General features: G+C 61.3%; 37 protein-coding genes. 20 read left to right on the top strand and 17 right to left on the bottom strand.

The window, feature by feature from the left end; translation table 11 throughout:
• A partial coding sequence (locus FJW07_RS29935) for a hypothetical protein (RefSeq protein ID WP_140859744.1) occupies positions 1-252 on the bottom strand: 252 nt, incomplete at its 3' end.
• A 131-nt stretch (positions 253-383) separates the two neighbouring features.
• On the opposite strand from FJW07_RS29935, the gene FJW07_RS29930 reads away from it, so the two are divergent.
• Positions 384-794 carry a hypothetical protein gene (locus FJW07_RS29930; RefSeq protein ID WP_140859743.1) on the top strand — a complete coding sequence of 137 codons (411 nt, stop codon included), beginning with the start codon at positions 384-386 and terminating at the stop codon, positions 792-794.
• Entirely contained in the window at positions 788-1396 is a 609-nt protein-coding gene (locus tag FJW07_RS29925) for a hypothetical protein (RefSeq protein ID WP_140859742.1), read from the top strand. The genes FJW07_RS29930 and FJW07_RS29925 overlap by 7 nt, the downstream gene beginning before the upstream one ends.
• Here FJW07_RS29925 and FJW07_RS29920 read toward each other — a convergent pair.
• The 7 genes from FJW07_RS29920 to FJW07_RS29890 all read right to left on the bottom strand — a co-directional run bounded on the left by FJW07_RS29920 (position 1383) and on the right by FJW07_RS29890 (position 7298).
• Complete coding sequence (locus tag FJW07_RS29920; RefSeq protein ID WP_140859741.1) at positions 1383-1922, bottom strand: hypothetical protein; 540 nt, start codon at positions 1920-1922, stop codon at positions 1383-1385. The genes FJW07_RS29925 and FJW07_RS29920 overlap by 14 nt on opposite strands.
• A 349-nt stretch (positions 1923-2271) precedes the next feature.
• Entirely contained in the window at positions 2272-3261 is a 990-nt protein-coding gene (locus FJW07_RS29915; RefSeq protein ID WP_246680905.1) for a hypothetical protein, read from the bottom strand.
• Between the two features lie 1290 nt (positions 3262-4551).
• Positions 4552-4761: a hypothetical protein gene (locus tag FJW07_RS29910; RefSeq protein ID WP_140859739.1), complete on the bottom strand. Its 210-nt coding sequence runs from the start codon at positions 4759-4761 to the stop codon at positions 4552-4554.
• A 28-nt stretch (positions 4762-4789) separates the two neighbouring features.
• Positions 4790-5032, bottom strand: coding sequence for a transposase (locus FJW07_RS29905; protein ID WP_181182759.1), 243 nt, complete (start codon positions 5030-5032; stop codon positions 4790-4792).
• 72 nt (positions 5033-5104) lie between these two features.
• Positions 5105-5506: a transposase gene (locus FJW07_RS32330; protein ID WP_140859737.1), complete on the bottom strand. Its 402-nt coding sequence runs from the start codon at positions 5504-5506 to the stop codon at positions 5105-5107.
• A 284-nt stretch (positions 5507-5790) separates the two neighbouring features.
• On the bottom strand, positions 5791-7077 hold the full coding sequence (gene dgt, locus FJW07_RS29895) for a dGTP triphosphohydrolase (protein WP_140859736.1): 1287 nt from the start codon (positions 7075-7077) through the stop codon (positions 5791-5793).
• Between the two features lie 5 nt (positions 7078-7082).
• On the bottom strand, positions 7083-7298 hold the full coding sequence (locus FJW07_RS29890; RefSeq protein WP_140859735.1) for a hypothetical protein: 216 nt from the start codon (positions 7296-7298) through the stop codon (positions 7083-7085).
• A 482-nt stretch (positions 7299-7780) separates the two neighbouring features.
• On the opposite strand from FJW07_RS29890, the gene FJW07_RS29885 reads away from it, so the two are divergent.
• The 3 genes from FJW07_RS29885 to FJW07_RS29875 are packed head-to-tail and all read left to right on the top strand — an operon-like array spanning position 7781 to position 10721.
• Complete coding sequence (locus FJW07_RS29885; RefSeq protein WP_140859734.1) at positions 7781-8146, top strand: MarR family winged helix-turn-helix transcriptional regulator; 366 nt, start codon at positions 7781-7783, stop codon at positions 8144-8146.
• Complete coding sequence (locus tag FJW07_RS29880) at positions 8143-9192, top strand: serine/threonine-protein kinase (protein ID WP_140859733.1); 1050 nt, start codon at positions 8143-8145, stop codon at positions 9190-9192. The genes FJW07_RS29885 and FJW07_RS29880 overlap by 4 nt, the downstream gene beginning before the upstream one ends.
• A complete protein-coding gene (locus tag FJW07_RS29875; protein WP_140859732.1) occupies positions 9189-10721 on the top strand; it encodes a hypothetical protein in 1533 nt (510 codons plus the stop codon). The genes FJW07_RS29880 and FJW07_RS29875 overlap by 4 nt, the downstream gene beginning before the upstream one ends.
• Positions 10722-10991: 270 nt before the next feature.
• Here FJW07_RS29875 and FJW07_RS29870 read toward each other — a convergent pair whose 3' ends face one another.
• Complete coding sequence (locus FJW07_RS29870; protein WP_140859731.1) at positions 10992-11570, bottom strand: hypothetical protein; 579 nt, start codon at positions 11568-11570, stop codon at positions 10992-10994.
• A gap of 459 nt (positions 11571-12029) precedes the next feature.
• On the opposite strand from FJW07_RS29870, the gene FJW07_RS29865 reads away from it, so the two are divergent.
• The 5 genes from FJW07_RS29865 to xth all read left to right on the top strand — a co-directional run bounded on the left by FJW07_RS29865 (position 12030) and on the right by xth (position 20058).
• A complete protein-coding gene (locus tag FJW07_RS29865) occupies positions 12030-16442 on the top strand; it encodes a hypothetical protein (RefSeq protein ID WP_140859730.1) in 4413 nt (1470 codons plus the stop codon).
• 349 nt (positions 16443-16791) lie between these two features.
• A complete protein-coding gene (locus FJW07_RS29860; protein ID WP_140859729.1) occupies positions 16792-17130 on the top strand; it encodes a hypothetical protein in 339 nt (112 codons plus the stop codon).
• Positions 17131-17787: 657 nt separating this feature from the next.
• A complete protein-coding gene (locus tag FJW07_RS29855; RefSeq protein WP_140859728.1) occupies positions 17788-18543 on the top strand; it encodes a DUF4142 domain-containing protein in 756 nt (251 codons plus the stop codon).
• 25 nt (positions 18544-18568) lie between these two features.
• On the top strand, positions 18569-19174 hold the full coding sequence (locus FJW07_RS29850) for a general stress protein (protein ID WP_140859727.1): 606 nt from the start codon (positions 18569-18571) through the stop codon (positions 19172-19174).
• 113 nt (positions 19175-19287) lie between these two features.
• Positions 19288-20058 carry an exodeoxyribonuclease III gene (gene xth / locus FJW07_RS29845; RefSeq protein WP_140859726.1) on the top strand — a complete coding sequence of 257 codons (771 nt, stop codon included), beginning with the start codon at positions 19288-19290 and terminating at the stop codon, positions 20056-20058.
• A 197-nt stretch (positions 20059-20255) separates the two neighbouring features.
• Here xth and FJW07_RS29840 read toward each other — a convergent pair whose 3' ends face one another.
• The 4 genes from FJW07_RS29840 to FJW07_RS29825 all read right to left on the bottom strand — a co-directional run bounded on the left by FJW07_RS29840 (position 20256) and on the right by FJW07_RS29825 (position 24490).
• Positions 20256-20471 carry a hypothetical protein gene (locus FJW07_RS29840; RefSeq protein WP_140859725.1) on the bottom strand — a complete coding sequence of 72 codons (216 nt, stop codon included), beginning with the start codon at positions 20469-20471 and terminating at the stop codon, positions 20256-20258.
• A gap of 650 nt (positions 20472-21121) precedes the next feature.
• Positions 21122-21340 (bottom strand): hypothetical protein, encoded by a 219-nt coding sequence (locus FJW07_RS29835; RefSeq protein ID WP_140859724.1) that lies wholly within the window; start codon positions 21338-21340, stop codon positions 21122-21124.
• Between the two features lie 512 nt (positions 21341-21852).
• Positions 21853-23097, bottom strand: a complete 1245-nt coding sequence (locus tag FJW07_RS29830; RefSeq protein WP_140859723.1) for an FAD-dependent oxidoreductase — start codon at positions 23095-23097, stop codon at positions 21853-21855.
• Positions 23098-23101: 4 nt separating this feature from the next.
• On the bottom strand, positions 23102-24490 hold the full coding sequence (locus FJW07_RS29825; protein WP_140859722.1) for a PLP-dependent aminotransferase family protein: 1389 nt from the start codon (positions 24488-24490) through the stop codon (positions 23102-23104).
• A gap of 284 nt (positions 24491-24774) precedes the next feature.
• On the opposite strand from FJW07_RS29825, the gene FJW07_RS29820 reads away from it, so the two are divergent.
• Genes FJW07_RS29820 through FJW07_RS29805 form a run of 4 tightly spaced genes read left to right on the top strand, consistent with a single transcriptional unit; the run spans position 24775 to position 29084 of the window.
• Positions 24775-25920 (top strand): ABC transporter ATP-binding protein, encoded by a 1146-nt coding sequence (locus FJW07_RS29820; RefSeq protein ID WP_140859721.1) that lies wholly within the window; start codon positions 24775-24777, stop codon positions 25918-25920.
• Positions 25917-26969 (top strand): ABC transporter substrate-binding protein, encoded by a 1053-nt coding sequence (locus FJW07_RS29815; RefSeq protein WP_140859720.1) that lies wholly within the window; start codon positions 25917-25919, stop codon positions 26967-26969. Before FJW07_RS29820 ends, FJW07_RS29815 begins: the two co-directional genes overlap by 4 nt.
• Positions 26970-26978: 9 nt before the next feature.
• Positions 26979-28259, top strand: coding sequence for an ABC transporter permease (locus tag FJW07_RS29810; RefSeq protein WP_140859719.1), 1281 nt, complete (start codon positions 26979-26981; stop codon positions 28257-28259).
• A gap of 3 nt (positions 28260-28262) precedes the next feature.
• The gene (locus tag FJW07_RS29805) at positions 28263-29084 is read left to right on the top strand and encodes an ABC transporter permease (protein ID WP_140859718.1); all 822 of its coding nucleotides are present in this window, start codon (positions 28263-28265) and stop codon (positions 29082-29084) included.
• A 767-nt stretch (positions 29085-29851) separates the two neighbouring features.
• Here the strand turns inward: FJW07_RS29805 and FJW07_RS29800 are convergent.
• A complete protein-coding gene (locus FJW07_RS29800; RefSeq protein ID WP_246672379.1) occupies positions 29852-30388 on the bottom strand; it encodes an invasion associated locus B family protein in 537 nt (178 codons plus the stop codon).
• A 286-nt stretch (positions 30389-30674) separates the two neighbouring features.
• On the opposite strand from FJW07_RS29800, the gene FJW07_RS29795 reads away from it, so the two are divergent.
• The 5 genes from FJW07_RS29795 (at position 30675) to FJW07_RS29775 (ending at position 44327) form a co-directional block, all read left to right on the top strand.
• Positions 30675-42104, top strand: a complete 11430-nt coding sequence (locus tag FJW07_RS29795) for a hypothetical protein (protein ID WP_246680904.1) — start codon at positions 30675-30677, stop codon at positions 42102-42104.
• Positions 42105-42258: 154 nt separating this feature from the next.
• Positions 42259-42759 carry a tail fiber protein gene (locus FJW07_RS29790; RefSeq protein WP_140859716.1) on the top strand — a complete coding sequence of 167 codons (501 nt, stop codon included), beginning with the start codon at positions 42259-42261 and terminating at the stop codon, positions 42757-42759.
• Positions 42760-42801: 42 nt separating this feature from the next.
• Positions 42802-43275, top strand: coding sequence for a tail fiber protein (locus FJW07_RS29785; protein WP_246680903.1), 474 nt, complete (start codon positions 42802-42804; stop codon positions 43273-43275).
• Between the two features lie 10 nt (positions 43276-43285).
• Positions 43286-43807 carry a tail fiber protein gene (locus FJW07_RS29780; RefSeq protein WP_140644686.1) on the top strand — a complete coding sequence of 174 codons (522 nt, stop codon included), beginning with the start codon at positions 43286-43288 and terminating at the stop codon, positions 43805-43807.
• A gap of 7 nt (positions 43808-43814) precedes the next feature.
• Entirely contained in the window at positions 43815-44327 is a 513-nt protein-coding gene (locus tag FJW07_RS29775) for a GNAT family N-acetyltransferase (protein ID WP_140859714.1), read from the top strand.
• A 12-nt stretch (positions 44328-44339) separates the two neighbouring features.
• Here the strand turns inward: FJW07_RS29775 and FJW07_RS32190 are convergent, their stop codons facing one another.
• From FJW07_RS32190 to FJW07_RS29765, 3 genes are read right to left on the bottom strand one after another with little or no spacing between them, the layout of a single operon-like run.
• The gene (locus tag FJW07_RS32190) at positions 44340-44654 is read right to left on the bottom strand and encodes a 2OG-Fe(II) oxygenase (RefSeq protein ID WP_246680902.1); all 315 of its coding nucleotides are present in this window, start codon (positions 44652-44654) and stop codon (positions 44340-44342) included.
• A gap of 10 nt (positions 44655-44664) precedes the next feature.
• Complete coding sequence (locus FJW07_RS32185; RefSeq protein ID WP_246680901.1) at positions 44665-44919, bottom strand: hypothetical protein; 255 nt, start codon at positions 44917-44919, stop codon at positions 44665-44667.
• Positions 44920-44931: 12 nt separating this feature from the next.
• Complete coding sequence (locus tag FJW07_RS29765; protein WP_140644689.1) at positions 44932-45207, bottom strand: hypothetical protein; 276 nt, start codon at positions 45205-45207, stop codon at positions 44932-44934.
• 154 nt (positions 45208-45361) lie between these two features.
• Between FJW07_RS29765 and FJW07_RS29760 the strand changes: the two genes are divergently transcribed.
• On the top strand, positions 45362-46162 hold the full coding sequence (locus FJW07_RS29760; protein WP_140859713.1) for a SapC family protein: 801 nt from the start codon (positions 45362-45364) through the stop codon (positions 46160-46162).
• Positions 46163-46612 lie beyond the last annotated feature (450 nt).

The following is a 46612-nucleotide window of genomic DNA, read 5'->3' as shown; positions in this document are numbered from 1 at the left end:
GTCTAGATAAACCCGTACATTTCCAAACTGGTCCCGCTCCGCCGAGGGCAGGACTTCCGCCAGCTTTGCCGAGTCCCCGTCTTCGATCACTCCGCTGGCAGCAATTGCAACAATGTCAGGAAACACATGGCCATCAGCCTCGATCCCCAATTCTCTCGTCAAGGTAAAGTCCATTGCGATTGCCGACGAGATAGGGATATTCGCGCACACGGTCATTAAACACGCCAGAAAACGCAAACCTGTCACGCTCATCCGATAGACGCTCCGAGATATTTGGAGAACTGCGCAAAATTCTCTCTAATTCTGTTTGCATAAGGGATCGAAATCCGCAATCTCGCTTTGTCGGGTCGAGTTTTATGAATGTCTGTTGTGAGCCCCTAGGAATGGTCAAGCGACTTCGCGTTATTTTGATTGCAGGCTCTGCGGCGCTATTGACGGCAGGAACTGCTGAAGCGGCTCAGCCCGACCTCCTTGTACTCCCCGACAGGTTGAATTGCCTTGTCGCGAACTATGAGGCGTATTTGCAGACGAGCGACGATCCTATCGTCATTTTCCTTGACGCATGCCCCCGTGTTGTCCCTACGACGGAAGAACTGCTTGGATCGGCCACAAACTCGGTGCCGAGCATAAAGAAAAAGATTACAGGGCCAGCATCGCCCGACAGCATCATTGCGCTCAGCAAGCGTGAACTGACATGCCTGGTGAAATACCTCGGCAATGGCACGATTCAGCCTACTACGGAGAAGGGTGCAGGGGGGGAGGCCCTGGTGCGGCTCCCGATCCCAGAATGTTGAATCCGGGTACGACTGACGAGAATTATCTAAAGGATAAGAGCGGGACGCGCGTATCGAAGCTGGCCGTTTTCAAAGACGCTCTTGAGACTCTCTCATATATTGTGGTTGCATGTGGAGTTCCAATCTTCTTTTGGCAGCAGTCAGATCAAGTTGCCGCAAAGCGGGTTGAGAACACATTAGAGTATATACGCCTGTACCAGGCTGACAGAGTTGCCTCTTCCCGCGAGCAACTGGTATCGTCGTGGTTCACTTATTCTGAACAAGTGAAATTCATCAATGTTGGTGGTATATCGTCGAAAATGCTCGACCATTTCGTGACTTTGATGATTGATGAATCTGTCAAGGAGAACAAAGATTATAACCTGCGCAAAGCCTTGCTCGTGCTGAATGACTTTTTTAATCAGCTAGATATCTGCATCAAAAGCAAAGCCTGCGATAAGAAGTACGCGCAGACATATTTTTACGCAGAAGCCGGCCAATTTGAAAATCTCTATGGGGGATGGTTTCGTAAAAACAGAGAAGACTTAAATCTCGCCGATTTTGGCAGTGGATTGGAGGCAATCGCGCAGAGCACAGCGGCGGACGCAACTACCTCTCCTTGACGAGTTTCTTAAGACGTGCCTTCATTTCTTCCAAGGTTCCGCTGTCTTTTTTCTTTAACCCCGCGAGATAAAGCTGCACGGCAATCGGTGCCATTTTATCTACATTTGTTCTCTCAGGCGCATCGGGGAAAACCAGACATCTTGGAGCAAATTTAGAGGCCAAGTCGCCGAAAGCGTACTGGACTGTGAAACCCCGGATCAGGCCCTTTTTGTCCTCCATAGTGTAATATATCGCCCACGCATCGTAGACCCCTGCCATGAGGAACTCGATCGATTTGTCGGTGCTGAGAGTGGGGAAGTTTTGCTCCCAGGAAGTACGGTCATCGACAAGTTGCAATTGATTGTTGTCTCCCAATTTGGGAAACACCCTGGCGACTATGCCCTTTGTGCCATGCTTACCTTTTTCAACGCATGGCGACTTAGCAAAGTCCATATTAGGTTGTAACGTTTCCTCCGCCAAGCTGGGGGTGATCCCGGCATAAACTACAAGCAGTAAGAACGCACCGGCCAACGTCAATTTTCTCATTTGTGTTTCCCAAAAATCTCAATTTGCTCGTAGCGAGTGATTTTGACAAGTAGCCGCATGACCTGCACGTCTACGCCGCAAATTGCACCTTGCGTGGCTTGAGATATACGCACTAGGGCGGGCATATTGGACCCCTAGTTCCTTTGCCTCAAATTGGGAAGCCGTGAGATTGGTGCGACTATGTAAGCCCAAAGGGTTCTTCGATAACTATCATTCAGCCTTCCAATTCGCCGCAGTCTGGCACGCCAGGTACTTCCGGCCGGATAGAAGGCTGCCACGCCCGATCCGCGACCCGAAAACCGCATGTTTCCGCCGGCCCATGAACAAGGCTAGGCAGCACATATCTCGTCTAGATGAATTTTGCCTGGTACCGTTCCTGCGGCGCCAACCAGCTTTCGATAAAATCCAGCGGATCGACGCTTTCCATCATTGCTTTCGCGAGAGCCAGACGCTCCTCCAGGCGCTTGCGGCGATCTTCGTCGTCGGTAGTGTTCAACCGCTCTTCGGCATCGAGGAAAAAGCGCTCTACTGTCATCGCCCTGCCCCACCTTGCAATGATGTCGGCAAGCTGCTGCTGGCTGTCGGCTAGTGCCTCAGCCACCTTGCGGGCATCCTCCTGCTTTAGATAGCGCTGCCACTCCTCCTCTCGTTCTTTCTTCCTTTTCGCCGCCGCCACCTCCTCGGCGTCCATAAGGCGCTGAAGAGTGCCCTTGGCCGCCTTCAATGTTTCCGCGATTGTAGGGATCAGAGCGCCAAGCGGTTTCTCCCCGGTCTCTTGCCAGCTAACCGACCAGTCGACGCCCTTCTTCGGCGAGTAGGCAATGACCCGAAAGCGCCCGCAGGGCACGTCCTGCTCTCTCGTCCAGGAATGCGTTAGCTGCCAAGGCTTGGCGGATCGGATGAGCCTGCTGTCCTCCCGATGGTATTCGCCATCGAAGTATCGCACCGTCACTCTTTCGGTCATTTCGGTGATGGCGAGCCCGATCGGCACCGTGTCGACATAGAGGACGGTAGGTCGATCCGGAGCCCAGATGCTCCCGGAGTGATAGTGCCCGTATTTGCGATCCTTGCTCTCCACCTCCTGTTCCTTGATGCGGATGCGATCAAGGTCGTCGGCGGCCGGCGCGATTTGAACGCCGTATCCCTTTTCGTCCAGCGCGAGATAGAGATCGTTGGCAATCGAGAGTGCGCGAAGCAACTGAGCCTCTGAGGAAATCAGATCCGGCAGGATTCTCTTGTAGGGCCTAAGGAACTCGCCCTGCTTTACGTCGCGTGTTTTTCGCATGTGCTCTTCAACGCCGAAGAGCAGTGGATGGCGCGCCGGACGCTGCGGTTTCATGGCAGGCCTTGACTGGCGAACAGAGCCTTCCTTCACGGTTCTCTTTCGTCGAGGCTTTGGGGTCGAGGACGTTAGCTCGATCAGTTCGTCCGATGCCTCCGACAGTGGCGGCAAGTCTACCGCGAGCCCGAGCAATTTACGCGTCCAATATCCAGACCCAGGATAGGGAACTTGATACCGCTTACATATTGATGCCAGCACCGTGCCGGAAATTCCGAGCTCTGGAGCGATTTTGCTGAGAGGCCTCTCGCAGACTCGATTGTAAAGCTCAAGGCGTGTCAGTTGCACGGCGAAAAGTTCTCAGTTCGATCGCGGTCGATATCGCACTGCCAGCAGCGGCTGGTGATACACATCGCTCGTCATCCGCCTATCAGCGGTTTGGGTAACTTTTAAGACAGCGTGGCGCCGGCGTATCGATTCAGAGCAGGCAGTCAAACGTTCGCACTTTGTGCGATCAACGTCGCAGACAGCCGATCAGAAACCTTGTCGACAAGAAGCAGCCTGCCCTCATGACAACGCCGCAGCCATCCAGGGCCTAACCTCACGACAGTGCGGAACCACTTCCACAATATCCGTGGACAATCGCAATCGCCGGTTGAGAAGCACATTGCAAATTGTGGAACCAGTACAATTGTTTCGCATCGGAGCGCACATTGCGACCAAGTCTCACAATGTGTCGAGGGCGCTAAAAATCCCATAAAAAACAAACAGCCGACCGAGCCACAATGTGTGGTCTTTTATCTTGCCATCCCTCGGTTGTGCTTTCCGTGACATTTCCTTTGCATCGCCGTTAATTCTATAATATACGATAATACACTATTCTATGCTCTATGACGCGATACCATATTCTGGCGTCGAGTACCGATGTGCCGTGCAGTCTTCCGCGCTCTGCGACGGCGTAGCAGCGCTGCTTATTTGCAGCACGGGAACCGTAGTGGCGCACTTTTCCAACGGGCTGACGGAGCAACATCACAGGCAATCCGGCGCAGTCCGGCCGTCTCACGATCGGCACGGCCGCAGGCCATGGATCGCCCGCCCCGTCTGCAAGCGGAATGTTTTGAGAGGCACACCCGGTCTGCACCAATGTATCCGGCCTCGACGCTTTAGGCGCCCTGCCAAGATGGAGATTCGCGCGCCCAGCTCCTAACAAGATACACGACCTCGAAAGGGCCGCTGCCTGCCGACAGGTTTGTCGAACGCCGATCAACCGTTGGACCATCTCTATGTACTTCCTCCCGCAAACTTCATGCAGCCAAGCAGTTGCCGGGACGCGCCCACTCGACCAACTCGTTACCCTTTCGAGGCCGTTACGGCTTCATAGGGGAGTTGCTTTGACATCACGGCCCAAGCGATCCGGGTCAGCTTGTTGGCAAGCGGAACGACCACTACATTGCGCTTGGCACGCTGTAGCAGCGCTTCCAGCCAGGCACCGAGCCGGATGTCCATTCGCGCCAGATATGGCAGTGCCGCTCGCGCGCAATGGATCAAAAGCACGCGCATATAGATGCTACCGCGCTTGCTTATCCCGTCAACCGCGGCTTGCCGCCGGTCGTGATCGGAAGTGGAAGAAGCCCAGCCAGGCGGCGAAGTCACGTCCCTTGACGAACGCCGACACGTCGCCGACCGCTGCCGCCAGCGCCGTCGCGTTGAGCGCGCCAATGCCTGGCACGCTACGCAACAAACGAGCCCGTTGATCGCTCTTCGCGAGCGCTTCGAACTCTCGGTCGAGCTGCTTAATCCGATGATCGAGTGCGTGCAGTTCGTCGACCATGTCGTGAAGGAGTAGCTGCATCCTAGCGGTTAGGATTCTGTTGTACGGCGGGGTTCTCGCGCAGCCACAGGTTTAGCTTTGGGCGCCCTTGGGAATGACAATGCCGCTATCGAACAGCACACCGTGCAGTCGATTGATCAGGGCCGTCCGCGTGCCGACCAGCCGCTCGCGCGCACGGTGCAAAGTCTGCACATCGAGTTGCTCTTCCGACTTGACCGGTACGAAGCGCATGTTGGGTCGTGTCGCCGCCTCGGCGATTGCCTCGGCATCGCGATCGTCGTTCTTGTGCGACTTCAATACGGTTTCACATACTCTGGCGGCATCAGCCCGACATCGTATCCGAGCGAGGCAAACTGACGAGCGAGGTGAGCGAGCGAAGCGGTTGGAGAAGCGCGGTCGGCGGCGCTTGGCTGTGAGCACGGATGCGCGCAATCGTAGCTCCCAGGCGTTCTGGGGGATCCACGTTGAAGCCATGAACTAGAGCAACATGGACGTTCGCGAATACGCTGCAGCGCTGCATCTCTCGCAGTTTTCGCCGTCCACATAGCGAACCCGCATGTCTTCAGAACCGCCAATTTCGCATCAAACTATTCATCGGTGCCATTGATTATTGTAACACCAACTTTGCACTCTGGAGGTTTCTGGCCTGCTGTGTTCTGCAAACACACGGCATCAGTTCGATGCGGCTTGCGTTTCGCTTACGTGTACATTGAGCCGTTTGCCAAGCCAAAGAGCAGCCACTGCCGGGGCATGCCGTTTCACCTGACAATCGGGTCGAGGACAGATCCTGTGGCAGCGCCGGTAAGTCGAGAGTGTAGTGCGATCGCCTCAGATTCAGACAGACTCGCTATGCAATCGGCGACGAATCTTGCTGGGCTCGTCCCAGCTATAGGCCGGAGATATCGCAAGCGCACGGGCAGAAAGGGCGGATATCCGTCTGGATTGTGCGGGTGGGACGTCAGGGCGTCATACAGGTCAGTGATGATCTTTTTCTGACCATGTTGCTGCGCCGCGAGAGTCGGGCTACCAATGATATAATCCCGCGTGATTTGCTTAAGTATTTGGACCTCATTTACGAGGTCTTCATCAAATTTAACAGCTTTCTCCTGAGACGGGTTATCATTAATCGATATGGCACCGATATACTTCCCTATGAGCGTTGACGTCAGCCTTCGCAACTGTTCGCGCTGCTCTCGCGCGCCTTCATATGGTTCGGACAAGAGGATGCTATACGTGCCGTCGAGGAATTCTTTGAGGCGGTTATAGGCTTCCGTCAGGGCAACTCGGCGAACTGGGTCTTTGCTTCCTCCCATGGCATGGTCGATGATCTTGTCCTTCTCGGCAAACACCTTCTGCCAAGGTAACGCGTTGCACCGATGAAAGTCTTCAAGGTCGTGGACCGAATACGCGACGTCGTCGGCCCAATCCATCAGCTCGGCCTCCAGCGTCTTCTCGGCGTGCTGATGAAAGGCCCGGGCAAATTGGAAGTCATCTGCCTCGGACTGGTAAGCCGACCATTTGCGAGCCTGCTTGCCAGTTTTCTGACGGTACCAGGGGTATTTGAGCGACGCAGCTAAAGTTGCACGGGTCAGGTCCATTCCATCCGCATCAGGGAAGCGGATCGCCAGCTTAGTGAGTATGCGAAAAGACTGAGCGTTGCCCTCGAAACCGTCGTCGTCGTGCCGTATCACTAACTCGTCGAGGGTGTGCTCCCCAATATGACCAAAAGGCGGGTGACCAAGGTCGTGAGCCAAACAAGCCGCCTCCACCACCTCCGGGTCAAGGCCCCTGAAGGCAGCCGCCTTTGCTTGCTCTCTCACCAGCTTCTGGGCGAGGCGCCGTCCGACTTGCGCGACTTTTATTGTGTGCTGTTGGCGGGTATGGAAAACATTCGCCTCCCCGGCACGCACGATTTGCGTTATGCCGGCGAGCCGGTGGAAGGCTGACGAATACAAAATTCGGTCGCGATCACGCTCGAAGTCGCTTCGCTGATCGCCTGTGCCCTTGCGATGGTGACGGGCGCTGCGATCGGTGTCGCTCCACACTAAGGTCAGGCGGCAACCTTCGCGGGCAAAATCAGGGTCCAGTCTGTACCAATTTTGATCCGACCTCGTTCGGCAGTGCGCTGAATGGCGAGCTGACTATCCGGACGCGGGTATCCCTTTGCCACTAACGCGTTGCAAAGCGCAAGCGCAGTCGCGCTGCCACCCAGTTCTACAAGGGTTCCGACTACTTGCTCATCGGATGGAATTTCGGCGTATGCCATCGCTGCACCTCGCAGTCAGAATGAGAGCAAAACGGTTGGGAATTGGTTAATGTTCCTCGACCCGTACGGCACACAAATTCTCCCCACGCCGAGAGCGTAATTTCTGGGCCTATTCAGATACCACACCGGGTCCGCCTCAGGCACCTGTATCCGCGCCCACGCTGAAGCATGGGGTTCCTTGCATGCGAGTCGCCCGACATAGATGACCTTCGCAGCTGGCGATGTCAATTGCCCTTAAGGCTATAGCGGACCAACCCGCGTTCAGCCTTAACGCAGGTAGCATTCTTTCAGCACGGGGTCGAAGCACGCCGAACGGCCCAATTTTTCTATGCTTGTAGCTCCTAGCGAACACGGCGCGAGATTGCACTAGCGCGATGTAGAACGCGCCCGCTAAAGAGGTGCCATTCTGCCGGTTAAATGGTCACTTGCAAAGCCGGCATTTTTGCGTATATTCGTATATGAATGTAAATTTGGAAATGAATATGATGGGCGGCCTCACCTCAAATCAGCGCGCGAATGTTCGGCGTCTTTCTGAAGCTCTCAGACCGTTAAGAGACCAACTCTACCTGGCACACATGACGAGCCTTTTGGCGATCGCCGCGGAGCCCGGTCTGTCTGTGAATGAACTCGCCGATCGCGTCGGCATCCCTCAACCGTCGGCGAGCCGTTTCGTGTCGATTCTTCTCGGCCGGTATCAAAGTCCCGATACCGCACCGCCCATTCCCTTGATCGTTCAGGCCGTGAGTTCTGACGACCCTCGTCGGCGTGCTCTCTTTTTATCCCAACATGGGGAAGAGATAGTTCGCGGCATTTTAGCATCAATGGAAAAGGCGGGAGAGAGGGATTGACTGCGTCTTCGCAATTGCAAGGACTTGTGCTGGACGACGGCTGGAAAGTTGTAACCGCGATACCTCGGCCTGCTGGCAGCACCGGCGGGATGTTTTCGCACAGCTACCTAGCACAGAAGGGGGAGCGAACCGCTTTCTTGAAGGCATTTGATTTTTCAGAAGCGTTCCAGCCGGGTGTGGACACGCTTGCAGAAGTTCAGGTGATGATTGCGTCATACGAACACGAGCGCAACGTGTTGGAACACTGCAGGGGCCGGCGGATGTCGCATGTCACGCTGGCCTTGGCCCACGGCTCAATCGCTGTGCCTGAGTACAGCACCATGGAAGGACGAGTCTACTATCTCCTGTTTGAGAAAGCCGAGGGAGATATCCGTGTGCAGATGGATGAAGCCGATTCATCCGACGTTGTGTGGTGCATGCGAGCATTGCGGGATGCATGTCTGGGTCTCGCACAGATTCACCGAGAACGCATCGCGCACCAAGATCTAAAGCCCTCCAACGTGCTTTGCTACGCAGACCGGGGCTTCAAAGTCGCTGACTTCGGCAAGTCTTCGATGGGGGGAAGATCGATCTGGCATGATGATCTCGCGTTCCCGGGCGATCGAACGTATGCGCCCCCGGAACTCCTTTATGGGCACGTCAGCCCCGATTTTGTCGTCCGTCGGATGGGTAGCGATTTCTACATGCTGGGCAATTTGGCTGCCTTCCTGTTCACCGGCACAAACATGATGGCCTCACTGCTTGCCCGTCTTGATCCGCAGCACCATTGGACCCGGTGGATGTCCGACTACGCATCGGTATTGCCCTACCTGCAGGAAGGGTTTGCAAGGACCCTGGAGGAGTTAAGTGCACGCCTGTCGGCCGAGGTGCGCACTGACGTACTTGCTTTGGTGAGAGAGCTTTGCAATCCTGATCTCTCCCTCCGAGGTGACCCCAAAGCAGTAGGTAAGCACGATCACTATTCGATAGAGCGCTACGTCGCTCGGCTAACGCACACGGTCAAGGTGCTTGAAGTTAAAGCCAGATTGGCGCGGCGAGTGGCATGATACCCACGATCTGGACGACTCAACGCCGACTGGTACCCCGGTGGCGAAGTCTGGCGGTTACGATCGATGCCAAGGAACTAGCATCTCCTGCAAAGATCGATGAAAAGAAAGCCAGCTACGCGCTTGCGGATCACCTGCTAGAAAAGCTCAGCATGTGGCGCAACGCGCCCAGTATTATTGCCGCAGGTGAACTGGTGGAAGCGGCCTTGGTGGAGGCGCGCGAAACCGAAGCGATCTCCGCTGCCCGGTTTCTGCTTGACGAAAGATCGACCGCCACCTTGCCTCTTAAGCGTCTGGCGGGTCTCGCCCTCAAACGCGCCGGACGCCAAGCTGAGTTGCCCGCCGCTCTCACCATTCTTCCAAGAGTTGACAAGAACATCTGGCGAAAGCGGACCCGTCTCTATCCGCAAAGTCCGCTCGCCTGGGTGGAACTCGCCTTGTTTGACGTTGCCTCAGGATGCCGAGAGGCCGCATTGCGATCCATGCTAATCGCACTCCAATTGGCACCGAACGATCGACACGTATTGCGGTCTGCGGCCAGGCTGTTTCTGCATCTGCACGATCCTGCGAAGGCATACGACATATTAGCCAAGAGCGGCCGAACACCGACCGATCCGTGGCTGATAGCCGCGGAGTTGTCGATAGCCGAGCTAGCTCATCGAAAGCCACGCTATTTTGAACAGGGACGGCGGATGGTTGACCAGGGACAATTTTACCCCCGGCAAGTATCGGAACTGTCTGGAGCTATGGCCACCCTTGAACTTCAGGCAGGTAGGAAAAAGCGGGCACGCGATCTATTTCGCCAAAGCACGCTCGATCCGACGGGAAATGCCCTAGCCCAAGCGGAATGGGCTTCACCAGCATTTGGAATCGAGCTGGTATCGTCGCATCGCCTGGTGACCGCACCTGAAGCCGACGAGGCGACGGTTTTCCACTTGCTTCGATCCCGTCAATATCGGGATGTGCCCAATGCTTGCAGGAGATGGTCAGATGCCGAGCCTTATTCTATTCGACCCTTTGAGATTGGGTCTTCGACCTCTGGGATGATCGGCGATCTCGAGCAAGCACTTGAATTTGCCGATAAGGGTTTGCTCGTCCGGCCGGATGCACCGATTCTCCTGAACAATCGCGCCTTTGTCTTGGCCCACGTCGGCAGGTTGAAAGAGGCCGAACAATGCCTGCGGCCTATCGGGCAGTACGATGAAAAGAACTGGCTGATTAAGCAGGCAAATTTGGGCTTGATCGAGATGCGGAGGGGAAACTACGATGCCGGCTCTAAGCACTATTCGGATGCAACTGAAGGCTTCAAGAAGGCCGGCAACGCGTTGATGGCTGAGGTGGCGAAGCTCTTCTTTGCCCGGGAGGCGGCAGTAGCAGGCCTGCCTGCGGCAACTGAGTTGGTCGTCGCATGTCGCGATAACTTCAAGAAAACCGACATGGCCGCCTTTGAACATGTTCTGATCGAAGGGGAGAATGCGTTGGCATCATCAAGCCGCGAGCAGAATTCGCGCATTGCACCGAAGAAGTAGCGATTAGTTGCAAATCGGAAGTCTTTGCAGGGCCTCGACCATAGCGCACGGTCGGAGGTTACGGAGTGTCATCAGGCCCCGCGCAGGGGCAGCCGGTCGGGGGAGGAAGGCAGCCTTCAGATATTGCTGATTGCACTGGCGGCGCAATTTCGCCGTGAGGGATCAAGGCGAATCATGTGCTTTGACGGTAAATCACACGTGCGCTTGTGCCACGATTTCAATGCAAAACGCACAGGTTGTCGGGACACCGGATCACATCACCCGCCTTTGCTATGACACGAGATACGTGCAATGATATCGATAGGTCACGTGTCCAAGGAAATCTTTGTTTGAGTCTTCCGACATCGTCTGGATCGTTAATGTCTTACCCTTGTACTGGCCGTTTGTGAGCGCCGCCAAGCCAACATTGCACATCTCTTCTTGACTGTGGCCGCCGCCAACCCAAGGTGAATCCCAGGAGGCGATTACAGGTTTGGCCGTGTTGGTCGGCGGTGTCGTCTGCGCTGATTTGCTCGCGCCGCAAACCGCTTGGTCCGTGATGAGAAACATATCGCAAAACGCTTTGACCTTTTCTCTAGCCGGTGCAACGTCAAGCTTGGTGATCTCTAGCAGGCGCGCCAATTCAGCCTTCCTTACCTCCATATAGCGCTCTTGAGCTTCTTTGTGGTTCTCGACATCAACCAAAGTGTTATTGTTGATGAATGCGACATATGCGTTGGCAAGCCCGGCGATAATGGCGCCGATCAAAGCGGCCAAAAAGACCGAATCTTTGAAAAGTGTACTGTTTTTAACCGGCGGGGTTAGTGCCGGTGCTGGCGGCGGCGCCTGTCCCGAACCCAAATCGGCCATCGAAATATTCCGATTTTGAAGTAAACAATGGAATTTAATATATCGCTTTCGGCACCTCATTACTAGGGCCTCGAAGTTGACCACCGCGCGGGCCTTGGGTTCATCGACCGTCCGGCCCCTCGGTTTCGCGATGCACGGCGATATTTGAATTCAATTCAAAGCAGGTGCCAGCTTCGATATAGACGATACAATCCCGATAAGATTCCCTTCCGTTAGGAGCGGCGCATTTGGGTTGGGACTGTTGGGAACAGGGCCAAACATAGAACGGATGCGCGTGATCTCCGACTGAAAATCAGGGAGGAAGTCATGTCGATTCAGAGAAAGAGGCAGCGCGCATGGTCTCCCTTCCCGGATTTTGCCGGGAGGCCGTTTCGTTTGCACTACGCTGCTATGGTTGATTCATCCAGCATGGCGTAGGGGGCTTTCCGATGCGTCTGGTATTGCTCTAAAACTCATAGTATGGGCGAAAATCCCAAATCAGGGCGCAACTTTCCCGCCGCGGGCGCCGGCGGGTCCAGTGTGGGTGGCGCTGCTGCCATCTATGGCTTCGTGCATCAGATCTTGGCGTCGATCGGTCAGCTCGTTCGCGCACAATTTGGCTCCATCGGCGCGAAAACCGACCCCAACACTATCATCGCCATCCTCGAACCATCGGCCGGCGGCGACCTCAGCCTCGAAGCCGCCGCGCGCAAGGTCATTCAGTTCAAGCACCGCGCCAAGTCGGTTTCGATCAGCGACGTCGGTGGCAAGGTTCTGCCCGACCTGTACCGCGCGCATCTAGACCGGGAAGCCGCGGAATACACGCTGAACACGACTAACGGCGTCAGCAAGCCGACGCTCGCGCTGATCCAATCGCTGAAGGCTTACGCGAGCGGCGATGCTACCGCGCGCAAGAAGATCGTGATCAACGAACATGTGAAGGATACGCTAGCGCGGTTGCGCGAGATCCACACGGCATCAGGCGCCGAACTCGCTGCATTCGATATCGGCTTCTCGACCTTCATGAGTCGCTTTACAGTTGCCCCGCGGATGGACGCCGAGCAGGCGCGCTCTGAGGCGATCCGCTTCCTCAACAAGCGTGTGCCTTACGCCGAAAAAGGCGAGCAGGCGCTGGATACGCTAGTCGGCCATCTAGCGGACAAGGCTCGCCGGAACGACGCCCGTATCTCGGTAGACAATCTCTTGTCCCGTCTCGGGTTGCCGGGCGCGTATGCGGGTCATAGCGACGCCGCTAGCGCGCGGCTCGCAACCGCGCTCGCGGGTGCACTGACTGCGCGCAAGTTCGATCCGGTATTCGACATCCGCGCGCCGATCCTCATGACGCCGAACGATCCGCTGACGCTCGTCTCGGGCAATTCCGGGTGCGGCAAGTCATGGGTGTTGTACCGGCTCGCCGCCGCGCTTGCCGAGTCGGGGAAGCCAGCCGTCCTCATCCGTGCAGCCGACCGCGAAGAGCTGGAACGGCAGCTCCGCCTGACGATCGGCGCCGGTGCTCTAGCGCTGGAGCAGCCGCTCGAAGCGTCGGTGCTCGGCCAGACCTGGCGGCGGATGCAGGATGCGCCCGACGCGACGATCCCGATTTTGTGGGAAGGCTGCCGGGACGCCGCGGTCCTCCAATCCATTCATCTCGCTGGGGGTCTCGGCCCCGGCCTGCCCCTCGTCGCCGAGTTTCCGGTGGCGCAAGAAGCTCGCCTTGAGGAGTTCGCTCAGGTGCCGATCCATCGGGTGGGCGAGTTCAGCCCAACCCAGTTGTTCGAGGCGCTCGACAAACGCGGCGTGTCGGCCGGACATGTGCCTCGCGAGATCCGCCGCATGCTGCGTTTGCCTGTTCTGTGCGGCATCTACGCCACGCTGGCGCTCGAGCTCGAACATTGGGATCCGCAAACCGAGTATCGCGTGCTCGAGGATTTTTGGGACCGCGCTAAGCATCGGGCCGGTAAGCTCGCCGGCACGCGGCTAAAGGCTATGGCGAAGAGCCTCATCGCAAAACGCCGCAGTGCGCTTACCGACGACGAAATCGTGGCTCTTGGCTTTTCTGAGACAGAGCTCGACCTACTGATCGCGGCGGGATGGCTCAGCAATGTTGGCGATCGTTGGTCGTTCGCGCATGATCGCTTGCTAACTTGGGCGATCGCCATTGCACTTGCCGGCGATTTCGAGAATGGCGTCATCGATGCCGCGACCCTCGCCGGCGAGGTCAGCGCGCTCGACAAGCGCGACGATGCCGACAAGACTAAGCTGTCCGGCCTGGGTTTTCTGCTCATGGACTTGGTGTGGCTGATCTCGGGGCTGAGCGGCCGCACAAAGGACGCCGTCGATTTTGTCGAACAGTTCGAAAGTGAGTACCGAACAGGCGCCCATACACTCTATGCCGAACTGCTGCCGACCGCCGGCAACCGGATCGTTGGCGTGCTCGAGGAGCGCGCCACCCGAGTGACCACTGGCGACGTTCCCATCAAAACCTATCTGACCGAAGCGTTTCTTGCACTGCCCCCGGTGTCCGAAACACGAGAGCCGCTGCTTACCCGATTGTGGAGCGGTGACAAAGCCGGCCGATCGATCGCGATTTCGTTGGGAGCCCGCTGGCCTCTCACGGCCCAACGCGACGACCTCTGGCAAGCCTATTGTGATCTCAACCGCGACCGCGAGACCAAGCGCTTCGACTATGATCTCTTCGAGCGGATGGAAGCCGCGCTTAAGCTGCTCGTCCGCGCCGACCCCGCCTGGCTCGGCCGTCTGATCGAAGCGGAAGACGGTCAGGAGGAACTGCGGCTGGCCGCCCTTCTGCTGAAGTCGCTCGAAACCGCGGTGGGCTCGCCGATCTGGCACCAAATGCGCGAGAAGATGTTGCAGATCATCCCCGATGATCGCCAGGCTGTGGTGATGGAATGTCTCGCCCGCTTCGGCGATGCAAGCGATCGGGAAACGCTCGAGCGGAAGATAAAGGCGGGCGATCGAAGCGCATCCTACGCAATGGAGGCATTGGCCGAGATCGATGTGGACGCCGCGCTGCGCGCGATCGAGCAGAAGCCGCCACAGCCATCGCTGCCCTATAGCCGCTATTGGCTCGATCGGCTGCTCGATCACGATCCTGGCCGCACCGCCGCGGCGCTTCGTGATTGGCTCATCGCCGCCGACCCAAGCGGCGGAAAGCTCGCGGCGCTCTGGCATGGCATCGAGGGCCGCATCGACCCGGACACGATCGTCTTGCTGCTCGACAGGCTCGAAGCGCGGATCGAGGGACCGACGCCCAATCAAGGGCGCGATCCGCGCCGCGACCTGCTGACGGTACTCGGCAGCCTGACGCTCGACCCCGTCCACGATACCCTGTTCGAATCGCGCCGCAACACGGCGCTTTCCGCTGCGATCGCCAATCGGGCGGTAACGCATCTCGACGGTACGCATGACGATGACGATGTCGCGGTTCGCCGACTATTGCGGAGAATCGGCGGCGCGGAGTATGAGCGGCTAGTGATTCATGCCCTGTCGCCCGAAGACCTTGGCAGGGCGCATAGCGGGATCACTAGCAGCATCTTTTGTGCCACCGAAACGGTGGTCGCGCGGCTCGAGAAGCTGGTGGAAGTCGGGGTTACTCCCGATGGGAGCGATGACGCCCTGCTCGATCTCTGGCGCATGCTACTAGCGATCAATCCGGCGACTTGGCGCCCCCGCCTGTTGGCGTTGCTCCTGAGCGACGACCAGAAGTCTGTCATGCTCGGCCTCCGTTTGATTCCGGAGTTCGCCGCGAAGGGCGACGAAGCGGCGGTTCTCGCCTGCTTCGAGACCAGTGCACCCGGCAGCGCGGTTGCGGCGCGGTCAATGCAGGTCGCGATCGAAATCGGCGACCCCGCCGAGGCCATGGTGGCGCGCGCGCTGGAAGAGATCCAGGTCGCCGAGAGCGGCGACGCGAGCACGACCTGTCTCAACGTGCTGCTCAATGACCGCTCCGATGCCGCCCGGACCGCCTTAGACACCTATCTCGCGCCGCTCGAGACTGCAAAATCGTGGAAGTCGCACGACAGCCAAGCGCTGGCAATTCGCCTCGGTCAGGGTGGCGCATCACCAGAACTGTGGCGCGCCGGCTTCCGCATGATGCACGGCACCTGGTTTTCTGGAGATCGCTTCCTCGAGGTCGTCCTTGACCATGACCGGCCACGCGCGATGGACGTTCTGCTCGACCAAGCGTTCGCCGCGCCAGCGACGTTCGTCAACGCGCAGCCCGATGCCATTAAGCTGCTCTCGAAGGTGGACAGGCCGCTCGCAACACAGGCGTTCGTCCAGTCGTGGAACGATCATCCCCGGCGCCGCCAACATCTGGTCGAAAGCGTCCGCACACTGGACGACAGCGCGTTCGACGCAATGATCGCGACCCTCGGCGAAGAGTTTAGTGCCGGCCAACTTACCCAGACCTATCGCGCTATCTGCGTCGAACTGCGCCGGGCACGCGATCGCGCCTGGCCGTTGCTGCTGAAGAAGTTCGACGGGGCGAGAGCGGCAGAGCGCGTGGCGCTCTGTTCGGCACTGGGTTGGACCGCCGGCGAGTCCCACGGGCTGTTACCGCTGATCGAAGCCGAAACAGACAATGAAGTCCGCCGCGAACTCTACCACAGCTGGAGGCACTGGCGGCAGGTGGAAGCCGCTGTGGCGCAGTTCCGAGAAGCCCGCTCACTCAAGACGATGGAATATGCCATCGAGTTCGGCGATCCGGCGCCGCTATGCGGCTGGGAGGATCCGCTTCGGATCATCGACGCGATCGGGGGCGACGATCGATTGATCGTCTTTGCCGAGCGGCAGTTCGCGGTGCGATTCAACAAGGTGCGCGGCTCGAAGCTCCGGCGCGTGGTCGTCCGCAAATTGCCGGGCGACGGATGAGACCCAGCGCCGCACAACCGCACCGGCTGCGCAGACCTGTTCGCAACAAGCTGATCTCAGGCCGACGCGCGGCTTCCCTTAAGGCGCGGTACACCCGCACCTAGGCGCGCCAACTTGCTCGCGCACCCGTTTCGCGTGTCTCCTCGACGCTGTGATGCACCCACAGGCGCGCCGCAGCGTGCCCTTGCAAATGCAAAAAACCGTCCCGGTTAGACCGGGACGGTTATAGATTTATGATAAAATTGGTTGCGGGGACACGCACACCCGGCGCGAGCATCGCTCGGACTCAAAGCTTGCACGCCACGTGTGGCACGGCTCCGGCCTGAAGGTTTCCCTTCCAGCGACAATCTTGGCGCGACGCTCGAGTTACCCGAACGACCACGTCGCCGGCGTCGACCCTGTATCGGCCCTCATTATTGACCCGAACCGGGTCGCCGTTGATCTGGACAAGGTAGTCAACCGGTGGAACCGGGTCGACTACGATCGTTATGGAGGGCATCCTTTCGATCTGCAACAAGACGAGCTCTGGTTTGAGTGTGCTGGCGACAGTGGCGAATTGGTTGGAATCGTACCAGGCAAATCGCACTTCGCCTTCGCTATCATTCCCCGCGGCTTTACGGAAAAGTCGCCAGCATCCTGGATTGCTTCCGCGACCTTCGAAGTGCTGTTCACATCCATACCGGCGTAGGTCGCTGTCGCACTGAAGTTCGTCGCGATAGCCCTCAGGACCGCCTTGCGTGCTGACGGCGCCACCACCTCGCCGGCTCGCATTTCCCATGCCGTGATCTGGGCCTCGTAGCTAAATTCTTCCATCAGATCCGCCGCCCCAAAGGCGGGCGCAAGGCATGCAAAAAACCAAGCATACAGCTGTCGCGAATCTTGCTCTTGCCATCAGAGTGTCAGGTCGCCGTAGAGAACGCGGCGCACATGACCGACTTCGAAGCGGCGAAAGTCGCCGATTTGATTTGCGATTTCTATTACGAGATCACCTAGCTTCGGTGCGTGCTTAGCCGCCCCGCAGCACGCGCCAGATATCGGACCAATAGGCCGTGATCAGGGAAGCCAGAGCCGCAGCCGGCAATCGGATCGCCAGCATCGCGAGCAGTTGCACCGGATCAGCAAGAGCCTGTCGATACCGGCGACAGCATGATGCAGAGCGCAGCAGCTTCCTCAGACGCGCGGCAGACGGGCCCGCCCGCGAGGAACCTACCTCGTCCACACAGCCGGTCCGAATGTCGCCGCCGGTGAAAGAGGTGCTCTCGCCACCAACCCGAAATCGTGTGGCGGCCGGAACAAAGGGGTCTGGCGCTTGTTGAGTGACACCCATTCAGCAAGGAATTTATCGATGAAACACCGCCTTCTAATGACAGCGCTGTCCACCTGCGCGGTCCTGACATTTGCCGTGCCGTCCTATGCCGCCGATAAAGCTCAGGACTTCGTCGACAAGGCCGCCGCCGGAGGCATGTTCGAGGTCGAGTCGAGCAAGATCGCACAAGGCAAGGCTCAGGATCAGGCAGTCAAAGATTTCGCGCAGAAGATGATCGACGATCACGGCGCGGCAAACGCCAAGCTGGAGACGATCGCCGGCGAGCAGAAACTGAAGGTGCCTGCCCAGACGGACGCCGCGCACAAGAGCGAACTCGACACCCTGAACACCGGCAAGGACGCATTCGACAAGTCTTACGTGCAGATGCAGCGCGACGCACATGCTGACGCTGTGAAGCTGTTCGAAGGCTACGCCAAGGACGGCGACAATGCTCAGCTCAAGACATTCGCGCAGCAGACGTTGCCGACGCTCAAAATGCATCAGGAAATGATCGAAAAGATCGCATCCGGCACCAGCGACAAGTCTTCCACGACGAGCTCGACGACGCCCGCGGTGTCCACGAGCGACACCAATAATCCGGCCGCGCCCGTGCCTGGCGCCAACAGCTTCACCGAAGCGCAGGCGAAATCGCGGATTCAGGATGCCGGCTTCTCCAATGTCAGCGCGCTGACGAAGGACGACAAAGGCATCTGGCGCGGCACCGCCCAGAAAGACGGAAAGCAGGTGACCGTAGCGCTCGATTTCCAAGGCAACGTGGTTGCCGGCGCTCAATAACCGAACTCAGAAATGGAGTGAAACAATGACCACTGTCACCGGACTTTTCGATGACTATCAGGACGCCTCCGACGCCGTGCGCGAATTGGAAGCCATTGGCGTGCCGCGAGACGACATCAGCATCGTGGCCAACAATTCCGACAATTGGTATCGGCAGGACGAGACTTCAGAAGCCGGCGAAGATGCCGCCGCTGGTGCCGGCCTGGGAGCGCTCGTCGGCGGCGCGGGCGGCCTGCTCACGGGGCTCGGGATCATGGCGATCCCCGGTGTCGGGCCCGTTGTGGCCGCAGGCTGGCTCGCTGCTACGGCTGTCGGCGCGGTTGGCGGCGCCGTGCTGGGCGGAGCCGCAGGCGGCATAGTAGGGGCGCTGACTGAATCTGGCGTTTCGGAACGTGATGCACATGTCTACGCCGAGGGCGTGCGCCGCGGAGGCAGTCTGGTGACTGCCAGACTGGATGATCGGCTTGCCGGCGAGGCTGAACGGATCCTGCGAGGAGAGCGTTCCGTCAATCTCGACGAGAGGCGTAGCGCTTACGAGGCCGGCGGCTGGACAGGGTTCGACGCCAACGCAGAGCCCTATGATGACATCGAAGCGGAACGCGATCGCGTTCGCCGAACCACACCGCTCTAAAGATACGGCCCCGTCGAAGTCTCGACGGGGCCATTTCTTCGCGGCAGGAGCGGGCACCTAAGCATCGGACCGGCTAGAGCAATATTCAGGCGGCGCCAGCAGGAATCGAGGGGATGACCCGGATCGCGACCTTCAACGTCAACGGGGTCAATGGCCGCCTGCCGGTGCTTTTGAAATGGCTTGGCGAGACCGACTATGACGTGGTCTGCCTTCAGGAACTGAAAACGTCGGACGACAAATTTCCCGTCGAGGCGATTCGGGACCTCGGCTACAGTGCGATCTGGCATGGCCAGAAATCCTATAATGGCGTGGCTATACTGGCGCGTGGCAGGGATCCGGTCGAGCGCCGTCGCGGCTTACCGGGCGATCCTGACGATACCCACAGCCGCTATCTCGAGGCGGAGATCGACGGTCTCATCGTCGGCTGCATATACCTCCCTAACGGCAATCCGGCGCCAGGGCCCAAATTCGATTACAAGCTTCGTTGGTTCGAGCGTCTCGTCGACTACAGCAAATCGCTACTAGGCGAGCGCACGGTGCTTTGTGGTGACTACAACGTCGTCCCCACCGAGATAGACGCCGTAGTACCTCGCCGCTGGTTGGGCGACGCCGTCTTCTTCCCGGAAAGCAGGAAAGCCTATGCCCGCATGCTGAGCTTGGGCTGGGTGGATGCGATCCGTCGGATCAATCCAGACAAGGGCATATACACCTACTGGAACTTTTTCTATCGCGGCGGCTACGACCGAAGCTCAGGCCTGCGGATGGACCATCTGCTCGTAAGCCCATGCCTTGCGGAGAGCATTCTGGCCGCGGGTGTCGATGTCGAGACCCGTGGATGGGAAAAGCCGAGCGATCACGCACCCGCCTGGATCGACGTCGGTTGAGACCGTTTGCCCAATCGTTCCCCAAGGCCTAACGCGAACCCGCCCCCAACCAGCGGATGAACTCTGCATCCTTCCCGGTGATTTCCTTCACCGCCTTCAAGAGGGCTTCGTGTAGATCATCCATGGCGCGGTAGTGGGCGCTTGCATCGATATCAGCGGACTAACGATGCTCTTATCTGCATGAGTGTTGTTGCTCGTCAGTGCGCGGTTGTTGGTGGGGCGATCTTCAGCAGGCGACGCTTGGCCGCCTTCGCGCGCGCTTGCCCGTTTCGGATGCGGCAGCACAGCGCAATGCCCACAGCGATTCCATGGTTATCGTCGAGCATGGCCGTCGCTTGCTTCAGCGACTGGTCAGCTCGTTTTGCGTGCTGCCGGGCAGCCGCCATTTCGAGAACTACAAGTTCGACCGTCATCCCGTTTCCTCCGCGGGTTTGGTCCCTTCAAAAACCAATCGGCGCCAGGGCGTTTTGTTCCTGCGACGGTCGGGCGCAGCCGTGGTCACAGCAGCCCCACCGGGGAAGGTGTTTGGCTGCAGCCCTTGGGCGCCGACACCGCTCCAGCCAAAACGGTCGCAAAACCACATTGATCGTTTGATCGCTCAATGTGGTCATGGCTCGCGGCAACTAATTCTGCGTTCGAGAGCCATGCGGGTTCCGCTCCATCGTTGCACAGGGGCAACCTGTCCCGTGTCGGAGCACGCCGGCTGATGGTGGCGATATTTGGTCCGATCATCGCCCGCCGACTGGGCGATCGCCTGGTCCAGTGCGCCCAAGCTGGGATATATCCGCACTGGCAGACCTGTGGGCTGCGACGCCACGCCACCTTCGGCGACGGTCGTACGATCGTATCGGGACAGGCGCATTCGCGAGCTCCGAATGGACCATAGCAGGTAGGATAATGGGACCTCAGTCCTCATTGCAGCACGAGCGATTATCGAACAACTTTTACTTACCGCCGAGTTTGAACCACGTCCCCCCGGAATAGGTGTCGGCGGCTAGGCCCGGCTCGCATAATCCTGTGTCACCCTCGATCTGCGAGCCGGGCTTTGCGCCGAAGCAGTTCATCATTTGGCAAAATCCTTTGGCGGCTCCTCCGCAATGCTGAATTCGTGGACGGTGCCTTCGCGTTCGTCGACAACCCGAAACCAGTGCTCTTGCAACGCCTTGGTGGAGATCGCCTTTCCGGTCAGGGTCTCTGCGGCGCTGAGCGCATCAGGTGCATCTGCAGATGCCGTGGCAACGATGCGTTCGCCATAGATCTCTCCGATTTGAAAGCGCGCCATCGGAAACCTCCTGAATCCAATGGCAACGCTCCCCGAAAGAGAAGGTTCAAGGTCCAATTAAGATCAGCGGAACCTAATATGCGGCTCCCACTTATGGAAAAATGAGCACACGCGGCGCCAGGCGCGCCGCGGCAATTGCTTGCCCCTTCAAACGCAAAAAGCCGTCCCGGTTAGACCGGGACGGTTATAGATTTATGATAGAATTGGTTGCGGGGACTGGATCAAGCCCGGCGTAACGATGTAGCGGTCCTATGACACCAAACGTATCGGCCTCTGGTTCTGCCGGTCAACGTTGTCCCGTGACTTCCATCACCTCAATCCGATTACCAAACGGATAGGACATGTACGACCGGTAAAAGCCATCAATCGGCTCGTCGTCGTTGCATGCAAATCCCGCCGCGTTCAGACGCGCGCGAAAGCTTTCGAGTTCGTCAACCGCAAACGAATTAGACGGGCCATCTCCCCGTTTGAGAGTCGCGCTAATCTTTAGGCCCGGTTAGCTTTGGAAGCGCTTAAAAGCGATTCGCAGCAAACGGCCCGGCGCGCCCAATACCGCGGCCGCCAACGATATCCGCGACCAGACGCGCTGTCGCCGGGGCGAGCGTCAGCCCCAGATGGCCGTGGCCGAAGGCATAGACCACATCAGGCGATTTCGTCGACGGGCCGATCACCGGGCGCGAGTCCGGCAGCGACGGCCTGAAGCCCAGCCATTGGGACGATGGTCGGGCGAGGTCGGGGAAGAACTGCCGAACGCCGCGATCGAGCAGCGCCAGCCGGCACGGATTGGGCGGCGCATCGAGCCCACCGAGCTCGACAGTGCCGGCAACCCGCAGCCTGCCGTCCATCGGCGTCATATAGAAACCGAGATCGACCGGGCAGACCGGGCGGTTGAGCAAAGGCGCCGCGGTCGAAAACTCCAGATGGTAGCCGCGCTCGGTGTCCAGGGGGATGCGGTCGCCAGCCTGGGCGGCGATCGGGCGGGACCGCGCACCAGCCGCAATCACCACCTTTTGCGCCGCGATAGTAAAGCCCGGGCAGCTCAGACGTACGCCGCCGGCACCCGCTGCGAGGCCGGTCACGCTCGCGCGCATGAATTGAGCGCCCCTGGCGATGGCGGCTGCCGCCAGCCGAGCCATCACCGACCTGGGATCGCTGACATTGATCGAATCCGGGAAATAGAGCCCTTTGGCCTCGAACGCCGCGAGCCGCGGCTCCAATGCGGCCACCTCACCGGCGGTCAGAACCTGCTGATGGACGCCGAGCTCGGCCCGCAAAGCCCGCCCGCTTTCGGAGGCGGCAAAATCGCTGTCGCGGCGGTAGACATAGAGGCAGCCGTTTCGGCGCATTAGATCCTGAAGCCCGGCCTCCTGCACCATTTCGCTCCAGGCCGGCAGGGCTTCGGCGAGCAGGCCGGCGAGCGCCAGCGCATTGGCTCGGGTTGCCGCCGGGAGCGATTGGCGAACAAAGCGAACCAGCCATGGCGCGAGCTGGAAAAGTGCTGCCCAACGCAGCGAGAACGGGCTGTCGGGATCGAGCAGCAGTTTCGGCAGCGCGCGCAGCACACCGGGATTACCGACCGGCATGCAGGCATATTCGGCGATCGTGCCGGCATTGCCGAACGAAGCGCCCGAGCCGGGCTCGTTCGGGTCGATGACCAGGACCTCGCGTCCTTCGCCGGCAAGGCGCAAGGCCGTAGCCAGCCCGACGACGCCGGCGCCGATGATGGCGATCTCGACTGATTTCGGCGCGGAGGTCATGGCCTCAGACGAAGCCCGGCAATTGCAGATGGCCAGCGGCGAGCAGCTCGGCCATGATGGTCAGCGCCGAACGCAGGTCCTCCTGCGATCGCGCCGCGCCAACATTGATGCGCACGCCATGCTGCACCGGCTCGCGCCCGACGGCGAAAGCGTCGCCCGGCAGAACGGCGACGCCGCGCTCCAGGCAGGTGCGGGCAAAGCCGGCGCCACGCCAGGGCTCGGGCAGGCGCAGCCAGGCATGCGTCGAGATCGGGTTGCTCTGAACGTCGAAGCGGCCGAGGATTTCGCTCAAGATCGCCTGGCGCTGGCGCAACTCCTGCTTCTGGATGTCGATGATGCGGGCGGCAGCCCCTTCCTCGATCAGCCTGGCGCCGATCAACGCCGTGAGCGGGCTGATGCTCCAGCAATTGATGCGGAGCGCCGCGGCGATCTGGCCGGCGATTGGGCGCGGGGCGATGACGAAGCCGAGGCGCAGGCCGGGCGCTAGGCATTTCGACAATGCGCCGAGATGGATCGTCAGCTCCGGCTCGAGGCTGGCGAAGGAGGGCGGCGGATCGTCGGCCAATGGACGGTAGACGTCGTCCTCGATGATCAGCACGTTGTGACGGCGTGCGACGGCCGCCAATTCATGCCGCCGCTCCTCGCTCAGCGTGATCGTCGTCGGATTGTGCAGTGTCGGCACCAGAAAAACGGCACGGGGGCGGAGCTGAACGCAAGCTGCCTCGAAGGCATCCGGACGCATGCCGCCGCGATCCATCGCGACGCCACGCAGATCGAGACCATGGACGCGACACAGCGCATTGATGCCCTGATAGGTCACCTCGTCGGCAAGTACTACTTCGCCATCCCTGGTGACGGCGCCGAGCACGCAGTCGAGGCCGTGTTGGGCGCCGGCTGCGAGCACGACGCGGCCGGGATCGCCATCGCCGGCGACCGATTTCAGCCAATCGGCGACCGCGACACGGCCCCAAAGCGGCCCCTCTGGCGGATGATAATCCTGCAGCGAGGCGTAGTGACGATCCTTGGAAAGGCGCGGCATCAGCGCCGCGACGGCGTCGAGATAGGCTGACGTGGGCGGCCTGTTGACGGAAAGATCGACGATGCCGCTCTGGTCGCTCGGCGCCGACACGAATCCCGGACGCTCGACAATATCGCGGGCGGCGACCGTGGTGCCGCGCCCCGGGCGCGCCTCGAGCAAGCCTTGCTCCTGCAAGGTGGACAGTGCCCGCGTCACGGTCGTGACATTGATGCCCAATGCACGGGCGATCTCGCGTTGCGGCGGCAGCCGGTCGCCGACGGCAAGCGTGCCCGCGGCTATGCGTTCGGCGATCGCGTCGGCAAGACGGCGATAGACCGGACTTTCATCCTCGGTGAGGCGAAGATTTTCGAGCATGAGGGATTCGAACTGCGGCTGACGTCTCACTTGCGGGGCATCTAGCATAAGACAACGATCCATACAATAGAGGTTGTACGACACTCAATCCGATCAAAATTATCACACAACGCCGCATTTTGGCGCTTGACGGTGAAAGTTGTCTGCATCTATGGTCGGTTTTAGCCTTATTGTGTGACCATACAAGCCGGGCGCGTCCTGTTCAGCGGGCCGGTTCCGGGAGGACGAGGCATGGATCGCAAGCAGCAGACGGAATCACCCCGCGGCAGCCGGGAAGGCGCGCGATGAGCGCCGGCCAGACCGTCGTGTCGGCAAGCGCCAATCAAGGCTTTGTCGAATTCGCCGACGTCGAGAAGTCCTATGACGGACGCAGCTTCGCGGTAACGCGGATGAACCTTGCCGTCGCGCGCGGCGAGTTCCTGACGCTGCTCGGCCCCTCCGGCTCCGGCAAAACCACCACGCTCAATATGCTCGCCGGCTTCGAGCGACCGACGCATGGCACGATCACGCTAGAGGGCCAGCCGGTCGATCGGCTGCCGCCTTACCAGCGCAACATCGGCATGGTGTTTCAGAACTATGCGCTGTTCCCGCATATGACTGTAGAGGAGAATGTCGGCTTTCCGCTTTCCGTCCGCCAGGTGAGCAAGGCCGACATCGCGGCCCGTGTGGGTCGCGCGCTCGACATGGTGCGGCTGAAGCAATTCGGCGACCGCCGCCCGACGCAGCTTTCCGGCGGCCAGCAGCAGCGCGTGGCGCTGGCCCGCGCGCTGGTCTTTCAGCCGAACCTGGTGCTGATGGACGAGCCGCTCGGCGCGCTCGACAAGAAATTGCGCGAGCATATGCAGCTCGAGATCAAGCAGATCCACACCATGCTAGGCGTCACCATCGTCTATGTCACGCACGACCAGAGCGAGGCGCTGACGATGTCGGACCGCGTCGCGGTGTTCAACAATGGCGGGATCGCCCAGCTGGGCTCGCCCGACGAGCTCTACAACACCCCGCAAAGCTCATTCGTGGCGAGCTTCATCGGAGAGAACAACACGCTGGAAGGCCTGGTCGACCGCGTTTCAGGCCAGGAATGCCTTGTCCGGCTGAGCGGCGGCGGCGAGATCACCGCGCTGGCGGTCGGGGTGACGCAAGGCGCCGCCTGCCACGTCGCCGTCCGGCCCGAGCGGCTCAGCCTGTCGGCTGCCGCCAGTGGCGGCAACGCGCTGGCGGCGACGGTCGATGGGCGCATCTATCTCGGCGATCACCTGCGCCTGCTGGCCAGGCTCGCCAACGACCAGGTGCTGACCGTCAAGGTCGGCCCCGAAGCGACGATGGCGAACGGCGAGACCGTGACGGTCTCCTGCGCGCCCAACGATTGCCGCGCCTTCCCGGCCGATGCCGGAACGGGCGGCGCCATTCCAAAACAGGGGAAAATGCAATGACACAGTTGAGAACACGCCTATTCGCGCTCGCGGCCACCACAGCCTGCATGGCTATGACCGGCGCCGCCTTCGCAGACGAATTGTCGATCATGGCGAGCGGCGGCGCCTGGCAGGACGCGCAGCGCAAGGCCTGGTTCGAGCCCTTCAGCAAGGAGACCGGCGCGAAAATCCTGGAGCAGGAATATCTCGGCGATCTCGGCAAGGTCAAAGCCATGGTTGAGACCGGCAATGTGCCGATCGACTTGGTGACGGTCGAGACCGCGACCGTGCTGCAGGGTTGCGACGCCGGTATCCTCGAGCGGCTCGACTATTCCAAGATCGGGCCGCGCGACAAATTCATCGAAGGCTCGGCGCTGGATTGTGGAGTCGGTCTCGATGCTTACGGCGATATCCTTGCTTATGACCCCACCGTGCTGAAGGAAGCGCCGACCTCGGTCCTCGACCTCTTCGACACGACGAAATTCCCGGGAAAGCGCGCCATGCGCAAGTTCCCGGCGCAGAACCTCGAATGGGCGCTGATGGCGGATGGCGTCGCACCCGCCGACGTCTACAAGGTGCTGGCCACGCCGGAAGGCGTCGACCGTGCCTTCAAGAAGCTCGACACCATCAAGAAGGATATCGTCTGGTGGGACGCCGGCGCGCAGCCGGCACAGCTTCTCGCTTCCAAGGAAGTGGTGATGACCACCGCCTGGAACGGCCGCATCCAGAACGCGATCGACACCGACAAGAAGCCGTTCAAGATCGTCTGGAACAACCAGATCCTCGAATACGACATGATCAGCATTCCGAAGGGCGCGCGCAATCCGGAGCTTGCCTACAAATATCTCGCGTATATCAGCAAGCCCGAGAACAACGCCAAGCTCGCAAGCTACATCACCTATGGGCCGGTGCGCACCGACGCGGCTTCCTTCGTCGCACCCGACGCGCTGCCGAAACTACCCAATGCTCCCGATCATCTCGCCGGCGCCTATCTCGTCGCCGACACCGAGTTCTGGGGCGACTATGGCGAGGACCTTGTCAAGCGCTTCAACGCCTGGCTTGCTCAGTAGGAAGGCGGGATGTCGGCGCTCCAGCCCAGCGAAATCGACCGGCCGACGCTGGCCCGCGACCGGTCAGCCGCCGACGCGGATCTGAAATCCGTGTCGGCGGCGCTCCGCCGCGCCGAACTCGGCGATCGGATGCGCTCGCTGCTCCTGGCGGCGCCACTGCTCGTCCTTTTGGCCCTAAGTTTCGGTATCCCGATCGTGCTGCTTTTGTCGCGCGCGGTCTATGACCCGACCATCGCGGATGCACTGCCCAAGACGACCGCGGCCCTGGCCGGCTGGAACGGCCAGGGCCTTCCCGGCGACGGCGCCTTCGCCGCGCTGGCGGCGGACCTCAAGGAAAACCAGGTGAAGGGCACAGCCTATGAACTGGCCAAGAGCCTGAACGCGCGGCTGCCCGGCGCGCGCAGCCAGGTGCTGAAGACGGTGCGCAAGCTGGAGAGCGCCGACGGTCAGGCCGCGCTCGACACCATGAAATCGGTGCCGTTCTGGTCTGTACCATCGACCTGGCCGGTGATCCAGAGCGGCACAAGCAGCCTTACATCGTTCTACCTGCTCAGCGCGCTCGATCTGCGCTGGAACGCCGATGGCGGCATCGAGCGGGTGCCACCCGAGCAGGCGATCTTCATACAGGTGTTCCTGCGCACTTTCTTCGTTGCGGCGTCGGTGACGCTAGCAACGTTGATCCTCGGCTTTCCGCTCGCCTATCTCATCGCCAACGTGCCGAAAGGGCTGGCCGCCATCCTGATCGTTGCGGTGCTGCTGCCGTTCTGGACCTCGATCCTGGTGCGCACCGCGGCCTGGACCGTGCTTTTGCAAAAGTTCGGCCTGGTCAATGATTTCCTGCTTCTTATCGGCGTCACCGGCGACCGGCTCGACCTGATGTACAGCCGCATCGGGCTGGTCATCGCCATGACGCATATCCAGTTGCCGTTCACGCTGCTGCCGATCTACAGCGTCATGCGCACCATCCCGCCTTCACAGATGAAGGCCGCCTATTCGCTAGGCGCCAGGCCTTTCACCGCGTTTCGCCGTATCTACATCCCGCAGGTGTTTCCGGGCGTGATGGCCGGTTGCATGCTCACCTTCATCCTGTGCCTCGGCTATTACATCACGCCGGCGCTGATAGGCGGGGCAGGCGACCAACTCATCAGCAATTTCATCGCCAATTACGTCAATGTCGAACTGAACTGGGAGATGGCGGCGGCGCTGTCCTTCATCCTGCTCGTCTTCACCTTGGCGCTGTTCGGCATTTTTGCCCGCGTCCTCGGCCTCGACCGCCTGAAGCTGGTGTAGCCCATGCTGCTCTCTCCCTATCCCACAACAGGCGAACGCATCCGCATCACGCTGCTGTGGATTTGGTGCGGGCTGGTCATCCTGTTCCTGTTGGTGCCGATTCTCATCCCGGTGCCGCTCTCCTTCAACAGCGGCGCCTTCTTCATCTTCCCGCTGGAGGGCATCTCGACGCGCTGGTACGAGGTCGTGCTCGGCACCCAGCGCTGGCAGTCGGCGATCGGCAATAGCCTGATCATCGCCCTCGGGACGACGGTGATCGCGACGACGCTCGGGACACTAACGGCGATCGCGCTTTCCGACGAGAAGTTTCCGGGTCGGCGCATTATCATGCCGCTGCTTCTTTCGCCGCTGATCGTGCCGGTGGTGATCACAGCCGTCGGTTCCTATCTATTCTACGCCCGCGTTGGGCTCGCCAGTACTTATGCCGGCATCATCCTGGCGCATACCGCCTTGGCCAGCCCCTTCGTGGTGGTGACGGTAGGCGCTAGCCTGACCGGCTTCGACCGCAACCTGATGCGAGCCGCGGCGATCTCCGGCGCCAAACCCCTGACGTCGTTCTTCCGCGTCATGCTGCCGCTGATTCTGCCCGGCGTGCTTTCGGGCGCGGCCTTCGCCTTCGTCACCTCCTTCGACGAAGTGGTCATCGTGCAGTTCCTGGCCAGCGCCAGCCAGCGCACCATGCCGCTCGAAATGTTCATCGGCCTGCGCGAGAAGCTCTCGCCCGCCATCACCGCCGCCGCAACCTTGATGATGGGGCTGTCCATCCTGCTGCTCTTGGTCGCGAACATCCTGGCGCGGCGCGGTAAGAAGGCGCCGAACCTCTGAGCGGCATTTCTTTCCGTCGCTGACGCGTTCGATGACGGCCATTTTTCGGGTTGAAACAAATTGATCTCAATGGCCGAGATTCAGACGCATAGCTGCCTGTTCGGACATCGGCTCTTGTTGCCCTGCCTACCCAACAGGCCTACCTCCAAAAGCGCGTTACATCGTGGTCTAGGCTCGCTAACTTGTTCGCGCTCCCGTGTCGCGCGACTTCTCGAAGCGGTGATGCACTGCCTGGTGCACGGCGGCGATTGCGTGCCTTCCAAACGCAAAAACCGCCCCGGGTTAGACCGGGACGGTTATTGATTTATGATAAAATTGGTTGCGGGGACTGGATTCAAGCGCGCCGGCGATCCTTAAGGAAGATCCTTTCAGCAAACGAATTCCGTGACAGCGCTGTATGGCAACCTGCCCAGAGCGCGCCCCCCATAGTGAGTTCACGAGGTAGCGGTCCTCTGCTATCATAAGTATCCGCGCCTGGCTCCGCACCGTTGTCCCGCGACTCCCATTAACTCAATCCGATTGCCAAACGGATCGGACACGTACGTCCGGTAAAAACCATCAATCGGCTCGTCGTCTTTGCACGCAAACCCCGCCGTGTTGAGACGCGCGCGAAGCTTTGGAGCTCGTCAACCACAAACGCCGGGTGCACCTTCTTGGCAGGGCAAAAGGCGGCCTCCACACCAGATGCACACGGGCGCGGCCAGCCTCGAACCAGCAGCCGCCCCCCGGCCGGCTTCGAGCTCGCAACCGGGCAATTTTGCGCCGCCTTACTTGGTCGCTTCGAGCTTGTCGACCGCCGCGCCGAACCCCTTGAGCGAAACCGGAATGGTCACCGGTTTGCGCGTTACCGATTCCATGCCGACGTTCAACGTCGCTCCGGATCGCATCGCCTTGAGCAGATCCGGCGCCAGCGGCGTCGCGGCATAGGCGCCGTTCTGGTCACTGGTCTGGATAGCGATCGTGACCTTCTTGCCGCTGTCGATCTGGTAGGAAGTTCCCGATGGCAGGAACAGGCCATGCGGCAGGGCCAAAAGCATGGCAAAGCCTGGGGTACCCTGCTGGCGGCGCACCGTCACAGTCAGAACCCGCTGGCCGGTCTTCGCTTCGGTGAGATTCTGCGAAACTTGGCATTGCAGTTCGGTGCCCGTTGATCCCGACGAGCAATTGACCACCCAGGGATTGGCGTCCGCGGGTTTCGTCTCTGCCGGCTTGGTATCTTCGGCCATGGCAAGGCCGGTCGCCAGCAAAAGCGCGCCGAGGCCGACGGGCAGGTATCTTTGCCTTCCAAGTACATTAAATCTCACTAATATACTCCAATTGTCACATCTCTCGGTTTATAGCCGGCTTAATCGAGTCCGAGTCGTTGGACGCAAAGTCAATGTTGCCCTACTGCAACAGGACTCTAATTTCTGTGTTAATACCGTATCGCAACCGTGAATTGCCGTGCAATACTATGCAATACATTAGCTATCCGCTATCCCAGTGGAAGAGCATGGCGGCAGCCGGGACGGGTAGATGCGCTCGCGCACAGGGCTGATTGAACGTCGGGGGAAGACCGCTGAGCGCCAAATGCGGCGACGCGGCGGAGCATTGGCTGCATCCCGCCGCTCAGGCATTTTGCTGCGCACCTCCGCGCTGACCACTGTCGCTCTCGCATTGTCGGGCCTGGCCGCGCATGCCGAGGATGCCGGGCTATGGCAGCCGCAGGTCCGTGCCATCATCGGCGCCAACAGCAACAGTGGCTATTCGGCGCTCGAAGGCTTCCTGCCGATCAAGCAGAACCTCGAATCGGTCCTCTTCCTCGACGTCCGCTCGAAATATGATTTCGACAACGGCTTCGGCCAGGATGTCGGCCTCGGCGTGCGCCGCATCGTCAATCCGGATCTGATGGTCGGCGGCTACGCCTATCTCAACATCCAGAACGACGACAGCCACCAGTTCGTCGCCACCACGCTCGGCCTCGAGGCGATCACCTCGAAATATGACGCGCATGTCAATGTCTACCTGCCGATCAGCAAGGACCGCGGCTCGACCGGTATCGATTCGACGCTGTCGCTCGTCGGCAACCAGCTGCTCGAACAGATTTCGACGATCGACCATCGCACCTATGCGGCCTGGGGCATCGAGGGCGAGGTCGGCGTCCAGGCGCCGATCGACCTGCCGGAAAACCAGTCGCTGCGCTTCGACGTCGGCGCCTACCATTTCGCCGATCCCAACGGCGACGACCATTCGATCACCGGGGCCAAGGCGGGGATCGAGTACACCTTCGGCGACGTCGTCGGCAAAGGCACGTCGCTGACCTTCACCGGCGAGGTGCGCAACGATAACCGCGACGACACCCAGTTCGCCGGCAGCGTCCGGCTGACGGTGCCGTTCAACGTGTCGGGCAAGGGCAGTTCCGTCGATGACGATCCCGATCTCGTCTCCACGGTCAGCCCGGGCCTGCGCAAGCGTCTCAATGAGCGCGTGCGCGGCGACATCGGCGTCAGGCTGGAGAACCAGGACAGGGTCAACGGCACGACGACGCGGGTGGCCATCAACGCTGCCACCAATGCGGCCTTCGGCAATTTCTTCTTCGCCGACGGCGGCAATTCGCTCGGCCTCGGCACCATCGGCGATCCGACCACGCTGGATGATGCCGTCACCAAGGCCGGCGGCAACGGCTTCATCGTCGCGCTCGGCGGCAGCGGCAACATCACCACCGGCGGTGTCAATCTCACCGCCGGCCAGACCGTCATTGGCGGCGGCGGCAGCGTCCAGGCGAAGCTCGCCGACGGCAGCGTCGGCACATACAATTTCGGCGGCAGCAACGGCACCATCCAAGGCACCAACGCCGCCAGCCCCGTGATCACTCTGGCCAGCAACAACACGCTGAGCAACATCACCATCACCGGCGGCGGCGACGGCATCTTCGGCAACAATGCCGCAGGCACGAAGCTGACCGATGTCACCGTCAGCGGCGCCGGCGGCAACGGCGCCGACTTCACCGGTAATTCCACCAGCGTCAGCGCGTCCAATTTCACCGCGACCGGCAACGGCCTCGACGGCCTGCACATCGAGGATAACGGCACCTACAACCTCACCGGCACGACGACGCTCAACGGCAATTCCGATGACGGCCTCGATATAACCGGACAGGGCACCTACACCTTCGCCACCGTCAATGCCCAGAACAACACCGACCGCGGCATAACGGTGCAGGGCACGTCGAGCGGCGGCAGCTTCACCACCACCGGCGGCACGATCTCCGGCAATGGCGGCACCGCCGTCTTCATCGATCCGATCACCGCCCATGTCGTGCTTGATTCCATCACCCAGAGCGGCGGCGTGTCGGGCGTCATCCTCGACCAGGTGTCGGGCAGCTTCGCCGTCAATGGCGCGACGAATATTTCGAACACCACCGGCCCGGCCGTCGCGATCACCAACTCGCCGGCATCGATCCGCTTCGGTGACATCGCCATCACCAATCCCGGCGCCGACGGCATGTCGTTCAGCGGCGTCAACGCCGCTGTGGTCGCCGGCAACATCGTCATTTCCGGGCTCGGAGCCGGCACCGGCCTGGACTTCTCCGGAAGCCAGACCAATTTCACCGCGCAGTCGCTCAATCTTACCGGTACCGGCGCGGCCGGCTCCGCCGGCATCGACCTCACCTCGCCCAGCGCCGGCGGTGCGGTCATCACCATCACCAATGGCGGTACCATCGCCAATGTCGACACCGGCGTTCGCCTCGGCATTGCCGGTACGCCGGCCGATTCGGCTAATGCCAATTTCACCTTCGGCGGCGGTTCGATCGCCGGCATCACCGCCTCGCTCGACGCGCGCGGCCTCAATCAGACGCTCGGCACCTATGCCTTCGGTTCGACCACCTTCAGCGGGCCGCAGCTTTTCGACACGCAGAATGTGATCTTTGTCGGCGCTGCCGCGACAGGAACAGGCGACGGCTCCTCGCTTCTCGATCTGGCCTCGATCGCGACGGCCGATGCCAACACCGACGGCACCGCCATCTTCGTGCTGGTCAACGACGCCAGCAACACGCCGATCGATGCCGGCGGCGGCTTCACGCTGAGCGCCGGCCAGACGCTCGCTTCCTTCGGCAATGGCCGCAGCTTCTCGCTCGGCGGCGTCCCGATCAACGTTACCGGCGACAATGTCCAGCACGACCAGGTTGTCTCGGATGTCAACGGCGCCGCGACGCTTACCAACACCGGCGCCGGCGACGTTGTAACACTATCCAACAACAGCTCGCTGCTCGATTTCAACATTTCGGGTGGCAGCGCCAATGGCATCCATGGCAGCGGCGTCACCGGCGTTACGCTGACCGGCATGTCGGTCAGCGGCGCCGGCCTTGCCGGTGTGCTGTTCGACGGCACCGGTAGCGCCACTGCCACCGACCTGACCTCGACCGGCAATACTGGTGCGGGCCTGTCCCTGCAGGGGGCCGGCACCTACAATTTCAACGGCACCACGACGCTAAACAGCAACGGCGCCGATGGTTTGTCGATCACCGGCGATGGAACCTATAATTTCCAGACGCTCAATTCGCAGAACAATGCCGGCAGCGGCGTCGATGCAAGCTCCACCGGCACCGGCAAACTGACGACGACCGGCGGGATGATTTCCGGCAATTCCGGCCAAGGGTTCAGTGCCTCGCAGATCGGACTGGACGTCACGCTGACCAGCCTCACCCATACTGCCGGCGGCACCGGGATAGCTCTCTCGAACGTTACCGGCAGCTTCGATATCACCGGCACGACGACGATCTCTGGCGTGCCGAACGGGATTGTCATCCAGAACAGTTCGGCAACGGTGGGCTTCGGCGGAAAGGTCACCGTCACCGCCCCTACTGGCTCGGGCATCATTCTCGATACCAATTCCGGTGCCATCACTTTCGGCGACGTGGCGATCGACCAGCCGGGCCAGAATGCGATCGATATTTTCGGCACCAACGGCGCGATCGCCTTCGGCAACATCGACATCACCAACCTGCCGACCGGCAAGACCGGTCTTGATTTGTCCGGCAGCAGTTCGACCTTTACAGCCACGACGCTCGACATTGCGGGCGCCGGCACCTCGACCGGCATCGACCTATCTGGCACCACCGGCGGCTCCGTCACCATTGGCAGTGGCGTCATTACCGCCGGCACCGGCGTGCAGATGGGCACGCATGGTGCTGCCGGCACCAGCGCCAACACCACCTTCTCCTTCGGCGCCGCCGGTGGCGCCTCGATCACCGGCACGGTCGCCTCGCTCGACATGCGCGGCCTGATGGCCGGCAGCGGCACCTATGCCTTCAACGGCACGGCGCTCGTCGGGCCGCAGCTGTTCGACAGCGCCAACATCGTCTTCGTCGGCGCGGCCGACACCGGGACCGGCAGCGGCGCGGACGTCGGCGATCTCATCAACGCGGCCGCCGCCGACGACCTGACCACCGACGCAAACACGATTTTCGTCCTCGTCAACAACGGCGCTGGAAACATCAACACCGACGCCGACGGCTTCACCCTTGCCGCCGGTCAGTCGCTGGTTTCCTTCGCCAATGGCGCGACGGTCAATCTCGGCGCGCCGCCGGCCAATGTCGCCGGCACCAATGTCGTCACCGGAGCCACGCAGGCTGATCCGTTCGGCAACGGCGCAGCGACGCTCGTCAATTCGGCCGGCAGCGCCATCGATCTCGACAACGGCAACCTCGTCCAGAATTTGGGTGTCAGCAATGCCGGCTCCGGCGCGGCGATCAACGGCGCGGGCATCAGCGCGGCGACCATCACCGGCGTGACGATCACCAGCGCCGTCACCGGCATCGATCTGACCGGCGCATCGGGCGCTATCAACGTCACCAACACCACGATGGGCGGCGTCAGCGGCACCGGCCTCCTGGCTAGCAATTTCAGCGGCACCGGCACCTTCAACAATTTTGACATCACCGGCGCCGGAACCGGCGTCAGCGTCACCGGCGGTTCCACCGGCGCGCTCACCTTCGACAATGCGAGCTCGATCGCCGGCACGTCCGGTGTGGCCTTCAACATCGACACGGCAACTTCCACCGTTACCTATAACGGCACGATCAACCAGACGAGCGCGGCAAGCGCGGTCAAGATCAACGCCATGACCGGCGGCGGTGCCACCTTCGGCGGCAAGATCACAGCCAGCACCGGCGCGGCCAACGCCATCGATCTCACCGGCAATGCCGGCGGCACGATCAATTTCAACGGCGGGCTCGACCTCACCACCGACGGCGGCTTCGCCTTCAGCGCCATCAATGGCGGCACGCTCAACGTCACCGGCACCAACACCATCGCCACGGGCGGCGGCGTCACCGAAAAGGGTATCCAGCTCGGCGGCGCCAGCGGCCTCACCATCGGCGCCGGCGGGGTGACCTTCGACAGCGTCACCGTCGACGGCTCCGGCGGTACTGTGCCGACCGGTATCGTCATCGAGAACACCAGCGGTGGCAACGTCACCTTTGGCGGCGTCGACATCAGCCGCGTCAATGGCGACGCCATCCGCCTCACCAATGTCGCCAGCGGCACCTATACCTTCAACGGCACGACCACGATCGCAACCGTCGTCGGCAATGGCCCGGGTTTCGTCGTTCAGGGCAGCGCTGCCACCGTCAACGTCGGCAACCTCTTCACCACCGGCGTTTCCGGCGACGACGTCAACCTGACCAACAACACCGGCACCATCTCGATCGGCGGCACCATCACCAATTCCGGCACCGGCAACGGCGTCGTGGTGTCCGGCGGCAGCGCGGCGATCACCGTTTCGGCCAACATTTCCAGCTCGGCAAGCGCGCCGGGCACGGCGATCAAGGTCGACGGCACCACCGGCGGCTCTGTCGCGTTCACGGGTAACGTCACCTCGACCGGCACCGGCAATATCTTCGCCATCGGCACGACGACGGCGCCGACGGGCGGGGCGATCACCTTCGCCGCCGGCAAGACGCTGACCGCCACCGGTGGCGGCGGCGCGGTGATCGGTGGGCTTGCCGGCAACGCGACCTTCAACGACTCGGCACTGTTGTCGATCACCAATGCAACCGGCGACGGCCTTTCGGTCTCGAACGTGGCAAGCGGCGCTGCTGTCGGCTTCGCCAGCGTCACAATCTCCGGCGCGGGCGGCAACAGCATCGAGATCGCCAACAATGCCGGCCAGGTGACGTTCTCGGGCGCCACCAGCGTGACGATGGGCTCGGCCCCCAACACGGCCGGCATCGATTTCACCGGCACCAATGCCAACGTCACCTTCGGCGCCACGACGGTCAGCAACATCGGCGCCAACCAGACCGGCATCGACTTCAGCGGCTCGTCCACCGCTGCCAATTTCAGCCTCGCCGCCACCATCACAGGCCTCGGCGACCTCACCTCGCGCGGCATCGATCTGTCCTCGACGACCGGCAACAAGGTCATCACCTTCTCCCAAGGGTCCTCGATCGCCAATGTCGGCATCGGCGTCGACCTTTCGTCCGGTCAGACCACCGCCACCTCGGCCAACGCTACTTTCACCTTCGGCGACGGCGATTCGACCGATGGGCTGGAATCCTCGATCGCCGCGGCGACCAACGGCTACACCGTCAACACGGTCGGCCTCGACCCGACGCTCGGCGACTACGATTTCGACGACGTGTCGTTCACCGGCAGCGCCAACCTGGCCTCGGCGCCGGGCGCGGTCACGCTGGTGTCGCAGTCGGGCGGCTTCATCAATGCCGGCACGACCGGCAACCTCAGCATGGGCGTCAGCACTATTTCGCTTGCCGCCGCCGATGCGGTGACCGGCGCCCAGAACTTCGCCTTCGTCGGTCCGATCGATGTCGGCGCCAGCGCCTTCACGCTCGATTCGGGCCAGACGATCACCGGCTTCGGCAATGGCAACGTCGTCTCGATCGGCACCATCCAGCCGGTGAACGTCCACGGCAACCTCGGAGCCACCGGCGGCAACATCACCGGCGACGAGGCCGTGGTCACCGGCACCGGCGACTTCATGCACCTGCTCGGCGACAACGCCGTCCGCCACACCGCCTTCGATTTCAGCGGTGCCAGCGGCTCCGCTTTGCTGATCGACCAGAGCGCGCCGGGCTTCAGCAATGCCAGCGGCATCACCATCGAAGGCGTCACCATCAGCAATGTGGCGGCGGGCCAGACGGCCATCAAGGTCGCGGGATTGACCGGCAATCTCTCGGTCATCAACAACGACATCGACGTTTTAGGCACGCTGCTCGAGGTGAACGGCGGCTCCGGCACCATCCAGGTGTCGCGCGGCATCCTGACGAACAGCGCGACGCCCGGCACGCTGATCGGCGGCGGCATCAACATCGCCAACCGCACCGGCGGCGCGGTGACCTTCACCGACCAGGTGACGATCACCGGCGGCAACGGCGTGTCGATCTCGGGCGGCACCGCCGCCGGCGCCGTCAATTTCAATGGCGGCCTCGACATCACCACCTCGGCCGATACCGGCCTCGATTTCTCGGGCCTGAACCTGCTCACGGTCGCCAATGCGGGCTCGACGACGATCAACGCGACCGGCCAGACGGCGCTGTCGCTGCAGGGCGCGATCGGCGCTGGCGGCGTCCATTTCAACAGCGTCACCTCGACCAATGCGGCCGCCCAGGGCGTGCTGATCAGCGGCGCCAGCGGCGGCAATGTCGATCTCGACGCCGTCAACGTCGCCGGTTCAGGCGGCGCCGGCATCGAGGTTCTCAATTCGAGCGGCACTTACATCTTCGGCAATACCACGATCGACAATTCGGCCTCGGCCGGCCGTGGCGTGAACATCGAGAACGCCGCCAGCGCCACCACCATCACCTTCGACGGCACGCTGGGCATCACCACATCCACGGGCAGCGGCTTCCGCGTCGCAAGCAGCGCCCCGCCGGCCGCCACCACGGTCAATGTGACGGGCGCCGGCACGCGCAGCGTCAGTACCTCGAACGGAACCGCCGTCGACATCACTTCGGCCACCCTCGGCGGCGGCTTCACCTCGGTCAACGCCAGTTTCTCGGGCGCGGCCAACGGCATCAACCTGCAGCAGGTGGCGGGCTCGCTCGATCTCGGCAACGGCACGCTGACCAACACCGGCTCGGGCGCCGCCTTCAATGTCGGCTCGGCCACCGACCAGAGCGGCGGGAATGCGACGATCTCTTATGCCGGCAATATCGCCTCCAACGGCAACGGCGCGGCGGTCTCGGTCCAGGAACTGACCGGCGGTTCGGTGACGCTGTCGGGCAATCTGACGGACGGTTCCGCCACCAATGGCGGCCACATCGTCGTTGCCAACATCAACAACGGCACGGCGGCCACCATCACCTTCTCCGGCGCCAGCAAGCAGATCAGCTCCGGCACCAACGACGCGGTCAGCCTGACCGGCAACACCAACGGCACGGTCAACTTCACCAATGGCGGGCTGGCGATCACCGCCACAAGCGGCGCCGGCTTCACGGCCACGGGCGGCGGGACGGTCAATGTCGGCACCGGCGGTAGCGCCAACACCATCGCCACGACCTCGGGAACCGCGCTGAACCTCAGCGGCGTGACGGTGGGCGCCACATCGCTGAATTTTTCGACCGTCTCGGCCAACGGCGCCGCGAGCGGCGTTTCGCTTGCCAACATAGCCTCGTCGGGCGGCGGCACGATCGCGCTCGGCACGGTCAACCTGCAGGGCATCACGTCGCGTGGTGTCGATGTATCCGCCACGTTGGGCGCGGCGCTGTCCTTCAACGACCTCGATATCGGCTTGAACAACAGCGCCGCCGTGGCCTTCGATCTCAACGGCGCAACGATCAATGCCGCCGTTACCGCCAACGATTTCGACGTCACCAATGCGGCCGCGGCCGGGACCTCGATCGGCGTCGATCTGCGCGGCGCCACCGGCGGCCAGACCGTGCGTCTCGGCGACACCGACCCGAACGGCGCGAGTTCGAGCATCGCCGGTGTCAACACTGGCGTCTTCCTCAGTTCGGCGAGCAACCTCAACTTCATCTATGGCGACGGCGAGCAGGCGATTGACCAAGCCTCGACCATCAGCGCCAATGTCGGCATCGACGCCTCCAGCGCGCCGGTCTCCGGCACCTACGACTTCCAGGATGTCAACTTCGCGGCCAGCCCCGGCCTCGGCTTCGGCGTCGGCAGGATCTACTTCGTCGGCGCCAGCGCCACGGGCGACGGCAGCGGCAAGGACCAGAACAATCTCGCGACGCTGACCACGGCGGAAGCGGCGGCGGTTTCAACCGACATCATCGTGCTGGTCAATGACGGCGGCGTTATAACGGCGGCGGGCAGCAACGGCAACGACACGCTGGCGCTCGCAACCAGCGAACAAGTGCGCGGCTTCGGCAACGGCAACATCGATCTGGCGCTGACGGTGCCGTCGACGATCCAGCTGGCCAGCAACAACATCTCGATTGTAGACCAGACGCCAAACGGCGCGGCGACGCTGACGAGCGCGGATGGCAGCAGCATCGTCACCCTGGCCGGCAACGGCAACATCATCGACGGCTTTACGATAAATGGCAACGACGGCACAGGCGCCAATGCCGCGATCGGCATCAGCGGCTCCGGCACGGCGAACGCCACGATCAGCAACATGACGATCAGGAACGTCACGGCCGCCAACATCGACTTCGGCACCGGCGCCACGGGCACGACGACGCTGACCAATCTCTCCCTCATCTCGGCGTCGGCCGGGACAGCCATCAAATTCGGCGCTGCGTCTGGAACGGTCACAGGCACCAATGTCGACACAACGGCTGGAAGCGGCCTGTCCGTCGTCGGTGGCAATGCTGGCTTCACCTTCGACAGCGCGAGCTCGATCGCCAACGTCGCCGGCACCGCCGTGAGCATAACCAACCGCACCGGCGGCAGCTTCGGCTTTGCCGGCACGGTTACGTCGACCATTGGCGGCAGCGGCATCGTCATCTCCGGCGCGACCGGCGTAAATACGGTCAACTTCAGCGGCGCGGTCAATTTCAACGCGGCGGGCACAGGTGTGTCGATCAACAATGGCGGCCTGGCCTCGACCGTCAGTTTCGCCAACCTCGCCCTCACGACGGGCAGCGCCAACACGGCCTTTACGGCGACCAATGGCGGCACGGTCAATGTCGCCACCGGCTCGATCAGCACGACTGCCGCCCAAGCGGTCAACCTCAACGGCATCGCGGCCGGCATCAATTTCACCTCGACCACCTCCGGCGGCGGCACCAACAACGTCGCGCTTACCAATGTCACCGGCACGGTGAACCTGGGCACCGGTTCGCTGACCGGCGCGTCGGGCGTCGCCTTCCTGGGCTCCGGCGGCACGGCAACCGTCACCTATGGCGGCTCGATCACCAAGACCAGTGACGGCCGCACGATCGATATCCAGAACCGCACTGGCGGCACGGTGACACTCAGCGGCGCGGTTTCCTCGACCGGCTCGAGCGACGGCGTTTTCCTCAACGCCAACACCGGCTCGACCATCAGCTTCACCGGCGCCCTGACCATCGACACCTCGAGCAGCAACTCGATCGGCTTCAACGCGACCGGCGGCGGCACGGTCAGCGCGACCGCCTCCGGCAGCACCATCAATTCGGGCCAGGCGACCGCGCTCAATGTCGTCAGCACGACGATTGGCGCCTCCGGCCTGAAGTTCCAGAGCATCTCCTCGAGCGGCGGCACCGCCGCCGGCATCGTGCTCGACGGCACCGGCTCTAGCGGCGGGCTGACCGTAACCGGCACCGGCTCGGCCGGCTCGGGCGGCACGATTTCCAGCAAGACCGGCGCCGATATCCTGACCGGCACAGACGCCGGCGGTCAGACCGTGAGCGGAAGTGCCGGCACCGGCATCTTCCTGAGGAATACCTCCGGAGTATCGTTCGCCAACATGCAGCTGAACGACTTCTCGAACTTCGCCGTCTACGGCAACACCGTCACCAACTTCACGATGACCGGCATGACCATCAACGGCGTCAACGGCAACAACAATGCCGGCGACCGCGAAGAAGGCTCGATCCGCTTCGACAACCTGCTCGGCACCTCTTCGATCACCAACTCCAGCATATCGGGCGGCTACAACCAGAACGTCGACCTCTACAACACCAGCGGCACGCTGACCCGGCTGACCATGGACAACATCCAGTTCGGCCTGATCGATGCGACGGGAGGCAACGACAATGTTCGCGGACAGGTCTACAACAGCGCGACCGCCAACTACACGCTGACCAACAGCACCTTCGCCGGCACGCGCGCCGACTTCATCGCGTTCCTTGCCAACAACAATTCCACCATGGATGCCGTGGTGCGCAGCAACACGTTCCACAACGGCCAGGCGATCATCCCCGGCGGCGGCACGGCGGTCGATATCCGCAGCGGCTCGGGCGGCCTTGCCTCCGCTGCGACGACCACCTTCGATATCTCGCACAACGTTCTGACCGACGGTGGCGCCAATGCCTTCGATACCGTCGGCATCTTCGTCGCCAAGGGTCAGGACAACGGCACCATGGCCGGCACGATCGCCAGCAACCAGATCGGCCCGGCCAAGGTGAACTCCAATTCGGATGGCATTTTCGTGCGCGTGGCCGGCGCTGGCACGATGACGACCCTGATCCAAAACAACACCATCACCGGCGTCGGCAACAACGGCATCCATCTCCAGAACAACGATGGCAGCGCCACGTTGAATGCCACGATCTACGGCAACAGCGTGACGTCGCCAACGAGCTCATTCCCGTTTGCCGCGCTGCTGGTCGACAATGGCGCCACAGCCACCGACACCAGCACGACCAATGTCGTCATCGGTTCGGGCACCGGCGGCGCGGGCAGCAAGAACACGCTGACCCATTCACCCAACTATGCGGTCGATGTTTCGTTGAGCAATTTCAACGCCAGCACGCACCTCAACCTGTCGCGGAATGGTTCGGGCCAGAGCACGGCGCTCGGCGTCATCCAGGATGACAACACCGGCGTGCAAACGGTCGATACGACGGGTGGCAGCGGGACCATCACCTTCGTTAACAGCTTGCCGACGCTTCCGCCGGTAGTGGCGCCCTAAGTCTTGCCTTGCATGTGCCTTGATGGTGGCATTTTCGCCGCTGGGCGTAACTTTAGTAAAAGTGAAGTTAAAAGATTTTTTATTACACGCCTTATTGCCGTTGCGTAATGTAATCGCATTGCGCTAATGTATGTTTACAGCAAGGAGGGGTGCGATGGCGGAACCATTTCTTTCCGAAATCAGAATCATGTCTTTTGCCTTCCCTCCGAAAGGCTGGGCGCTTTGCAATGGGCAATTGCTCCCGATCAACCAGAACCAGCCGCTGTTCTCGTTGCTGGGCACCACTTTCGGCGGCGACGGCCGGGTGAATTTCGCCCTGCCCGACTATCGCGGGCGCGTCCCCATCCATGTCGGCGGCAGTCATGTGCTGGGCGAACGGGGCGGCGAGCAGGCGCACACGCTTTCGATCTCGGAACTGCCGGTCCATAGCCATGCCGAGATGGCCACCACGGCCAATGCCGATGTGCCGGCTCCCGCCGGCAACCTGCTGGCAACGGTCGCCAACGTCTATACGCCGCCAGCGAACCCCACTACGACGATGGACCCCGGTACGCTGGCCTTGGTCGGCGGCAGCCAGGCGCATATCAATATGCAGCCGTTCCTGACACTGAGCTTCTGCATCGCCCTGCAGGGCATTTTCCCGTCGTCGACCTGAGGAAACGCAATTATGGCACAACCCTATGTTGGCGAAGTGAGAATGTTTGCCGGCAATTTCAATCCTGCCGGCTGGATGTTCTGCGAAGGACAGCTCTTGCCGATCTCGGAGTATGAAACCCTGTTCAACCTGATCAGCACCACTTATGGCGGCGACGGCGAGAGCACCTTCGCATTGCCCGACCTGAGGGGCCGGCTGCCGCTGCATCAGGGCGACAGTTTCATCCTTGCCGAGACCGGGGGCGTGGAGGAAGTCACGCTGACGACCCAACAGATCCCCTCACACACGCACCCGTTTGTCGCCTCGTTGAACAACGCAGCGGCGAATACGCCCACTGGCAATGTGACCGGGCAGGTTGGCGCCTCGCAGATCTACCGTGAAGCGCCGGCGACGACGCCGATGTCCCCGCAGACCGCCGGGCAGACCGGCGGCGGTCTGCCGCATACCAACTTCCAGCCGTATCTTTGCATCAATTTCATCATCTCGCTGTTCGGTATCTTCCCGTCGCCGACTTGAAGAGGACGTCATGGCCGATCCGTTCGTCGCCGAAATCCGCATCTTTCCGTTCAACTTCGCGCCCAAGGGCTGGGCATGGTGCGACGGTCAACTGCTGCCAATATCGCAGAACACCGCGCTGTTCTCATTGCTCGGCACGACCTATGGCGGCAATGGCAAGTCCAACTTTGGCTTGCCCGATTTGCAGGGCCGCGCGCCGATGCATCCGGGGCAGGGACCGGGGCTGTCGCTGCACGATCTCGGTGAGCAGGGCGGATCGGAGACGGTGCAGTTGCTGATATCGGAGATGCCGCAGCACGGGCACACGCTGATGGGGAATATCAATCCAGCCAATCTGGCGGCTCCAAGTGCGACACGATCCTATGCGCGCACGAATCCGGGGCAATCTTACTCGGCGACAGCCACGTTGACGCCGCTCAACGATCAGGCGGTGCGACCGGTCGGCGGCGACCAGCCGCACAACAACATGCAACCCTATCTCACCTGCTATTTCTGCATCGCGCTTCAGGGCGTCTTCCCACCACGCCCCTGATTTGCCGATGAACCATTTTCGCGGGGCGGCCGGCTGGATGCGCGCGGCGGGTGCTGGGCTCACATTCCGCGGGTCAACGGATGCCGATCTGCCGTTTCTGTTGCACCTCTATGCCTCGACCCGCCTCGAAGAGCTGGCCGTGACATCCTGGGCCGAGGCGCAGAAGGCCGCGTTCCTCGACATGCAGTTCCAGGCGCAGCACGCGCACTACCGCAAATACTACCCCGATGCCGACTGGTTGGTGATCACGCGTGCCGGCAGCGATATCGGACGGCTCTATATCGAGCGCTGGCTAGGCGAGCACCGCATCATCGACATCGCCTTCCTGCCGGCGTTTCGCGGCAAGGGCTTCGGCTCGGCCCTGCTCAGCGATCTCATCGACGAAGCCGCAGCCATCGGCAAAGCGGTCTCGATCCATGTCGAGAAGCACAACCCGGCCATGCGGCTTTACCTGCGGCTGGGCTTCACCGTGGCCGAAGACAAGGGCGTTTACGACCTGATGCTGCGTCCAGCCCCGTGAGCGCCGCAACCATCACGCACCGCGATACCAGGAGACGATGGTGAAGCGTTCGTTGCGCGTAACCGGCGTCACTTCGTGCGTCGTTTCCGAGCGAAACGCGACCACCGACCCCGGCAATGCCAGCATCGCGACGCGCAGCTCCGGACCGCTGTAAGGTCCGTGCAGGACCAGCGAACCGCCGGAATAGTCCTCCGGCGAAGGCTCGTCGGACTGGCCGTTAAGAAAGATCACCATCGAAATCTTCCGGAAGCGCGACTCGTCGCGAATGATCGGCGTGTTGCCGTCCTGGTGCGGCACGAAGAAATCGCCCTCTTGGTAGTGGAGCAACTGCGGTTTCTCAAAACGCGCCCAGCGCGATTGCGAAATGCCGTTCGAGCACCGTTTTTTGCTGCTCCAGCAGACGCTCTATCAGCGCCTGCGCGGCAAGCGAAACTTCGGCACGTCTGGTCCGACGCACCTGCGACCATTGCGGCTTCTGATCGGAACGGCCGAGCAGGCCGGCAGCCTCGCCGGTGGCTGCGCGAATTTCCGAGCACAACGCGCGACAGGTCGCTTTGTCCAGCACTTTGGGGATTGTGACATAGTCGACCACGCCCGGCCGATCTCAGTTGAAGACCGCTTCGTAGATATAGCCCGCCTGGTCGCCGGAGATGGGCACGATGAAGATGTCATGCGTGATCTCGCTGCCGACAAAGCGATAGGTCGCCTGGGGCAAAAGCATTTCGCGCGGCCCTTTGAACAGCGCCGAGAAGCCGCCGCCGGCGCGCGGACTGTTGGCGACGCGTTTTACTGAAGCGAGCTCCAGCGCGACCATCTGCCCGCCTGCCTCGACGACGAATGTCTGCCCGACCGCCTGCTCGAATTGCGTAGCCGATGCCATTCCCGTCCACCTTCAATCACTACCGGTTGCCGCCAATACCGGCGGTCCGCGCCATGCTGTTCATAGCGTGCCGGGAAGCCGTTGCGCCAGCCCTTGTGCTGGCCTAAACCCTTTATAGCTGCGCTATTGCATGGCTTTTTGGAGGAGGCTGAACATGGCTGAAGCGAAGACCGAGAAGGCGCCGGTGCTAGCCGGCTCCGGCAATGCGCTGCCGCTGTTTTATAGCAATCCCGAAGCGCTCAACCCGATACGCCATGGCTCGCTCGGGCTGATCGCGCGCGCCGATTTCGGCTTTGCCCGCGCGGCGCATTCCATCCCCGTGGCGGCCTCAGAAATGCCGGGCGCCATGCGCTCCTATCCGATCGTCTTCATAGGCCCGGCCAAGGCGCCGGTGATCATCACTGGCCTGCGCCAGAACGAGAACCTGTTCGTCGATCACGACGGCCGCTGGACCGAACCCCACTACATCCCGGCCTATGTGCGGCGCTATCCCTTCATCCTGGCGGATGAGTCCGCGACAACGGGCCGGCTGACACTCTGCATCGACCGAGCCAGCGACCGCGTCGTCGATCACCTCGCCGCTCCCTTCCGAGACGATGGCGGCAAGCTCGCTTTGTTCTTCAACGGCACCGAGCCGACCGAAGCGACCAAGCAGGCGCTCGCCTTTTGCAGCCAGTTCCAGAACGATTTCAACGCCACCCGCGCCATGGTCGAGAAGATCGACGCGCACGGCCTGTTCGCGGCGCGGCAGAGCAAGGTGACGCTGGAAGGCGGCGAGACCCTGAATCTCACCGATTTCCAAATCATCGACGAGGTTGCGCTGAACAAGCTTGGCGACGAGGCTTTTCTCGACCTCCGCAGATCCGGCGCGCTGGCGATGATCTATTGCCACCTCGCCTCCTCCAACAGCTGGTCGTCGCTGGTCCACCAGGCGTCGATGCGCAAGCGGGCTTAGAAAATGAGCGGCGACAATTTGATCGTGTGACGGTACGCCGATGATCGCTGATCGGCTACGCTTGCCCGATGCTTTGGGACAGCCAGACGAGGATTCTTGTCGAACTCTTGACGGATCACGACGCCACAGAACTCACAAAGGCGAGGCATTCGCCGTCGACATCGAAGTCGTTGGTTGAGGGCTAGTAAATGGCATTTCGGTGTCTTGGCACCGGCAGGAAAGTACGTTGGCGTTATTGCTTACTTACAGCCGGGACAGATCCAGCGCTCGATGACAACAGCGCGCAAATACCTCGTTTGTCAGCGGCAAGCAGGAATGTGCCTCACAACGAGTGCCGAATCGGTGACTACGTGCCAGTCCAACAAAAAGCCGCCCCGGTTAGACCGGGACGGTTATTGATTTATGATAAAATTGGTTGCGGGGACAGGATTTGAACCTGTGACCTTCAGG

The organism is Mesorhizobium sp. B3-1-9 (assembly GCF_006439595.1).
Lineage (GTDB): Bacteria > Pseudomonadota > Alphaproteobacteria > Rhizobiales > Rhizobiaceae > Mesorhizobium.
Note: the sequence above shows the minus strand (reverse complement) of the source record. Positions and strands in the feature narration are given on the sequence as shown.

Coding starts and splice junctions, on each gene's coding strand:
- FJW07_RS29910 (WP_140859739.1), bottom strand. CDS start 4,761: ATGCGCGTGCTTTTGATCCATTGCGCGCGAGCGGCACTGCCATATCTG.
- FJW07_RS29775 (WP_140859714.1), top strand. CDS start 43,815: ATGAACCATTTTCGCGGGGCGGCCGGCTGGATGCGCGCGGCGGGTGCT.
- FJW07_RS29850 (WP_140859727.1), top strand. CDS start 18,569: ATGACCACTGTCACCGGACTTTTCGATGACTATCAGGACGCCTCCGAC.
- FJW07_RS29765 (WP_140644689.1), bottom strand. CDS start 45,207: ATGGCATCGGCTACGCAATTCGAGCAGGCGGTCGGGCAGACATTCGTC.
- FJW07_RS29920 (WP_140859741.1), bottom strand. CDS start 1,922: ATGAGAAAATTGACGTTGGCCGGTGCGTTCTTACTGCTTGTAGTTTAT.
- FJW07_RS29875 (WP_140859732.1), top strand. CDS start 9,189: ATGATACCCACGATCTGGACGACTCAACGCCGACTGGTACCCCGGTGG.
- FJW07_RS29835 (WP_140859724.1), bottom strand. CDS start 21,340: ATGGCGCGCTTTCAAATCGGAGAGATCTATGGCGAACGCATCGTTGCC.
- FJW07_RS29760 (WP_140859713.1), top strand. CDS start 45,362: ATGGCTGAAGCGAAGACCGAGAAGGCGCCGGTGCTAGCCGGCTCCGGC.
- xth (WP_140859726.1), top strand. CDS start 19,288: ATGACCCGGATCGCGACCTTCAACGTCAACGGGGTCAATGGCCGCCTG.
- FJW07_RS29825 (WP_140859722.1), bottom strand. CDS start 24,490: ATGCTCGAAAATCTTCGCCTCACCGAGGATGAAAGTCCGGTCTATCGC.
- FJW07_RS29915 (WP_246680905.1), bottom strand. CDS start 3,261: ATGAAACCGCAGCGTCCGGCGCGCCATCCACTGCTCTTCGGCGTTGAA.
- FJW07_RS29890 (WP_140859735.1), bottom strand. CDS start 7,298: ATGGCATACGCCGAAATTCCATCCGATGAGCAAGTAGTCGGAACCCTT.
- FJW07_RS29855 (WP_140859728.1), top strand. CDS start 17,788: ATGAAACACCGCCTTCTAATGACAGCGCTGTCCACCTGCGCGGTCCTG.
- FJW07_RS29930 (WP_140859743.1), top strand. CDS start 384: ATGGTCAAGCGACTTCGCGTTATTTTGATTGCAGGCTCTGCGGCGCTA.
- FJW07_RS29865 (WP_140859730.1), top strand. CDS start 12,030: ATGGGCGAAAATCCCAAATCAGGGCGCAACTTTCCCGCCGCGGGCGCC.
- FJW07_RS29830 (WP_140859723.1), bottom strand. CDS start 23,097: ATGACCTCCGCGCCGAAATCAGTCGAGATCGCCATCATCGGCGCCGGC.
- FJW07_RS29820 (WP_140859721.1), top strand. CDS start 24,775: ATGAGCGCCGGCCAGACCGTCGTGTCGGCAAGCGCCAATCAAGGCTTT.
- FJW07_RS29905 (WP_181182759.1), bottom strand. CDS start 5,032: ATGGTCGACGAACTGCACGCACTCGATCATCGGATTAAGCAGCTCGAC.
- FJW07_RS29840 (WP_140859725.1), bottom strand. CDS start 20,471: ATGACGGTCGAACTTGTAGTTCTCGAAATGGCGGCTGCCCGGCAGCAC.
- FJW07_RS29925 (WP_140859742.1), top strand. CDS start 788: ATGTTGAATCCGGGTACGACTGACGAGAATTATCTAAAGGATAAGAGC.
- FJW07_RS29885 (WP_140859734.1), top strand. CDS start 7,781: ATGATGGGCGGCCTCACCTCAAATCAGCGCGCGAATGTTCGGCGTCTT.
- FJW07_RS32330 (WP_140859737.1), bottom strand. CDS start 5,506: ATGGCTTCAACGTGGATCCCCCAGAACGCCTGGGAGCTACGATTGCGC.
- FJW07_RS29810 (WP_140859719.1), top strand. CDS start 26,979: ATGTCGGCGCTCCAGCCCAGCGAAATCGACCGGCCGACGCTGGCCCGC.
- FJW07_RS29785 (WP_246680903.1), top strand. CDS start 42,802: ATGTTTGCCGGCAATTTCAATCCTGCCGGCTGGATGTTCTGCGAAGGA.
- FJW07_RS29815 (WP_140859720.1), top strand. CDS start 25,917: ATGACACAGTTGAGAACACGCCTATTCGCGCTCGCGGCCACCACAGCC.
- FJW07_RS29805 (WP_140859718.1), top strand. CDS start 28,263: ATGCTGCTCTCTCCCTATCCCACAACAGGCGAACGCATCCGCATCACG.
- FJW07_RS29780 (WP_140644686.1), top strand. CDS start 43,286: ATGGCCGATCCGTTCGTCGCCGAAATCCGCATCTTTCCGTTCAACTTC.
- FJW07_RS29790 (WP_140859716.1), top strand. CDS start 42,259: ATGGCGGAACCATTTCTTTCCGAAATCAGAATCATGTCTTTTGCCTTC.
- FJW07_RS29870 (WP_140859731.1), bottom strand. CDS start 11,570: ATGGCCGATTTGGGTTCGGGACAGGCGCCGCCGCCAGCACCGGCACTA.